Below are 57144 nucleotides of genomic sequence, written 5' to 3'. Positions count from 1 at the left end.
TCGGCGCGCCGCCTGGCCGGGTCTCTCCTCGGCTGCCCGACCGCCCTGCTCAGCGTCCTGTTCTTCCTGGTCTCCGGGGTCGCCCTCGGGCCCTTCCTGCTGTGGCCCCGCACCCGGCCGAGGGCCCGTGAGGTCCTGACGGCCGGTGCGCGGCGCCTCGCGGCGCTGGAGCGGAGCCGCCGTTCCGCCTTCTTCGGGGACCGCTTCCCCGGCCCGTACACGGTCTCCGACCGGCGGCTCCTGCGCTATCTCGCGGCCCGTACGGGGACGGGCGTGGTGTCCGGGATCGTCCTCGGGCTCCTCGGATTCGGCGCCGTCCTGGCGGGGCTGCTCGTCGGGGGCGTCGTGCGCGGCACGCTCGGCTGGGCAGAACTGTCCGCGCAACTGCTCCTCGGCGGCGTCCTGCTCTTCCTCGACGTGCAGGGCCTGTACGCGCTCGCCGCCCTGGACGCCCGGCTCGCCCGTGCGTGCTTCGGGCCCTCCGAGAGCGAGCTGCTGCGGCGCCGGATCGACGAACTCGCCGTCAGCCGGGCCGCCGTCGTACAAGCCGTGGACGCCGAGCGCCGGCGCATCGAGCGTGATCTCCACGACGGCGTGCAGCAGCGGCTCGTGGCGCTCGCGATGCTGCTCGGTCGGGCGCGCCGGAGCCGGGACCGGGATCCGGAGCAGGCGGAGGCGCTGCTCCTCCAGGCGCACGAGGAGGCCGGTGACGTACTGGCCGAACTGCGGGACGTGGCCTGGCGGGTGTACCCCTCCGCGCTGGACAGCCTGGGTCTCGAAGAGGCGCTGGGCGGGGTGGCGCAGCGGTGCTCCGTCCCGCTGCGCATCCGGTTCGAGGTCGACGGGCCGCTCCCCCGGTCCGTCGAGACGGCCGCCTACTTCGTGGTCTCCGAGGCCGTCACGAACGCCGCCAAGCACGCCTCGGCCTCCGCCGTCTCCGTCCGTGTCTCCCTCGGCGGCCCGCCCGAAGGTCCGCTGCTCACGCTGCGGATCGAGGACGACGGGCGGGGCGGCGCCGATCCGGCCGGCAGCGGACTGACCGGCCTGCGAAGCCGGGTCGAAGCGCTCGACGGTGCCCTGCGTGTCGACAGCCCCCTCGGGGGACCCACCACCCTTGTCGCGGAGCTGCCGTGCGCGTGATCCTTGCCGAGGACTCGACCCTGCTGAGGGAGGGCCTCGTCCGTCTCCTCACCGAGGAGGGCCACGAGGTCGTGGCCGCGCTCGGCGACGCCGTGACCCTGGTCGCGGACGTCGGGGCCCTGCGCCCGGACGTCGCGGTCGTCGACATCCGGATGCCTCCGACGCACACCGACGAGGGGTTGCGGGCCGCCGTGGAGATCCGCGAGCGGTGGCCGGAGACGGGTGTCCTCGTCCTCTCGCAGCACGTCGAGCGGAGCTACGCGGCCCGGCTGCTCGCCGCAGGGGCGGAGCGGGTCGGCTATCTGCTCAAGGACCGGGTGGCTCAGGTCGAGGAGTTCCTCGACGCGCTGGAGCGGGTCCACGAGGGCGGGGCGGCGATCGACCCGGAGGTCGTACGGCAGTTGGTCGTCCGCAGCACGCACGGCGATCCGCTCGCCAGGCTGACCCCGCGCGAGCGCGAGGTCCTGGAAGTGCTGGCCCAGGGATACACGAACGCCGCCATCGCGCGGCAACTGCACCTCTCCCTCAGTGCGGTGGAGAAGTACCTCAACGCCGTCTTCGACAAGCTGGAGCTGCGCAGGGCCGACGGCTACAGCCGCCGAATCCTCGCCGTGCTGCGCTATCTGGAGTCCTGATGCTCAGCGCCTGGCGTCCTGATGCTCATTTCACCGCTCCGCGCGGCACTCCTCGGCCGATGACGGCGGCCAGTTGGGCCCGTCGGCGAATGTCGAGCTTGCGATAGATGCGGGTGATGTGCAGTTCCACGGCGCGGGTCGACACCGTGAAGGACTCCGCTATCTGCTTGTTGGTGAGGCCGTCCAGCATCATCGTGGCGATGCGCCGCTCGTGGGCGGTCAAGACGGCGACGGGTGCCGGAAGGGACCGCTCGGGACGGGCGGGCGCCATGCGCCCCAGCAGCGCGTGCCATTCCCGGATCCGCGGCTCCCCGACGACCTGGGCCCGCGCGTACGGGTCGGCGTGGAGCACCCGTAAGAGCGTCCGGCGGTCGTCGGCCTCGCAGAGGAGGAGTTCTCCGGTGCCGTCCCGCCACGGGCCGCCTCCGAGGAGGATTCCGCGCGCCGCCATTCTCTTCCAGTACGTGCGGTGCGCCTCCCCGAAACGCGACCGGTCCGACTCACTTCCACGGAAGACGAGTTCGACCACGAAAGCCACGCGCGCCTCCCCCATGAGTCCCGGGCGTTTCCGCTTTCGACGCTACCACCGGCCCGCCGCCCGTTGAATGAACGGCGTGTTGCGGCCGTCGCCGGAGGAGGCCGGTGGCGGCGAGCACCGCGACCGCCGCGAGCCACACCGGCGGGCCGAGCGGTTCGCGGAGCGCCACCGCGCCCAGGACGACGGCCACCGCGGTCACGGGTACGTCACGGTCGAGGCCACCGTGGGCCCGTCCTTGGCGATCAGCTCGAAGTCGAGCAGCGCGGCGAAGCCGGCGCAGACCACGCCGAGGACGAGCACCGCGATCACCGAGTCGGCGCGCCAGGTGACGGCCTGGAGGCCCAGGAAGGGGAAGGCGGCGAGCAGCAGGACGGTGGCCGCGCTCAGCTGTCCGCCCGCCAGGACGAGCGGCGGAATGCCCCTGCCGACAAGGAACTTGCCAAGTCGATGACCGCCTCGGTCAGGGGCACGGGGTCACCGGGGCACCGGGGCACCGGGCCACCGGGCCACGGAGCCAAGGGCGTCACAGCGCCATGGCGTCACCCCAGCGGCACGCTCCGGTTCACGGACCGCGTGCCGGCGGCCGACGGCGCGGGGGCCCTGAGGAGGCCCTTGTCGCTGGAGCTCGCGGGCGCGTCCGCGCCCACCGGCGTGGTGGTCATGGGTCGGGCGGCGGCACAACGCTGCTTCTCCGCCTCGGACATGGGCCCAGTGCGCTGGAGCAGCCGGTCGGGGACGGCGCGCGAGGGGCCGTCGATCACGGCGTGCAGCCGGTAGTCGTCCTTCTTGCCGAGGAACCAGCCCTCGACCCGTTCCCGGCTCGGCTGGAGCTCGACCCAACTGACCTCGCCGGGCTGGATCTTCTCCACGACGGTCCGCTCGTCGCCGCTGAACCACTGCCAGGGCCGCTGCCAGGTGTTCTCGTAGGCGAGGGCGAACTGCGCGGCCATGGGCCGCTCCTTGAGGCGCTTCTCGTCCTCCGCCCGCATCCCCGAAGTGGGCAGCTTCGCCACCTCGTTGAGCGGGAGACCCGCCGCCGCGTAGGTCTGGGAGATGTTGTCGTGCCCGCGCTCGGAGTAGGAGAGCACCCGGGAGTGCTCCAGCGCGTTCCGGGTGCAGTTGATGTAGGCCTCGCCGACGACCCGGGACCGGTCGTAGTAGCGGAAGGAGGTGCGGGTGTCGGGGCGGAAGGTGCAGGCGTTCTCCCCGTTGCAGGCGGCGGCCGCGTTGTGGAGGGTGCTCTCCCGTTCGTTGCCCTTGTACGCCTCGGAGGTGCCGAGCGCCGTCTTGTCGACGGTCTTGTCGAGGGCCGGCGGCACCTCGACCGCGCGGACGCGGGCGATCATCGGTGAACAGGTCACGTGCGTACGGGAGTCGGTGACCCGGGTGGTGAAGGTGAGCAGGGGTTCGTTCTCCCCGGCGGTGAACTCGTAGCTCCGGCCGGTCCAGCGGCCGGTGCCGGGCTTGCCCTTCGTACGGTCGGGGTCCCCGGCGGTGGTGACCTCGCGGACGGGGCCGCCGGAGCCGGTGACCGCGTACGGCTGGCCGTTGACGACCTGTTCGCCGGTGCACTCCTTGGAGACGGCGGGGCTGTCCTCGTAGCTGACGGTGACCTTGGCGCCCGCGCGGACGCCCCGCAGCCGTTGTTGGAGGGTGTTGCCGTCCTTCTGGAGGGCGACGGCGTGGGAGCCGTCCGTGCGGCCCGAAGCGGTGGGCGAGTAGCGCTGGTTGAGTCCGGCCCAGAAGTCGATGCCGACGGTGGTCGGGCCGTCGCCCTTCATGACGGGGTCGGCGAAGTCGCCGTTGAGGACGGGGACGGCCTGCGCGGCGGGCGCGGCGGGCGCGGCGGGCGCGGCGGGCGCGGCGGGCGCGGCCGAGGCAGCGAGGGGGGCGACGGGGAGGAGCAGACCGGCGGCGCCGAGGACGGAGAAGGCGGCGAGTGAGCGGTTCATGGCGGGGACCTCCTCCGGATTCAGGAACCGTGGGACGACAGGACGACTTCGCGCTTCGGGTCGGCTCCCGGGGGCACCGCCCGGGCGGCCGGCACCTCGCGCACGGCGTGCCGGAGTCCGCCGCCCGTACCGGGGTCGGCGTTGTCGGTGTCGGGGGCGGTGTCACCGGCGGGGCGCTTGCGGCCGCAGAGGTTGTCCGGGACGGCGTACGTCTGGGCGACGAAGGTGCTGCTGTTGACCATGGACGGGCTGTCCACGCTCACGTTGAGGATCTTCTTCCCGGTGTCCGTGACGAGGTTGCCGACCACGCGCCGCATGGAGGCGCTGGCACCGAAGACGAGCATGTCGTACGGCTTGACGGTGGTCTTGTAGACCGTCGCCTCGGTGTTCTCGATCGTCCAGGACTTGGAGTAGGTGGCCTTGAAGGCGGCCTCGAAGGCGAGTTTCGCGCTCATTGAGCCGGACAGCTTGCCGCCGCCGGCGACGGTGGTCTTGGTGCCGTTCGTCGAGGTCGGGCCGTCCTTGAGATTGGGCGTCTTGTTCTCGCTGGTGATGTCGTTGGAGAGGTTGGTGGTGACCTCTCCGGCAGCGGTGACCGTGCCTTCGACGGTGATCTTGCCGGAGATCTCGCCGCCGATGTTGTCGGTGCTGCTGGTCCGCAGGGTGACGGTCCGGTCGACCCCCATGTCGCTCGTGGTGCAGTTGACGACGGCGTTTCCGAGGGACTTGACGGCGGTGGCGTACTCGCGGTCCTGCTGGGGGTCGATCGCGAACGAGCAGGCCGTGCGCTTCGTCCCGCAGTACTCCAGGACTTCGGCGATCTTCGCCGGGCGGCCGTCGGCGGTGACGGCGCGGGCGACGGGGGCGGCGGGGGGCTCGCCGGGCGTCTCCTCGGCGGCGGCGGGCGGGGCGAGGAGCGCGAGGGGGGCGGTGAGGCCGAGAGCCAGGGCGGACAGGCGGGCGCGGGGACGGCGCGGAGACATGACGAGGGAACCCTTTCGAGGGCGCTGCGGGGGAAAGAGGGAGGGGACTGGACGGGCGGGGCCGGTCAGGAGCCGAGCAGCGAGCAGAGCTGTGAGGCCGGGAAGGGGGACTGGCCCGGGTCGCTCGAACCCTGCGGGAGGGAGGCGGGGAAGGCCGCGCAGGTGGAGTCGACGGCCTGTGCGGCGTTGTCGGCGGGTTCGGGCTTGTTCGTGGAGATGGTGGTGTTCATGTCCGTGAAGCCGTCCTCCTCGCGGCCCCCCTTGCCGGCCAGCTTCTCCATGCAGGAGCTGGAGCCGGGCGGGCAGGCCTCCAGGTCCTTGCCGATCTTCTCGATGTCCTTGTCGGCCTTGCTGGCCGCCTCCTGGGTCTTCTTCTGCTGTTCCTGGATCTTCTTCGCCTCCGCGGCGTTGTTCTCCTTGTCCTGACAGGCCTGGTCCTCCGGCTGGCATTCGACGCCGTACGCGACGGGGGCCAGGGTGAGGGCGAGGGCGGAGACGAGAGCGGAGACGAGGACGGCGGCGCTCAGCGCACGACGTGACGATGCCTTGACTGTGGGCATGGGAACTCCCTTGGGACAGGGGTGAGTTGGTGCGCTCGGAAGGGGACGCCAGGGGCGGACAGGGGACTGTCCTCAAGATCACCGAGCGCTTTCCGACGCTAACCGGCAGGGCCCCGGCGCCACGGCAGGACACACGGCGCGGCGCGCACGGCGGGACCCGCTCACCGCTTCGGCGGAGCGCACTCGGGACCCCTCGGCCGGGGTGCCGGCGGCCGGTTCGCGGGCCGCCTCCCGGGCCCGCCGCGCCACCCGTTCGTAGGGAATCCGGGGTGGACGCGAGAGGGCGGCCGACCGTACGCCACGCGGCCCCTCACTCCCCCGGCCGCCGCCGTTCGGCGGCCCGCCGGGACTCCCCTCCCGCACCTTCCGCAGGGCGCTCGTCACGGGCGAGTGCGCCCCCGGAAGGCGACGCCGAACGGGCGTCCGTCAGACGGGTGTTTCAGCGGTTCCGGCTCGCTGTGGTGATCATTCTCGGACAGTCTGCTCATGTGCCCGACGGCCCGTCCCGGTCGTCGCACGGGCCGTGGGCGTCCCATGCCCAAGGGCCCGGCCACCCCCGTGTTCGCATGACCCGCGCCCGGCCCCCGTACGCCTCCGCCCACCCCCGCGGACACGGACGGCACCCACCGGACGCCGCGCTCCCGTATGTCCCCGTCGAAGGAGAGCAGAGCCATGTCCCGTTCACGACGCACCCCCGCGCGCACTCCCCTGCGCGGCCCCCTGCCCCTCCCCGCCGCACCGCCCCTCCCCGCCGCACTGCGCGGCCGGCCGCTCGCCGCGGCCGTCCTCACGGCGGCCGCCGTGCTCACCGCCGTACCGGCACTGGCCCCGGCCGCGACCGCCAACGAAGGGAATCCGACCGTACTGAGCTGGGGCGCGGGCCGCACCGGCCAGCTCGGCAACGGCACCCTGACCGACAGCCTCAGCCCGTCCTCCGTCACCAGCCTCTTCCGCGGCGACGTCGACCAGGTCTCGGCGGGCGGCACCTCCTCGTCCGACTCCTTCGTCCTCGCCCGTACCGACAAGACGGTCAAGTCCTGGGGCCACAACTCCTCCGGCCAGCTCGGCAACGGCGGCAACACCAACCAGACCGTGCCGACCACCGTCCCGCGTCTGAACAACATCACGGACGTGGCGGCGGGCGGGCAGCACGCCCTCGCTCTCGACACGAGCGGCCAGGTCTACTCCTGGGGCGACAACGCCTACGGCCAGCTCGGCAACAACCGCACCGGCGACAGCCGCACCGTCCCCGACCGGGTCCAGGGCATGCCCAAGGTCAAGCGGATCTCGGCCGGCTGCGACTTCAGCCTCGCCCTCCTGGAGAACGGCAAGGTGTACGCCTGGGGCCGCGGCATCCACGGCCAGCTCGGCACCGGCAGCCGCGCCACCAGCTCCGTACCCCGGCAGGTCACGGGGCTGGAGAACATCGTGGAGATCGACGCCGGCTGCCACCACGCCCTCGCGCTGACCGCCGACGACACGGTCAAGTCCTGGGGCTACAACCTGTACGGCCAGCTCGGCAACTCCTCCACCAAGTCCTCCACCGTCCCCGTCGACGTCGACTGGGTGGAGGGCGTCTCCGACATCGAGGCGGGCGCCCACCACAACTACGTGAAGACGAGCGACAGCCACGTCTGGGGCTGGGGCAACAACCAGTACGGCCAGCTCCTGGAAGCCGACGAGGCCTTCGACTCCAACGTCTCCCGCACCAACCGCACGGCCCCCGTCGAGATCCCGCGCCTGCAAGGCGTCCAGCACCTCGCGGCGGGCGCCCGGCACGGCGTCGCGGTCACCGCGGACGACGTCTTCACCTGGGGCCACAACGGCGAGGGCCAGCTCGGCAACGGCACGACGGTCTCGCGGTACGAGTCGGTGAGGATCCTCAACCAGGGCTCGGCGATCAAGGCGGTGGCCGTCTCCCTGGGCGGCAACACGACGTACGCGTACTGAGGCCGGTGAACGGCATGACGTACCCGTCGTACGTACGGGCCTGACCTCGGTCTCCGCCGCCGGCGGCCCCTTCGCCCTCGCGGTACGCGGCGGACACGTCCTGCCGTGCGGCACCAACGCCTGCGGCCGGCTCGGCGCGGCACCACCGAATCGTCCCCCACCCCGGTCACGGCGCTGCCCGAGGGCAGCGGCGCGACCCTGGTCGCCGCCTCGGTCGCGAACAAGTCCAGCTACGCCTCCTGACCACCCCCACGAACCGAAAGGCACGCAGATGACCCCACCCCTGCGCCTCACCCTCCTCGCGGCGCTCTCCGTCGTGGCCCTGACCGCCCCCTGCCTCTCCGCCCACGCCGCCGCCGGCACCGACCCCTGGGTACGGGCCTGGGGCGAGAACGCCCAGGGCCAGCTCGGCAACGGCAGCACGGTCGCCCAACAGACCGCCGCGGCCGTCACCGGCATCACCCGCGACGACGTCCGCGAGCTCTCCGGAGGAGGCGGCGGCGCCGCCGCGGCCGCCAACGGCTTCGCCGTCGCCCTCCTCAAGGACGGCACCGTCAAGAGCTGGGGCGCCAACACGACCGGCCAGCTCGGCAACGGCACCACGACCGCCCAGAGCTTCCCGGCCACCGTCGCCGGTCTCTCCGGGGTGAGCGAGGTCTCCGCGGGCCTCAACCACGCCCTCGCCGTCAAGGGCGGCCGGGTCCTCGCCTGGGGCAGCAACGCCTCGAAGCAGCTGGGCACGGGCCAGGACACCACCAACCCGTACAGAATCCCGATCCCCGTGCAGAGCCTGGACAAAATCAAGGACGTCGGCGCGGGCTGCGACTTCAGCGTGGCGCTCCGGCAGGACGGCACGGTCTGGACCTGGGGCTCGTTCGCCAACGGGCGGCTCGGCACCGGCAGCGCCGCCAACCGCGAGACCCCGCAGAAGGTCCCGGACGTCGAGAACGTCGAGGCCATCGCGGTGGGCTGCGACCACGTCCTCGCGCTGACCGCCGACAACACGATCAAGGCCTGGGGCAGGAACGCCGAGGGCCAGCTCGGCAACGACTCCGTCACCGACGCGCCCAAGCCCGTGGACGTCGCCTACCTGGACGCGGTGGCCCGGATCTTCGCGACCTCGACGTCCTCCTTCGCCGTCCTCGACGACGGCAGCGTGACCGGCTGGGGCAAGAACACCGACCGGCAGCTCGGCGACGGCACGAACGCCAACCGCACCACCCCGGTCGTCCTGGACGGCCTCAAGGGCGTGCAGGACATCGCGGGCGGTGCCGACTTCACCCTGGCCGCGCTGGACGACGGCTCGGTGATCGGCTGGGGCGCCAACGCGGCCGCCCAGCTGGGCGACGGCTCCACCACCGCGCCCGCCTCGCCCCCCGGCACCACCGTCGCCCTCCCGCCGGGCAGCGGCATCACCCACGTCACGACGACGAAGACGGGCAAGTCCGGCTTCGCCTACTGACACCGGGTGACACCTCGCGCGGGGGCCCTCGCCGGCCCCCGCGCGAATGCCTCACACCCGCCGTCCCTGGCCAGCGGCGGCGGTGAACTGGCAGGATCGCCCCCATGCCCGCCTCCCTCTCCCGTGCCGCCCGCCGCCGCCTGACGGCGCTCACGGCCGCGCTGCTCGTGGTGTGCGGGGTGCTCGTGTGGTGGCTGGTTCCTTTCGGCTCCCCCGTCCCGAGCGGCTCGGTCACTTTCAGTACGGGTGTCCCCACCGGCGTCTACCAGCGGTACGGAGAGCTCCTCAAGAAGGCCCTCGCGGAGGATCTTCCCGAGGTGTCGATACGGCTCACGGACAGCGAGGGCTCCCAGCAGAACCTGGCCCGCGTGGCCACGGGCGAGGCGGACTTCACCGTCGCGACGGCCGACGCGGTCGCCCAGTACCAGCGCGAACGCAAGCCGGGGTTCGAGCGGCTGCGCGGCTGCGCCCGGCTGTACGACGACTACGTCCAGCTGGTGGTCCGCAAGGACTCGGCGATCCGGACGGTACGGGACCTGCGCGGGCTGCGGGTCGGGGTCGGCCAGGACGGCTCCGGCGTGCGGCTGATCGCCGACCGGGTCCTCGCGGCGGCCGGCCTCACACCCGTACGGGACGTCGAGGCCGTCTCTGCGGGCATCGACACGATGCCCGGGCACCTGGAGAGCGGCGACCTGGACGCCTTCTTCTGGTCCGGCGGTCTGCCCACCCAGGCCGTGCAAGCCCTGTCCGAGCGCTTCGAGGTCCGGCTGATCCCGCTGGACACGGCCCTGGTCGACCGGCTGCACGACGTCGGCGACTCGACCCGGCACTACCGGTCGGCGGTGATCCCGGCCGACGCGTACACGAAGGCACAGGACGGTCAGCCGGTCGAGACACTGGCCGTGGCGAACCTCCTGGTCACGACGGCCGAGGCCGATCCGGACCTGGTGGAGGGCTTCACCCGTACGGTGATCAGGAGCCGCGACGAGATCGGCGGCCAGGTCCACCCGGCCCAGCTGGTGGACCTGCGGACCGCCGTCTACACGGAACCCCTGACCCTCCACGAGGGCGCCCGCCGCTACTACCGCTCGGTGAAGCCCTGACGGGTCCGAGGCCCTGCCGGGTCCGAGGCTCGCCGAGGCCCTGCCGGACGGGTGCTCGCCCAAGCCCTGACCGGTCCGAGGCCCTGCCGGGTGCGAGGCCCTGCCGGATCGGACGCTCGCCGAAGCCTGACGGGTCCCACGCTCGGTGAAGCTCTGCCGGGTCCGAGGCTCGCCCAAGCCCTGCCGGATTCGACGCTCGCCGAAGCCCTGACGGACCCGGTACTCGCCCGAGCCCCGCCGGCTATCGCCGCTCGGTGAAGCCCGCTCCGTCCCGCTCCGCCGGAGCGTGTCGCGGCACGGTGACGGTGACCCGCAGGCCGTGCGGCTCGTTCGGGGCGAACGCGAGGCCGCCGCCGCCCGCCGTCAACAGGATGCGCGTGATGGAGAGGCCGAGGCCCGAGCCCTTGATGTTCTGGTGCCTGCCGGAGCGCCAGAAGCGGTCGCCGACGCGGCCGAGCTCGTCCTCGGTGAGGCCGGGTCCCTGGTCGGCCACGACGACGACGACGCTCTCCCCGCCCGCGGGCACCGAGACGGTGACCGTGACCTCCTCCCCCGCCGGGGTGAACTTCAGCGCGTTGTCGATCACCGCGTCGAGCGCGCTGGAGAGGGCCACCGGATCCGCCCACCCCGTGACCGCCCCGCACTCCCCGGTCAGCAGGACGCCCTTGTCGTCGGCGACCGGCCGCCAGGACGCGACCCGCTCCGCCGTGAGCGCGCCGACGTCGGTGAGTCGCAGCTCCGCCGCCACGTGCTCGGCGAGCGCCAGGTCGAGGAGGTCGTCGAGGACCTGCGCGAGGCGCTTGCCCTCGGTCCGTACGGAGGCGATCTCCTCGTTCCCCTCGGGGAGTTCGAGGGCGAGGAGCTCGATCCGCAGCAACAGCGCGGCGAGCGGGTTGCGCAACTGGTGGGAGGCGTCGGCGACGAAGGCCCGCTGCTGTTCGAGCGCGTCCTCGACGTTGTCGGCCATCTCGTTGAACGACAGGGCAAGGCGCCGCAGTTCGGGCGGCCCACCGGTCGCGGCGACCCGGGAGTTCATCCGCCCGGTGGCGATGTCGTGGGTGACGGAGTCGAGGACGCGGACCGGCCGCAGGACCCAGCCGGTGAGCCGGAAGGCGGCGCCGATGGCGACCAGCATCGCCACCGCCTCGCCCGCGAAGATCAGCAGCCAGCCGCGCAGGATGCGGGAGCGGAGCTGCCCGGTGGGCGAGTCGGTGACGACGACGGCGACGACGTCTCCGTCCCGGACGACCGGCGAGGCGATGGTGAGCCGTGCGTCGCCCTGCCAGGGCCAGACCTGGGGCGGGTTGTGGCTGCGGCGCCCCAGCAGCGACTCCCGGAAGGCGCGGCGGCCCTCCCCTTCGTACGGGACGACCCAGCCCTCGGGGGCGGCGGCCATGGAGCGGTTGTCGCGGTAGAAGATGCCGGCACGGATGCCGTACACGTCGTGGTAGCTGGCGAGTTCGCCGTTGAGGGTGGTGCGCCGCTCGTCGGTGCCAGGACTGCTCTCACTGACGAACTGGGCGAGGGCGGCGAAGCGCGCGGCGTCGTCGAGCCGGTCGACGACGACCCGCTGCTGTTCGGAGGCGGCGAGACTGGCCGCGAGCGGGAAGCCGAGGGCGAGCAGGACCCCGGCCATCAGGATGATGAGGAGCGGGAGGAGTCGGGTGCGCACGGGTGGACCGGCCGGGGGTTACGCGGCGGGGGCGACCAGGCGGTAGCCGACGCCCCGCACGGTCTCGATCAGGGCGGGCATCCGCAGCTTGGAGCGCAGGGAGGCGACGTGCACCTCCAGGGTGCGGCCGGTCCCCTCCCAACTGGTGCGCCAGACCTCGCTGATGATCTGTTCGCGACGGAAGACGACCCCGGGGCGCTGGGCGAGGAGCGCGAGCAGGTCGAACTCCTTGCGGGTCAGGGGAATGGCCTCACCCTCGACGCTGACCCGTCGGGTGGGCAGCTCGATGGTGACGGAGCCGAGCCGCAGCAGGGTTCCCTCGGCGGCTCCGGCGCCGCCCGCCGCCGTCTCCTCGGTTCCGGCGTTGCGGCGGCTGACGGCATGGATGCGGGCGAGGAGTTCGCCGGTGTCGTAGGGCTTGACGACGTAGTCGTCGGCGCCGAGGTTGAGGCCGTGGATCCGGGAGCGCACGTCGGCGCGGGCCGTCACCATGATCACCGGGGTGGTGGTGAGCTTCCGGATGCGGCCGCAGACCTGGTAGCCGTCCTGGTCGGGGAGGCCGAGGTCGAGCAGGATCACCCCGTACGAGGGCCGCTCGCCCTGCGCGGTGGGCAGGACGGCCTGGAGCGCCTCCTCGCCGTTGCGGGCGTGGGTGACGGTGAAGCCGTGCCGGGCCAGGATGGCGGAGAGGGCGGCGGCGACGTGGTCGTCGTCCTCCACGAGCAGCAGTCGCATGCGTACCTCCTCCGTGATCTTCATCCGTGGTCTTCTCGCGCGCCGCGGCGGCGGCTCTCTGTGTACCAGGTGGTACCAGGGCATGAACGCCGATCACCGGCGTCACAGTCAAGTCTCCCCCTGTTTCGCCGACGTTTCTGTTATCCACCCGGTACGCCCCGGGCGTCGCGTTCACACGGTGTGTCCGTTTGCGACCGGATCGTTATCCTCAATTTCCGCTCAGATCTGATGACGGTCGTCTCATCGGGTCTCTAGTGTCCTCCCCAACCGAGCAGGACGGAGCAAGAGGCCCATGAGCGGAGTGTCAGTGTCCAAGGGTCCCGAGGATGCCCCGCGCAACGCGGACGACCTGGTCGTCCTGTCCGAGGTCAACAAGCACTTCGGCGCGCTGCACGTCCTCCAGGACATCGACCTGACGATCACCCGCGGCGAAGTCGTGGTCGTCATCGGGCCTTCCGGGTCCGGCAAGTCGACGCTGTGCCGAACGATCAACCGTCTGGAGAGCATCGACTCCGGCACCATCACCATCGACGGCAAGCCGCTGCCCGCGGAGGGCAAGGAGCTCGCCCGGCTGCGTTCCGACGTCGGCATGGTCTTCCAGTCGTTCAACCTCTTCGCGCACAAGACGGTGCTCGAGAACGTGATGCTGGGCCAGATCAAGGTCCGCAAGACGGAGAAGAAGGCCGCCGAGACCAAGGCTCGCGCCCTGCTGGACCGGGTCGGGGTGGGCACCCAGGCGGACAAGTACCCGGCGCAGCTCTCCGGCGGCCAGCAGCAGCGCGTGGCGATCGCCCGGGCGCTCGCGATGGGCCCGAAGGTCATGCTCTTCGACGAGCCGACCTCCGCGCTCGACCCGGAGATGATCAACGAGGTCCTCGAGGTCATGCAGCAACTGGCCCAGGAGGGAATGACGATGGTCGTCGTCACCCACGAGATGGGCTTCGCCCGTTCCGCGGCCAACCGGGTCGTCTTCATGGCCGACGGACGCATCGTCGAGCAGGCGTCGCCCGAGGAGTTCTTCAGCAACCCGCGCAGCGACCGGGCCAAGGACTTCCTCTCCAAGATCCTTCACCACTGAGCGAGTTCGGACCTATTCTTCCGAACTCACGCCTACTCAAGGGACGTTCCACCATGAAGCTTCGCAGCACCTCCGCCGCCGCCGCGGCCGCCGTCGTCCTCGCGCTGACCGCCACCGCCTGTGGCACGGGTTCCGACTCCGGCAGCAACGGTGACAAGATCACCGTCGGCATCAAGTTCGACCAGCCCGGCCTCGGCCTGAAGACCCCGGACGGCAAGTACGCCGGCTTCGACGTCGACGTCGCCCGCTACGTCGCCAAGGAGCTCGGCTACCCCGAGGACAAGATCAACTTCAAGCAGTCGCCCAGCGCCGAGCGCGAGAACCTGATCAAGAACGGTGACGTGAAGTTCATCGTCGCCAGCTACTCGATCAACGACAAGCGCAAGAAGGAGGTCGACTTCGCCGGCCCGTACTTCCTGGCCCACCAGGACCTGCTCGTGCGCGCCGACGACAGCTCGATCACCAAGGTCGAGGACCTCAACGCCAAGAAGCTCTGCTCGGTCACCGGCTCGACCTCCGCGCAGAACGTCAAGGAGAAGCTCGCCCCGAAGGCCGACCTCCAGCAGCTCGGTGGCTACTCCGAGTGCCTGAACGGCCTGGAGAACAAGGCCGTCGACGCCCTGACCACCGACGACTCCATCCTCGCGGGCTACGCCTCGCAGAAGGAGCACGCGGGCAAGTTCAAGCTCGCCGGTCTCCGGATGACCGACGAGAAGTACGGCATCGGCCTCAAGAAGGGCGACGACGAGCTGCGCGGCAAGATCAACAAGGCGCTGGAGAAGATGGTCTCCGACGGCACCTGGGAGAAGCTCGTCAAGGAGCACTTCGGCCCGTCCGGCTACAAGTACGAGCCCGCCCCCAAGGTCGAGAACTGACCTGACCCCGCCTCGGCTGTGACGGCCACCCCGCTCAGGGGCGGCCGTCACACCGGCACCGGCCGCTGCCCACGCACCGGCCTCCACACCGACCGACCACCAGGGGAGAGCGCGGGGCATCGTGTTCGACTTTCTTGATTCCGGGCAGTACGACCTGCTCGGCGCCTTCTGGGTGACGGCGAAACTCACCTTCTTCTCGGCGATCGGCTCGCTGATCTGGGGCACCGCCCTGGTCGCGATGCGGGTCGGCCCGGTCCCGATGATGCGGGTCTTCGCGACCACGTACGTCAACATCGTCCGGAACACTCCGCTGACGGTCGTCATCGTCGCCTGCCTGCTGTGCCTCAACCAGACGCTGCTCATCACGCTCGGCGGGAAGGGCTCCGAAGACATCGGCTTCCGGCTCGCGATCCTCGGACTCGTCGCGTACACCGGCACCTTCGTCTGCGAGGCGCTGCGCTCCGGCATCAACACCGTGCCGCCCGGCCAGGCGGAGGCCGCCCGCGCGCTGGGACTGACCTTCACCCAGGTCCTCACCCTGGTGGTGCTCCCGCAGGCCTTCCGCAGCGCGGTGGCCCCGCTCGCCAACGTCCTGATCGCCCTCACCAAGAACACCACCGTCGCGGCCGCGATCAGCGCCGCCGAGGCGGCCAGCCTGATGAAGACGATGATCGAGTTCGAGGCCGACGCGCTCTTCGCCGTCTTCGCCGTCTTCGCCTTCGGCTTCATGGTCCTCACTCTCCCCACCGGCCTGCTCCTGGGCTGGGCCGCGAAGCGACTGGCGGTGAAGCGATGAGCTCCGTCCTGTACGACACCCCCGGGCCGCGCGCCAAACGGCGCAACGTCGTCTACACGATCATCTTCCTGGTGGCCCTCGCCCTGGTGGGCTGGTGGGTCCTGGCCGCCCTGGACGAGAAGAACCAGCTGGACGCGGACAAGTGGAGCCCGTTCGTCACCGACTCCCGGGTCTGGACGACGTACCTGCTGCCCGGCCTGACCGAGACCCTCAAGGCCGCCGGGCTCTCCATCCTGATCGCGTTGCCGCTCGGCGCCGTCCTCGGCATCGGCCGCCTCTCCGACCACCGCTGGGTACGGGTACCCGCCGGCGCGGTCGTGGAGTTCTTCCGGGCCATCCCCGTGCTGCTCCTGATGATCTTCGCGAACCAGATCTACCGGCAGTTCACGACGGTGAGCTCCGACTTCCGCCCGCTGTACGCGGTCGTCACCGGCCTGGTGCTCTACAACGCCTCGGTGATCGCCGAGGTCGTCCGGGCCGGGGTGCTCTCGCTGCCCCGGGGTCAGGGCGACGCGGCCGAGGCGCTCGGCATGCGCAAGGGCCAGACCATGCTGTACGTCCTGCTGCCGCAGGCCGTGACCGTCATGCTGCCCGCCCTGGTCAGCCAGCTCGTCGTGATCGTCAAGGACACCGCGCTCGGCGGCGCCATGCTCGGCTTCGCCGAGCTCCTCAGCCAGAACCGGGAGATCACGGCCAACTACGGCGCCAACACGATCGCCACCCTGACGGTCATCGCACTGATCTTCATCGCCCTCAACTTCGCCCTGACCAGTTGCGCCGGCTGGCTGGAGAAGCGGCTGCGGCAGGGCAAGAAGTCCGGCGCGGCGGCCATCCCGGCCCAAGCGGGAGCCCCCGAGGTGAAGACGGACGCCGTCAGCGGCGCCTGACCCCTGAAGGGGTCCACGGGACAACAGGGGTGGGCCGGAGCGGCACTGACTTCATGTCAGCCGCACCGCGCCCACCCCGTCACTTGACGCAAGCACCCTCAGTGGGTTGCATACGGTCTGTGATCAACCACCGGGCTCGTGCCACACTCAGCTGTGCTGCCCTCATGACCGTCCGGCCTTCAGGAGCCGCGCCATGGACCCGGTGATCATCGTGGGCGCTGGGCCGGTCGGCCTCGCGCTCTCCCTCGCGCTCGCCGCGCAGGGCGTACCCAGCGTCGTCCTCGACGAAGGCTCCGGCAAGGAGGAACCGCGCCCCGCGCGGACCGCCGTCCTGCGCGCCGACATGGCCGCCATGGTCGAGCGCCTCGGCTGCACCACACTCCGCGACGAGGGCGTGCGCTGGGTCGGCTGGCGCAGCATGCGCCGCCGTCAGCTGACCCGCCACACCCCGCTCGACCTGGGACTCAGCGGCACGGAGGAGTGGTCCGAGGACCCCGACGCCCCCTCCGACCCGGCCGCCCCCCTGCACATCCCGCAGCACGCCCTGGCACGCGGGCTGCACGAGGCGATCGCCCACCAGAAGCTCGTCCGGCTCGTCACCGAGGCCCGGCTCGACTCGATCGAGCAGGACCGGGACGGGGTCGTCGCCCACACCAGGGGCCCGGAGGGCACGTGGTGGCGCGGCAGCCACCTCGTCGGCTGCGACGGGGCCCGGTCCACCGTGCGCAAGCTGCTCGGCATCCGCTTCCCCGGCCGCACGGCGGTGGAGCGGCACGCGGTCGCCGCGCTGCGCACCGAACTCCCCTGGCCCGGCGAGGCACTGCTGCACCGTCAGCCCCCGTGGCGGGGTGCCGGCGAGGAGATCATCGCCCGCCCGCTGCCCGACGGGGTGTGGCGGATCGACTGGCTGCTGCCGCCCCGCGGCGAGCTCGTCACCCCGGACGCGCTGGTCACCCGTATCCGCGAGACCCTGGCCGGCTGGTGCGACGGGGTGACACCCCCGTACGAACTCATCGACACCGGCGTCCACACCCTGCACCACCGGCTCGCCCGCCGCTGGCGCGTCGACCGGGTGCTGCTCGCCGGGGACGCGGCCCATCTGCTCGGCGCGGTCGGCACCCAGGGCCTCGACGAGGGGCTCAGGGACGTGGACAACCTCGCCTGGAAACTCGCCCACACCTGGCACCACGGCGCCTCGGAGCGGCTGCTCGACAGCTACCAGAGCGAGCGGCGGACGGCCATCGCCTCCCGGTTGCGCGCGGCGGACCAGTCGCTGCCGGCGCTGCGCGGCGGCGGTGGGCTGCGGACGTACCTCCTCGGGGCAGCGCGCGTCCACGACACCCTGCTGACCGATGGTCACGTGGGGCGCGGCCCGCTCGGCGCGCCCCCCGCGTACCCGCACTCCCCCCTCGCGCCTCCGAGCGCCGAAGGACAGACCCCGGTGGGCACTCCGACCGGCGCCCCGGTCGAGGACGTCCGGGTGACCGCCCCGGACGGCACGACCGTACGGCTCCGGGACCGGCTCGGTCAGGGCCGGCTCCTCGTCCTCCTCGTCGCCCCCGGAACCGGCGTGTGGGACCGCCGACACTGGCGGAGCGCCGGCATGATGCCCCGGCTCGAAGAGGCCGTCCGCGCCCTCCCGGCGAAGGCCGAGGTCCTGGTGACCGAGGCGTATCCGGGCGCTCCGGCCCACGCCGTCCTGCTCGTCCGGCCCGACGGGCACCTCGTCGCCTCCTTCGCGGGGGTCCGTCCGGAGGAGCTGTACGCGGCGGCCGACGCGGCCCGCGGCGGTGACGCCACCGCGGACGCGCCGTCCGAGGAACCCGCCGAGGATCCCGCCGGGGGGCCTGCCGCGAGGTCCACCGCGAGGTCCACCGGGGGGCCCGCCAAGATCTCTGCCAAGGCCCCTGCCAAGGCCCCTGCCGACGTTCCTGTCGAGGTTCCCGCCAAGATGCCCGTCGAGTTGTCCGCCAAGGTGTCCGCCGACAGTGACCACACGGTGGACATGCATTGATTCCGCGCGGGCGCGCATGGTGTACTCCGGAGCGTGACCGACACCGATGTGCGCCTGTGGCGGAGGGTCCATATGGACCTCGTCCGCTATGCGGGCTGCATGTGTCGTCCGTCCTGCTGACTTCGCCCCCTTCCCCGCGCGCGCCCCGCCACTGACGTCCGTCCGTGTGCCCGTGCCGTCGCGCGCTCGTCGCGAACCTCAGGACGGTCATCCGTGCCCCAGCGTGTCCCCGCTCCCTCCCCCGTCGTGTCCCCGCCCCCCTCCGCCGCCCCGACGGCGACCGAACTCCTCGACTTCGTCCGCCGGACGGCCGCCGACCGGGACCTCGTCGACTCCCTGCCGCTCGACCCCGAGGGCCGTACGTGGGTACGGCTCGACGGCCCCGGCGGCAGCGAGGCCTGGCTCATCGGCTGGCCGCCCGGCACGGGCACCGGCTGGCACGACCACGCCGAGTCGCTGGGCGCCTTCGCCACCGCGCGCGGGGCGCTGACCGAGAACGCGCTCGCGGTCCGGCTGCCGGCGAGCGGCTGGAAGACCCTGGAGCTGGCCGACGGCCTCGATCGCTCCCGCCGGCTGGCGGACGGCGACGGCCGCGCCTTCGGCCGCCACCACGTGCACGAGGTGCTCAACGAATCCGCGGACACCCACGCGGTGTCGGTGCACGCGTACTATCCACCGCTCCCCCTGATCCGGCGGTTCAGCCGGGCGGGCGCGGTACTCCGCCTGGAGCACGTCGAACGCCCGGAGGACTGGCAGTGAGCGCGGAACGAGTGACCGACGAGCGACTCACCGGAGAACGAGTGGGCATCGACGAACTGCTCGAACGGGTCAGGGCGGGCATCGACCGCATCGAGCCCCGCGCCGCCCACGAGGCGTACGAGGCGGGTGACGCGCTCCTGGTGGACACCCGCTACGCGGCCCTGCGGCAACGGGACGGGCTGATCCCGGGCGCGCTGGTCGTGGAGCGCAACGAGCTGGAATGGCGCCTCGACCCACTGGGCAGCCACCGCGCGCCGGAGGCGGACAGCCATGACCTGCGGGTGGTCGTCCTCTGCAACGAGGGCTACGCCTCCTCCCTCGCGGTCGAGTCCCTCCGCCGCCTGGGGCTTCACCGCGCGACCGACCTCATCGGCGGCTTCCAGGCCTGGAAGGCAGCGGGCCTCCCGGTCCTGCTCCCGACTCCCCCCGCCTGACCGAGACGGCCGGACGAGTCCTTCCATCCCCCCGGGTCACCGGACGAGTCCTTCTCTCCCCCCCGGGGTCAGAAGGACTCGTCCAGCCCGTCCGTGGACTCGCCCTCGGCCTCCAGCGCCTGGCGGACGACGCGGAGGGCCATGCCCTCGGGGTACCCCTTGCGGGCGAGCATCCCGGCGAGGCGGCGCAGGCGCCGGTCTCTCTCCAGGCCTCGGGTGGCGCGCAGCTTGCGATCGACGAGTTCGCGCGCCCTTGTCTCCTCCTGCTCGGAGTCGAGTTGGTCGACCGCCTCTTGGATCAGCGCCGGCTCGACGCCCTTGGTCCGCAGCTCGCGGGCGAGGGCCCGGCGGGCGAGGCCCCGGCCGTGGTGGCGGGACTCCACCCAGGCCCCCGCGAAGGCGGCGTCGTCGATGAGCCCGACGTCCTCGAAGCGGGAGAGGATCTCCTCCGCCACGTCGTCGGGGATCTCCCGCTTGCGCAGGGCATCGGCCAGCTGCTTGCGCGTGCGGGGGGTCCCGGTGAGCAGGCGCAGGCAGATCGCGCGCGCCCGCTCAGCCGGATCCTGGGGTGACAGCTCCTTCTCGGCCCTCGACGAGTCGGGGCCGTCACCCGGCCATTCGGTGCGACCGGTCACCGGTTCAGCTCTTGGCCGCGGTGGCCTTGGTCGCCTTCGCGGTCTTGGTCGCGGGTGCCGGGACGGTCTTGGCGGCGTCGTCCGCACCGGCCGCACCGGCCGCGTCGGCACTGCTCGCCGCGTCCGCACCGGGCTCGGCCGTCGGAGTCTGGGGCTTGACGCCGACGCCCAGCTTCTCCTTGATCTTCTTCTCGATCTCGTCGGCGAGGTCGGGGTTGTCCTTCAGGAAGTTACGGGCGTTCTCCTTGCCCTGGCCGAGCTGGTCGCCCTCGTACGTGTACCAGGCACCCGCCTTGCGCACGAAGCCGTGCTCCACGCCCATGTCGATCAGGCCGCCCTCGCGGCTGATGCCCTGGCCGTAGAGGATGTCGAACTCGGCCTGCTTGAACGGGGGCGCGACCTTGTTCTTGACGACCTTGACGCGGGTGCGGTTGCCGACCGCGTCCGTGCCGTCCTTGAGGGTCTCGATGCGGCGGATGTCGAGGCGCACCGAAGCGTAGAACTTCAGGGCGCGGCCACCGGTCGTGGTCTCCGGCGAGCCGAACATCACACCGATCTTCTCGCGAAGCTGGTTGATGAAGATCGCGGTGGTCTTGGACTGGTTGAGCGCGCCGGTGATCTTCCGGAGCGCCTGGCTCATCAGACGGGCCTGCAGACCCACGTGCGAGTCGCCCATCTCGCCCTCGATCTCCGCACGCGGGACGAGCGCGGCGACGGAGTCGATGACGATCAGGTCGAGGGCGCCGGAGCGGACCAGCATGTCGACGATCTCGAGGGCCTGCTCGCCGCTGTCCGGCTGGGACAGGATGAGGTTGTCGATGTCGACGCCGAGCTTCTTGGCGTACTCGGGGTCGAGGGCGTGCTCGGCGTCCACGAAGGCGACCTGGCCGCCGGCCTTCTGGGCGTTGGCCACGGCGTGCAGCGTCAGGGTCGTCTTGCCGGAGGACTCCGGTCCGTAGACCTCCACGACACGGCCGCGAGGCAGGCCGCCGACACCGAGCGCGATGTCGAGCGCGGTCGATCCGGTGGAGATCACCTCGATCGGCTCCTGGACGCGGTCACCCATGCGCATCACGGCGCCCTTGCCGAATTGGCGTTCAATCTGTGCGAGCGCGGCGTCGAGCGCCTTCTCGCGGTCGGTTCCTGCCATGGGTTCCACCCGGTTTGCTTGAGTCGATCGCTTCATGTGAAAGACGCTAACCCCTGCCACTGACAATGGGCCCCGACGTCCCCTCCGACCTGTGGACAACTCGCCGACAAGCCCGCGATTCCAGGGGCCGGACTTCCATCAGAATGGATGTTCGATTTTAGTGTCAAGCGCGCCACGCGAGCCGACACGCCCCTGTGGCGCGTCACCCGGACCCTGTCCCACTGAGCGGCGGGCCGACCGGGGGATCACGGCCACGGGCGATGGAGACGCTCTCCCAGTTCGGCCGCCTCGGACGCGTACGTGCCGTCGTTCCGCTCGGACGCGAGGGCGAGCGCCGCGGTGAGCAGCTCGGGCGAGGCGCGGCGGTCCGCGAGGACCGCCCGGAGGAGCGTCGGCACGGCCATCGGCGTCAGCCGGTACCTCCAGGCCAGGTGACCGTGGGCCGCCGCGTACCGCGCCGTCAGGAGTTCCGCGGGGGCGAGCGGGACCCTCATGCGCTCCAGGAACCACGCGAGGCCCGGCGTGGCCACCAGGTCGCAGATCCGTCCGGCCGCGACCCGGTTGCTGCGGGCGTTGTCGTGGGCCTCGTAGACCATCGCGTAGACCAGCGCCCGCTCCCGCTCGGTGGCGGGCCGCGGGAACGGCACGTCGTACCAGAACCGCTCCACGGCCTCGGGGGTGATCCCCGGCCGGACACCGGGCGCACCCTCCGTCGCCAGTTGTACGGCGCCGAGGGCGACGGTCTCTTCCGAGAGCAGACGCCGACAGCGCGGCCCCTCCCCCTCGGGTCCGAGCTCCCGCAGCACCTGCTCGACCGTCGGCCCGTCGGTCCACGTCAGCGTCCACGCGCCGTCGTCGGTGCCGCGCACGGCCCGGCAGGGCCCGTGCCGGTACCCGTCGACGTCGAGTCCGAACCGCTCGGTGATCACCCGGGCGAGCTCGCCCGTCCGCGCCTCTCGGCCGTCACCCGGTTCCGGATCCGTCCCGCTCACGCGCCACCCCCGGTCACTCACGTCTCACCGGTCCGAACCTACTGACGACCGCCCTCCACCGGCAACGACCGGTCTCGGGTCGCCGTCACCGACGACAGCTCGGGGCGCTTGGCCCGGCGTCCGTCGCCCGACGAGCGGCCGCGGAGGCGCCGGCCCAGCCAGGGGCCGAGGAAGGCCCCGGCCCAGCGGAGTTCGGCGCCCGCCGCACGCAGGCCCGTGCGCGCGGGGAGGGGTGGTCCGGGCAGCGGCCGGGCCCAGGAGTCGTCGCTGCCGGGCAGGTCGAGGGCCTGGGCGACGGCGGCGGCGATCCGCGCGTGGCCGAGCGGGCCGGCGTGCAGCCGGTCGGCGCTCCACAGCCGGGGGTCGGTGACGACCGGGTGGTGCGACGTCTCGACGACCGTGACGCCGTGTCGGCCCGCGGCCTCCCGGATCCGCTCGTTGAGGTCCCGCACCCGGGACCCAACAGGGCGGGCCGCCGGGATCAGCCGGCCGATGTCGGGGAACGTCAGGGTCGCGACTCGGGCCCCCTGGCCGGCCAGGGCCGCGAACATCGCCTCCAGGTGCCCGGCCGTCTCGTCCGCGTCGAACCGGGGCCGCAGCAGGTCGTTGACCCCCGCGACGACCGTGGCCAGGTCGGGCCGCAGCGCGAGCGCCGGGGCCAACTGCTCGGCGCGCACCTGGCCGGCGAGGCGGCCGCGCACGGCCAGGTTGGCGTACCGCGCGTCGGGGTCGTCGCGGGCGAGCAGCTCGGCGAGCCGGTCCGCCCAGCCGCGCAGGCCGACGCTGTCGTCGCCGTCCCCGACCCCTTCGGTCTGACTGTCGCCCAGGGCGACGTACCGCAGAAACGTGCCGTCCGACATGAGGCCTCCGCTACCTCCCCGGCGCCTCCCCTGACGCCTCACTTCTTAGTCACTTTTTTGACTATACAACTCGATCCCCACCGTGCACCCGGTGGCATGCGGGGTCGGCACACGGGCCCCCGCGACCACCCGGCGCCTATCCTTCGACGCATGCCCCTCGCCCTCCGCGACCGCCCCGGCGACCGCTCTGACGGCCGCCCTGACAGCCGTTCCGGCGGCCGCCTTTCGCCGCGGACCGCCGACGCGCTCATGGCATGCGTCGTCCTGGGCGTCGTGGCGCTCTGGACGCTCGCCTCCGGGTGGTACACGAGCGAACCGGCACTCCGCACCGTGCTCGGCTGGGCGCTCGTCCTGATCGGCTGCGGAGCCCTCTGCTTCCGGCGACGGCAACCGGTCGCCGTCGCCGTCGTCACCCTGCTCGCCTGCGTCGTCTACTACCCGCTGTCCGCCCAGGACGGCCCCCTCATGATCGCCTTCGCGCTCGCGCTCTACACCACCGCGGCCGAGGGCCGGTTCGCCGCCGCCGTCGCGCTCGCCGCCGTCACCCTGCTCGCGGTCGGCCTCGGCGAGACCCGGCAACAGCCGGGGCACCGGCAGATCGACGGCACCTCGCTCGCCATGCTGGCCGGCTGGCTGATCAGCCTCGTCGCCGTGGGCCGCGCCCAGCGCACCCGGCTCGCGTACCTGCACGAGGTCGAGCAGCGCGCGCTCGCCGCCGAGCGGGAGCAGGAGGCCCGGGCCCGGCAGAGCGCCACCGAGGAGCGGCTGCGGATCGCCCGGGAGCTGCACGACATCCTCGGCCACAGCGTCTCGCTCATCAACGTCCAGTCCGGCGCCGCGCTGCACCGGCTGAGCAAGAATCCGGCCCCCGAGGTCGGGCTCGCCACCGCCGCAGAGGCCCTGGAGGCGGTGAAGGCCACCAGCAAGGACGCGCTGCGCGAGCTGCGGGCCACGCTCGGCATGCTGCGCCGGGCCGACGAGGCCACGCCCACCTCCCCGGCCTCCGGCCTCGCTCTCCTCGGCGACCTCACGGAGCGGGCCCGGAGCGCGGGACTCGACGTCCGTACGAACGTCACGGGCACCCCCGAACCGCTACCGCCGCCGGTCGACCTCGCCGCGTACCGGATCGTGCAGGAGTCGCTGACGAACGTGACCCGGCACGCGGGGGCCCGTACGGTACGGATCACCCTCGACTGGGACGCGGAGCACGACGTGACCTCGGACACCTCCGACGACCTCGCCGACTCCGACAGCTCCGACAGCCCCGACGACTCCGGCAGTTCCGGCACGGCCACGCGTACGCGCGCGGGCACGCGCGTGCTGCGGCTGCGCATCGCCGACGACGGCGGGGGCGCACCCGAGGACGGACCCGCGGGCAGCGGAATCCGGGGCATGGCGGAACGGGCCCGCGCGCTCGGCGGCGAGCTCACCGCCCGGAACGTGGACGGCGGCTTCGTCGTCGACGCCCGCCTCCCGCTCACCACGCCCACCGCACCCGCTCCCGAAGAGGACCCCCGATGATCCGTGTCGTGCTCGCCGACGACCAGACCCTGGTCCGGGCCGGCTTCCGGTCGATCCTGTCCGACGAGGACGACATCGAGGTCGTCGGCGAGGCCGGGGACGGCGAACAGGCCGTCGCCCTCGCCCGCGAACTCCTCCCGGACGTCGTCCTGATGGACATCCGCATGCCGGTGCTCGACGGCCTCGAGGCCACCAGGCGGATCTCGTCCGACGAGCGGCTCGAAGGCGTCCGGGTGGTCGTCCTGACCACGTTCGACGCCGACGACCACGTGTACGGGGCGCTGCGCGCGGGCGCGTCGGGTTTCCTGGTCAAGGACACCGAGCCGATGGAACTCCTGCACGCCGTACGGGTGGTGGCGCGCGGCGACGCCCTGATCGCCCCCGCCGTGACCCGCCGCCTCATCGCCGAGTTCGCCGAACGCGCCGGCGGCGCCGGGCGGCAGCCGGACCCGAGCCCCCGCCTGGACGCCCTCACCGAGCGGGAGCGCGAGGTGCTCGGTCTCGTGGGCGCGGGGCTCTCCAATGACGAGATCGCCGGCCGCCTCGTCCTCGCCCCCGCCACCGCCAAGACCCACGTCAGTCGGATCATGACCAAGCTGGCCGTACGCGACCGCGCGCAGCTGGTCGTCCTGGCGTACGAGTCGGGGATGATCACCCCGGGCTGGCTGGCCTGACCTGCCCCTTAGGGGGCGGGGGCCGGGGCCACAACTCCCGGAGTACGCGCGCGTGGTCCGGCACAACCCGTGGGGTACGCCAGGTGTCCTCCCCGGGCCGATGCCAATCCGGTGACCGTACACGGACACTGACGGGGTGAATCAGGACGTACTCGATCTCGCGCGGCTGCAGTTCGCCCTCACCGCCGGCGGCCACTTCCTCTTCGTCGCCCTCACCCTGGGGCTCGTCACCGTGGTGGCCGCGCTCCAGACCCGGGCCACGATCAGCGGCAAGCCGCAGGACGCCCGGATGGTGCGCTTCTGGGGCCAGCTGTACGTGATCAATTACGCGGTCGGGATCGTCACCGGTCTGGTGATGGAGTTCCAGTTCGGCATGGCCTGGAGCGGGCTCACCCACGAGGCGGGCAACATCCTCGGCGCCTCGCTCGCGGTGGAGTCCATCGTGGCCTTCTTCGTCGAGTCGACCTTCCTCGGCCTGTGGATCTTCGGATGGCACCGTCTCAACCGCTGGGCCCATCTGGCGGCCATCTGGATCGTCGCCCTCACCGCCTACCTCTCGGCGTACTGGATCCTCGTCTCCAACGGCTTCCTGAACCACCCCGTGGGGTACTCCTCCGAGAACGGCGAGCTCGTCCTGGACGACCCGGTCGCCGTCCTCACGAACCCCTCGGCGCTCCTCGCCTTCGGTCACGTCCTCGCGGGGGCGCTGCTCACCGCCGGGTTCTTCATGGCCGGAGTGAGCGCGTACCACCTCTTCCGCCGCGGCCCCGAGTGGGAGTTCTTCGGGCGCAGCCTGCGGATCGGGGTGTTCGTCTCCGTGCCCGCGCTGATGGCCGCCGCGGTCTTCGGCGGGATCCAGTTCGCCACCCTCACCACCTTCCAGCCGATGAAGTCGGCCGTCTTCAGCGGAAAGGCGGACGAGGTCGCGCGACTCCAGGCGGAGCTGTCGGCCCGGTTCGGGCCGGGTGACTACGTGCCCTCGGAGGCCTGGACCCGGGGCGGCGGTCTGGTGATGCTGATCAGCTTCGCCCTGATGATGTACCTGTGCTTCGCCGGGGCGATCCTGGCCTGCTTCAAGAAGGCCGTCTTCCGGTTCCGGCTCTGGCATCTCGTCCTGATGGCGAGCGTGCCGCTGCCCTACCTCGCGATGATCAGCGGCTGGGTCTTCCGGGAGTCCGGCCGGCAGCCCTGGGTCGTCTACGGGCTGCTGAAGACGGAGGACGCCGTCTCGGACCTCTCCCCCGGCACCATGCGGCTCTCCCTCACCGTCTTCACCACGGTTTTCGTCCTGCTCGCCCTCCTCAACGCCTGGCTCCTCGCCCGGCACGCCCGCCGCGGCCCCGTGGAGTCCGGGCTGGGCCACGACGAACGGCCGGACCACGACGCCCCGGACGCGGACGGCGCCGACGAGGGGAAGGGGCCGCCGCCGTCCGACCCCGCGGACGCCCTGGCCGCCCCCCGCTACTGAGCCCCCGGCGCAGTCCCCGGCAGTCCCGGTCCGCAGACCCGAGCCACTGCCACCACCCCACCACCACCGCCCCCGCCCACCACCACCGCCCCCGACCCGAGGAACCACCGTGGAGACCCTGGCCATCGTCCTGCTCGCCTTCTTCGCCGCGGGCTGGTTCGTGCTCGCCGGAGCGGACATCGGCACCGGCATGCTCACGCCCTGGCTCGGCCGCGGGGACCGCGAGAGGCGCCTCGTCCTCACCTCCTTCGCGCCCTTCTTCCTCGGCAACGAAGTCTGGCTCGTCGCCACCGCGGGCGTACTCGTCGGCTGCTTCCCCGCCCTCGAAGGGGAGCTCCTGAGCGGCCAGGCCCCGGTGCTCGTCGCCCTGCTGACCGGCTGGATCGTCCGGGACGCGGGGCTCTGGTCGCGCGGCCGGGGCCCGGGGCCGCGCTGGCGCGCCGGCTGCGACACCGCCGTGACGTGCGGGAGCTGGGCGGTCGCCCTCGCCTGGGGCTGGCTGCTCGCGGCCCTGCTCACCGGGCGGCCTTACACACCGGCGACCGGCGCGACGGCCGTGCTCACCGCCCTGGCCGTGGCCGCCCTGTTCGCCGCGCACGGGCTCGGCTTCGCCACGCTCCGGCTCACGGGACTCCCGTACGAGCGTGCCCGCAGGCTCGTCGGACGCGCCGGACGCCCGTGGCAGTCCTTCGCCCTCACCGGCGTCCTCCTCGGCGGGTTGCCACTCTGGGCGGGCACGGCCCTACCGCTGGCCGAGAAGGCCGCCTCCCCCGCCACGCTGACCCTGCTCGTCCCCGCCCTCCTCGTCGTCACCCCGCTCCTGGTGGCGGTCCAGGCCTGGACCGGGCATGCCTTCCGGCACCGGGTCACCCGCCCCTCGTACCTCTGAGCCAGGGCGACGCGTCCATGGTCAGGAGTCCTCCGACGAGGCCTCCTTCTTGTGGTGCAGGGCCTTCTGCAGCCGGGCCACCACCGCCTCGCCGTACCTCCGGTGGCCGTGGACGCGCGGGTCGTCCGTCACGTCGTACCGCTTCACATAGGCACCGAGGAAGGCCTGCAAGGTGGCCACGGCCGGAATCGCGATCAGCGCGCCGACGGCACCCAGCAGCGCCGTCCCCGCGATCACCGAACCGAAGGCCACCGCGGGGTGGATGTCCACCGTCTTCGAGGTGACCTTCGGCTGGAGCACGTAGTTCTCGAACTGCTGGTAGATCACGACGAAGACGAGGACCCACAGCGCGTACCAGGGGTTGACGGTGAAGGCGATGAGCATCGGCAGGGCGCCGGCCAGGTAGGTGCCGATGGTCGGGATGAACTGCGACACCAGGCCGACCCAGACCGCGAGCGCCGGCGCGTACGGCACGTCCAGGATCTCGAAGAGGACGAAGTGGGCGACGCCGGAGATGAGAGCCATCAGGCCGCGCGAGTAGAGGTAGCCGCCGGTCTTGTCGACCGCGATCTCCCAGGCCCGCAGCACCTCGGTCTGCCGGGCGGGCGGCAGGACGGAGCAGAGCGCGCGCCGCAGCCGGGGCCCGTCGGCCGCGAAGTAGAACGCGAAGAGGAAGATCATCAGGAGCCGGAACAGACCGCCGAGGACGGTGGCCGAGACGTCGAGCACGCCGGACGCGCTGTTCTGTACGTACTTCTGCAGCCAGTCGGAGCTCAGGATGTTGTCCTGGACCTCGACCCGCGACAGCTCCGTGTGGAACGTCTGGTTGATCCAGTTGATCACCGAGTCGAGGTACTTGGGGAAGTTCTCGACCATGTCCACGATCTGCCCGGCGAGCATCGAGCCGAGGAGGACGACGAAGCCGACGCTGAAGACCAGGACGCCGATGAAGACGAGGAAGGTGGCGAGACCTCGGCGCATCCCGCGCGCCGCCATGCGCCCGACCGCCGGCTCGATGGCGAGGGCGAGGAAGAACGCGAGCAGGATGTTGACGAGGAGGCCGACGAGCTGGTGGAAGGCCCAGCTGCCCAGCAGGAAACAGGCGTAGAGCGCCAGTGCCAGGACGATCGCACGGGGCAGCCAGCGGGGCATCCGCGCGGCGGCCTGCCGCGGAGCCTCCGGTGGGACGGTCGAGTCCCCGGACGCGGACGTCGCGGTCCGGTCGGTCGGGACGGTCGGGTCGGTCGGGGCTGTATTTTCGGTGTCGTCAGTCGGGGCCACCCCGCCAGTCTCGCGCACCGCACGGACATTCCACCCGGGACCCCGTACATCCCTCCCGGCCACCCCCTCGTCTACCGGCCACTGACCGCTTGTCTACCGGCCACTCACCGCTTGTCGGCCGGTACGTCGACGGCGGCGCAGACGGCCCGCCACACGTCCTTGGCCTCCCAGCCGGCGTCCAGGGCGTCCTGCACCGTCCGCCCGCCGAGCTCCGCCATCACATGGTCACGCGCGAAGGAATCCGCGTAGGACGCACCGAAGTGGTCCGCCATCCGCTCCCAGAAAATCGTCAACCGCATGACGCCAGTATCCCGCTCCCAAGAGTGCAGCCCGCTCCGCAGGCCTTGTCACCGCGACTTTCCGCCCTACGGTCGGAGCATGGCCGAAAAACCCCTCTCCTCGCCGCCCCCGACTCCTCTGGCCCGTGCCGAGCGCTTCGTCTGGCTGACGGCCCGCGTCCTCGAACAGCGCCGGTTCGCCTACCACTTCCTGCGCGGTGGCGCGGACCAGGTGGAGACGGCCCTCACGGCGTACCTGAACGCGGACGGCGGCTACGGCCACGCGCTCGAACCCGATCTACGCGGACCGGTCAGCCAGCCCCTCCACACCGCGCACGCGCTCCGGGTCCTGGAGTCGATCGGCCGCTGCGGCGGCATGCGCGTGGAACGGATCTGCCGCTACCTCACCGACATCTCGACGCACGAGGGCGCCCTCCCGGCGATCCACCCGTCCCAGCGGGGCTACCCCTCGGCGCCGTTCGTCCCGGTGGTCGACTCCCCGCCGAGCGCGCTGCTCACGACCGGCCCGATCGTCGGGCTGCTCCACCGCAACCAGGTGTGGCACGCGTGGCTGTTCCGGGCCACCGAGTACTGCTGGGCCGCCGTGGAGGCGCTGGAGAAGTCCCATCCGTACGAGATCCAGGCCGCCGTCGCCTTCCTCGACGGGGCCCCGGACCGCCCGCGCGCGGAGGCGGCCGCCGACCGGCTGGGGAGGCTGGTGCGCGAGCAGCGGCTCGCCGTCCTGGACCCGGACCGGCCGGACGACCACCCCGTCCCGGACGGGTACGCGCCCGGCGAGCACCACTTCCCGCACGACTACGCGCGCGTGCCGCATTCGCTGGCGGCCGGCTGGTTCACGGACGAGGAGATGGCCCGTTCGCTGGACCGGCTCGCGGCCGACCAGGAGGAGGACGGCGGCTGGCCGATCCGCTGGCGGGCCTGGGCCCCCGGGTCGGCCCTGGAATGGCGCCCGATCGTCACCGTCGAGGCCCTGCGCACCCTCCGCGCGCACGGCCGTCCCGTCGACTGACGGAGGCTCCCCGGGCGGCATCCCCTCCGGTTCTACCCCTCCGGCGCCTCGCGCAGCAGCAGAGCCGCGAGGGCCGTCGCCGTGCCGCCCGTACGGCGGGGGAGGTCCTCCGGGTCGCCGCCGGGTGCGGACTGCCGCCCGGGCTGCACCGGCTCGACGACGTGCTCCTGGAGTACCACCTGTCACGGCCCGGGGAGAGCGGCCGGCGGATCGCGGCACTCCTCGACCCCGTCGCCGACCGGCCGGAGCTGCTTGACACCCTCCGCGCCCACCTCGCCCACGGGCAGGACCGGCGCGCCACGGCCACCGCGCGGCCCGGGCTCACCAGCCCAGGGCCCGTACCCCCGCCGTGACGACGACGGCCGCACCCACGACGACCAGGAACGGAGCGCGTAGGACGAGCGCGAGCGCGGCGGCCGCGAGTCCGGCGGCCCGGGCGTCCAGGACGAGGGAGGCGCCGGTGGCGAACGTCTGCTGCGCGGTGAGCGCGGCCAGCAGGGCGACGGGGAGCAGCGCCGCCAGCCGCTGGACGAGCGGTCGTTCCAGTGCGCCCGCGGGGACGAGCAGGCCGAGGAGCTTGACCAGGTAACACCCGACGGCGGTGAGGCCGATCGCGATCCACACGTTCATCGCGTTCATCCCGTTCGCGTTCATCGGGCGTCCTTCCCGGGTGCGGCCGGAGGCGTACGGCGGCGGCCCTGGAACCACAGCACCAGGGGCGCGGCGAGCGCGGCCGCGAGGACCGGGACCCCGGCCGGCAGCACGGGGAGCAGTCCGAGGCCGAGCAGGACGGCGATACCGGCGGTGGCGCGCTCGGTCGCCGACTTCAGCATGGGGGCGAGCAGGGCCAGGAAGACGGCGGGTCCGGCGGCGTCCAGGCCCCAGGCGGCGGTGTCGCCGATCGCCTCGGCGCCGAACGCCCCGAGGAAGGTGGTCAGGTTCCACAGGACGTACAGCGTGAGACCGGTGAGGGTGAAGCCCAGGCGCGCGGCCCGCCGGGACGGCTGGGCGAGCGCGACCGCCGTGGTCTCGTCGATCACCCAGTGCGCGGCGAACGGCCTGACGGCCTTCGGCAGAGCGAGGAGCTGGGAGAGCCGCAGCCCGTAGAAGGCGTTGCGCGTGCCCAGGAAGAAGGCCCCGGCGGCGGCCGTGAAGGGGTTGCCGCCCGCGGCCAGCGCGCCGACGAGGGCGAACTGCGAGGCGCCCGTGAAGACGAGCAGGCTGAGCACACAGGTCTGCGGGAGGGTGAGGCCGGCGCCGGCCGAGGTCACGCCGAAGGCGAAGCCGGAGAGTCCGACGGCGATGCCGACGCCGAGGGCGTCGCGGACGACGGCCGCGTCGGGCTTCGCCCGTGCGCCGTCGTCCCGTATGACGGGAGGTGCTGTCTGTTCTGCCACGTCAGGGACGTTACGTACGTGGTGGCTGCCCGGTCTTGTACGTTCTTGCACCGCCGCCCGCACCGCCGCCCGCGGCGCCACCGGAACCGCCGGACCCGCCGCGGGCACCCCGCGCGCGCTGGTAGGCCCCCGGTGGCACCCCGACGCTCCGCGTGAAGTGCCGGTTGAGGTGCGGCTGGTCGGTGAAACCGACGGCGACGGCCGCCTCCGCCGGGGGCGTCCCCGCGTCGAGCAGCCCCCTGGCCCGCCGCACGCGCGCGTCCGTGAGCCAGGTGTGCGGCGGCATCCCGTACGCGTCCCGGAAGGCCCGTAGAAGGGCGAAGGGGCTGGTATCGAGGTCGGTGGCGAGCCGTTCCAGGGTCGGCGGGTCGGCCATCCGCTCCTCCAGGACGGCACGCGCGCGTGCGGCGTTCCGCGCGCCGGCGGAGCGGGGCGGGAGCGGGGCGATCAGCCCGCCGTGACTGCGCAGCATCCGTGCCGTGACGAGCCGGAGCAGGCTGTCGGCGGCGAGCGCGTTGCCCTCCTCCGCCGCCCGGTGGACGCCCACGACGAGCTGTGCGGCGTACGGGTCGTCGATGACGGGCGTGGTGAACCCGACCGCGCCGCGCAGCGCGAGGGTGTCGGCGGCGATCGACCGGACGAGCCCGGCGTCCGGGTAGATCGTGCGGTAGGTCCATCCCTCGGGCACGCCCGCGTGCCCGGTGTGCGGGGTGTCGGGGTTGACCAGGGCGATCTGCCCGGGCCCGGCGTGGACCAGCTCGTCGCGGTAGTGGAAGGCCTCGACGCCCTCGGTGATCGCGGCGAAGACGAAGCTCTCGTGGGTGTGCCGGGCGAAGGCCTTGTGGATGTAGTGGGCGTGCAGCAGGTCGACCCCGGGCAGCTCGGAGTACTGCCAGTACCGTGCCCGCTCCCCGCTCGCCATGCCTCCATTCTGCGCCAAGGGTTCGCCGTACCGCCCGCGCGGCCTCCTGGCACGAGCGGGTTTCCCCAGGTCCGGGCGGTTGTCAGTGGGCGGGTGCACGATGGGGGACATGGTCAGGTCCGCGCTCGACTCGTTCTCCCCCGCGACCCGTGGTTGGTTCACCGGGGCCTTCACCGCGCCCACGGCGGCACAGGAAGGCGCCTGGAAGGCCATCGGCGAGGGCTCCGACGTGCTCGTCGTCGCACCGACGGGCTCGGGCAAGACACTGGCGTCCTTCCTCGCCTCCCTGGACCGCCTGGCGTCCACCCCACCGCCCGCCGACGCGAAGAAGCGCTGCCGCGTGCTCTACGTGTCACCGCTGAAGGCGCTCGCCGTGGACGTCGAGCGGAATCTGCGCTCCCCGCTGACCGGCATCCGGCAGGAGTCGGTCCGGCTCGGGCTGCCCGAGCCGGACGTCCGGGTCGGCATCCGGTCCGGCGACACCCCGGCCGCCGAGCGCCGGAGCCTCGTGACCCGGCCGCCGGACATCCTGATCACCACCCCCGAGTCGCTGTTCCTGATGCTGACCTCCGCCGCCCGGGAGGCCCTGTCAGGGGTGGAGACGGTCATCCTTGACGAGGTCCACGCGGTCGCGGGCACCAAGCGCGGCGCGCACCTGGCGCTCTCCCTGGAGCGGCTCGACGAGCTGCTGCCCCGCCCCGCGCGCCGGATCGGCCTGTCCGCCACGGTCCGCCCGGTGGACGAGGTGGCCCGCTATCTGTCCCCCGGCCGCGCGGTGGAGATCGTGCAGCCGCCGTCGGGGAAGGAGTTCGACCTCTCCGTCGTCGTCCCCGTCGAGGACATGGGCGAGCTCGGAGGCTCCCCGGCCTCCGAGGGCAAGGACGGCGGCGACAAGCCGTCGATCTGGCCGCATGTCGAGGAGCGGATCGTCGACCTCGTCCAGTCCCACCGCTCGACGATCGTCTTCGCGAACTCCCGCCGCCTGGCCGAGCGGCTGTGCAACCGACTCAACGAGATCGCGTACGAGCGCGCGACCGGCGAGCCCCTCCCCGACAGCGCTCCGCCGGCGGAGATCATGGCCCAGTCCGGGGCGGCGCAGGGCGCTCCGCCGCTGCTCGCCCGGGCCCACCACGGCTCGGTGTCGAAGGAGCAGCGCGCCCAGGTGGAGGAGGACCTGAAGGCGGGACGGCTGCCCGCCGTGGTGGCCACCTCCAGCCTGGAGCTGGGCATCGACATGGGCGCCGTCGACCTGGTCGTGCAGGTCGAGTCGCCGCCCTCGGTCGCCTCCGGGCTCCAGCGCGTGGGGCGCGCCGGGCACCAGGTCGGCGCGGTCTCCACGGGCGTGGTCTTCCCCAAGTACCGCGGCGACCTGGTGCAGGCGGCCGTGGTCACGGAGCGGATGCGGTCGGGCTCGATCGAGTCGATGCGGATCCCGGCCAATCCGCTGGACGTGCTGGCCCAGCAGCTGGTCGCGATGGTCGCGCTCGACACCTGGCAGGTGGACGACCTGCTCACCGTGGTGCGCCGTGCGGCGCCCTTCTCCTCGCTGCCGGATTCGGCGTTCACGGGCGTGCTCGACATGCTCGCCGGGCGCTACCCGTCGGACGCGTTCGCCGAGCTGCGCCCGCGCGTGGTCTGGGACCGGGTCGCCGGGACGGTCACGGGGCGGCCGGGCGCTCAGCGGCTCGCCGTCACCTCCGGCGGCACGATCCCCGACCGGGGCCTGTTCGGTGTGTTCCTCGCCGGCGCGGACCCGAAGAAGGGCGGGGGCCGGGTCGGCGAGCTCGACGAGGAGATGGTCTACGAGTCACGTGTCGGCGACGTCTTCACGCTGGGCACCACGTCCTGGCGGATCGTGGACATCACCCGGGACCGGGTGCTCGTCACGCCCGCGCCCGGCGTGCCGGGCCGGCTGCCGTTCTGGAAGGGCGACCAGCTGGGCCGCCCGCTCGAACTGGGCCGCGCGGTGGGCGCGTTCCTCCGGGAGCTCGGCGCCCTCGGGCCGGAGGACGCGCGGCTGCGGCTGCTCGCCGCGGGCCTGGACGCCTGGGCCGCGGACAACGTCCTCGCCTACCTCTCCGAGCAGCGCGAGGCCTGCGGCCACGTGCCCGACGACCGGACGATCCTGGTCGAGCGGTTCCGGGACGAGCTCGGCGACTGGCGGGTCGTCATCCACTCCCCGTTCGGCGCGCAGGTGCACGCCCCGTGGGCGCTGGCGCTCGGCGCACGGCTCGCCGAGCGCTACGGCATGGACGCGCAGGTGATGCACGCGGACGACGGCATCGTGCTGCGCCTCCCGGACGCGGACCTGATGGGTCTGGACATGGGCCTGGATCTCCTCGACCACGAGCCGATCGACCCGGGCCGGCACCTGGATACGACGTACGACGCGGACAAGGCGCCCATCGGCGCGGCCGACGCCCTCTTCGACCAGGGCGAGATCGGACAGATCGTCACCGACCAGGTGGGCGGCTCCGCGCTGTTCGCCTCCCGGTTCCGCGAGTGCGCCGCGCGCGCCCTGCTGCTGCCGAAGCGGAACCCCGGCAAGCGCACACCGCTCTGGCAGCAGCGGCAGCGTGCGGCCCAGCTCCTCCAGGTGGCAAGCGAGTTCGGCTCCTTCCCGATCGTTCTGGAGGCCGTCCGCGAGTGCCTCCAGGACGTCTTCGACCTCCCCGGTCTGACCGAGCTCATGGGCGACATCGAGGCCCGTCGGGTCCGGCTCGTCGAGGTCACCACCCCCGAGCCGTCCCCGTTCGCCCGCTCGCTCCTCTTCGGCTACGTGGCGCAGTTCCTGTACGAGGGCGACTCGCCGCTCGCCGAGCGGCGGGCTGCCGCGCTCTCCCTCGACTCCCGGCTCCTCGCGGAACTGCTCGGCCAGGCCGAGCTGCGCGAGCTCCTCGACCCGGAGGTCCTCACCGAGCTGGAGCGGGAGCTCCAGTGGCTCACGGAGGACCGGCGGATCAAGGACGTGGAGGGCGTCGCCGACCTGTTGCGGGTCCTCGGCCCGCTCACCGACGCCGAGCTCGGCGAGCGCGGCGCGGAGGCGGGCTGGGCGCCCGACCTCGCCCGGTCCCGGCGCGCGATCCGGGTCAGGATCGGAGGAGCCGACCACTGGGCGGCGATCGAGGACGCGGGACGGCTCCGTGACGCCCTGGGCACGGCCCTGCCGGTCGGTGTGCCCGAGGCCTTCACCGAGCCGGTCAAGGACCCGTTGGGCGACCTCCTCGCCCGTTTCGCGCGCACGCACGGCCCCTTCACCTCCTCGCAGGCCGCCGCCCGCTTCGGGCTCGGCGCCGCCGTCACGGACGGCGCGCTCCAGCGGCTCGCCGCCGGCGGCAGGGTCGTCCAGGGCGAGTTCCATCCCTCCGGCATCGGCCAGGAGTGGTGCGACGCGGCCGTGCTGCGCCGCCTGCGCCGCCGTTCCCTCGCGGCCCTGCGCCACGAGCTGGAGCCGGTACCCCCGGCGGCGCTCGCCACCTTCCTGCCCCAGTGGCAGCACGTCGGCGGCGGCGGTCTGCGCGGGATCGACGGCCTCGCCCGTGCGATCGAGCAGCTCCAGGGCGCGCCCGTGCCCGCCTCCGCGCTGGAGAAGCTGATCCTGCCGTCCCGTGTCAGGGACTACTCCCCGACGCTGCTCGACGAGCTGACCACCACGGGCGAGGTGGTCTGGGCTGGTGCCGGATCGCTGCCCGGCAAGGACGGCTGGATCTCGCTCTACCTCGCGGACGCGGCGCCCCTGCTCCTCCCGCCGGCGCACCCGCTGGAGCTGTCCGCGCTGCACGAGTCGGTGCTCACCATCCTCTCCGGCGGGTACGGGCTGTTCTTCCGGCAGATCGCCGACCAGGTCCGGGCCACCACGCACCCGGACGCGACCGACCCGCAGCTCGCCGACGCGCTCTGGGACCTGGCCTGGTCGGGCCGGCTCACCAACGACACACTCGCCCCGCTGCGCTCGCTCCTCGGTTCGGGCCGGACGGCCGGGGCGACCGCTCACCGCGCGCGCCGCACGGTGCCGCGCGGCCGGTACGGGACGCTGGGCGCCGCCGCCCGCCCGGCCTCGCGCACGGGCCCGCCGACGGTCTCCGGCCGCTGGGCTCTGCTGCCGCCCGCCGAGCCGGAGCCGACCCACAGGGCGCACGCCCTCGCCCGCACCCTCCTGGACCGGCACGGCGTGGTCACCCGGGGCGCGGTGGCGGCCGAGGGCGTGGTGGGGGGCTTCTCGGCCACGTACCGCGTCCTCTCCGCCTTCGAGGACAGCGGTCAGGCCAGGCGCGGCTATGTGGTGGAGGGCCTCGGCGCGGCCCAGTTCGCGATGGACGGGGCCGTGGACCGGCTGCGGGCGGCGGCGACCGCCCGCGACCGGGGCGCGGAGGCCGCGGCCGGCCCACGCGCACTGGTCCTGGCCGCGGCCGACCCGGCGAACGCGTACGGGGCGGCCCTGTCCTGGCCGGAGCCGCCGACCGGCGCCGGGCACAAGCCCGGCCGCAAGGCGGGCGCGATGGTGGTCCTCGTCGACGGCGAGCTGACGCTCTACGTGGAGCGGGGCGGCAAGACGCTCCTCTCCTGGCCGGCGGAACCGGACGATCCCGCCCTGACAGCGGCGGCCGAGGCCCTGGCCGCGTCGGCGCGGGCGGGCTCGCTGGGCACGGTCACGGTGGAGCGGATCAACGGCGCCACGGCCCTGACCTCCCCGCTCGCCCGCCCCCTGGAGACGGCGGGCTTCCTGGCCACCCCAAGAGGCCTCCGCCTCCGCGCCTGACCCACCGCCGCGACCGCCACGGCCGCCCCTGAAGACGTCCCCGCCCCCTCGGAGGCACGCACCCGGCATCATGGAACGGTGCCCGAAGGAGACACCGTCTGGCAGGCGGCCCGCCGCCTGCACACCGCGCTGGCCGGGCGGGTCCTGACCCGCTCGGACCTGCGCGTGCCCCGGTTCGCGACCGCCGACCTCACCGGCCGCACGCTCCTCGACGTCACCCCGCGCGGCAAGCACCTCCTCGCCCGGATCGAGGGCGGGCTCACGCTCCACTCCCACCTGCGGATGGACGGCGCCTGGCGGGTGTACGCCACCGGGGAGCGCCCGCACGGCGGCCCCGAGCACCAGATCCGGGCGATCCTCGGGAACGCCGAGTCCACGGCGTACGGCTACCGGCTCCCCGTCCTGGAACTGATCCGCACCGCCGAGGAGGCCCACGCGGTCGGCCATCTCGGCCCGGACCTCCTGGGGCCGGAGTGGGACCCGGAAGAGGCCGTACGACGCCTCCTCGCCGCCCCGGACCGCCCGCTCGGCGAGGCGCTGCTCGACCAGCGCAACCTGGCCGGCATCGGCAACGTGTACAAGTCGGAGCTGGCGTTCCTGGCCGCCGTCACCCCGTGGCTCCCGGTCGGCGCGCTCGCCCCCGACGTCCCGGCCCGCCTGGTGGCCACCGCCCACCGCCTCCTGGAGGCGAACAAGGACCGCCCCGACCGGCGCACCACCACCACGCGCCGCCCCGGTACCCGGCTCCACGTCTACGGCCGCGAGGGACAGCCCTGTCTGCGCTGCGGCGCCCGGATCCGAAAGGCGGAACTCGGCGACCGGATCACGTACTGGTGCCCGGGCTGCCAACAGGGCCCCGCCAATTGACGATCCGTCAGATTCGGTCGTACGGTCCGGACATGACCCTCTCGGCGTACGACCTCACCGGCCGCTCCGCGTTCGTCACCGGCGCCGCGAGCGGCATCGGACGTGCCACCGCGCTACTCCTCGCCCAGGCGGGCGCGACCGTGCACTGCGCGGACCGCGACGAGCGCGGCCTCAAGGAGACCGCGGCCCTCGTCACCGGCGCGAACGGCGCCGCGCACACGCACCCCCTGGACGTCACCGACCGGCCCGCGCTGGCCGCCGCCGTCCGCTCCGCGGGCCCGCTCCACGTCATGGCGGCCGTCGCCGGGATCATGCACACGAGCACCGTCCTGGAGACCCGCGACGAGGACCTCGACCGCGTCCTCGCGGTGAACTTCAAGGGGGTCCTGTACGCCTGCCAGGAAGCGGCCCGCGCGATGATCGCCTCCGGCACCGCCGGCTCGATCGTCACGATGGCCTCGGGCGCGATGGACACCGCGAGCCCGGGCCTGCTCTGCTACAGCGTCACCAAGGCGGCGGTCGTCCAGCTCACGAAGACCCTGGCGGTGGAGGTGGGACCGCACGGCATCCGGGTCAACGCGGTCGCCCCGGGATGGATCCGTACCCCCATGACGGACCGCCACGAGCCGGCCGCCCAGGAACAGGCCGAGGCCGCGATGGTCCGTCACTCACCGCTCCGCCGGGTCGGCGAGGCGGAGGACATCGCGCACGCGGTCCTCCACCTCGCCTCCGACGCCTCGTCGTTCACGACGGGTCAGATCCTGCGCCCCAATGGCGGCGTCGCGATGCCTTGGTGACGGCCACACCGCCACCCGACGCCACACCGCCACCCGGCTCCCCCGCACCGCCGCCCAACTCCCGCACACCGCCGACCTGTCGCCGCGCCGAGGCCGCCACGTGCACCGGCAACAGGCTCAGCCCCCAGCCGCCCGCGGCCACCGCCCCCTCGATGATCCCGGCACCCGCGGGCACGAGGAGCAGGCGCAGCACCGCCCACCACCAGAGCCCCCCGGCCACCAGCCCGACCGCGACCAGCGCGAGCGTCGCCGGCGGAACACGTCGCCGTACCATGGCCGCCTCCTGGGGTCGACGCTAGCCCGGCAGGATCACCAAGCGGGAGGGCGCACCGGAGGCAAGCCCGGCGCACGCCGCAGGTATCGCCACGCCCTACACACTCTCCGCTTGGAACATCCACGCGTGCTTTTCGAGGTCGGCCGTCAGGCCGATCAGGATGTCCTGGCTGATCGGGTCGGGATCACCGGTCGCGTCGATCCGTTCCCGCATCCGCGTGATGACGGCCCCGAGCGCGGCCACGAGGATCCGGACCGCCTCCACGTCCTTGATCCACCCCTCCGAAACCGACCCGATCGCACTGGAGGAGGCCACGGTCGCCGCCCGCCCGTCCGGGTTGACGCCGAGCGCGGAGGCACGCTCCGCCACGGTGTCGGAGTGCAGCCGCGCGGTGTCCACGACCTCGTCGAGCTGCAGATGGACGGAGCGGAATCGCGGCCCGACGACGTTCCAGTGCACCTGCTTGGCGACCAGGGCGAGGTCGACCAGATCGACCAGCGCCCCCTGGAGCGCGGTGCCGACCGTCTTGAGGTCGGCCTCGGACAGCGGGCTCTTCACGACAGACATGCGGGATCTCCAACCAGTCGTACGTCCCCCCACCATGGCACGCATCACCCGAACCCGGCATCTCAAACAAATCGCTGTGAAGGGGCAACGAAAAGGAGAAAAGCCCCGGTCGGCGTCCCAAAAGGGGCACCAACCGGGGCTTCGCCCCACTTCGGTTCAGGCAGCGACGACGTCTACCGCTTCCGCGGGCGCCTTGATGGTCACCCGCCCGGTGGACACACCGGCCACCGACGTCACCGACACCGAATTGAGCATCGGGCGCACCGGCGTCGGCACCGGTTCGCTCGCCGCTGTCGACTCGGCCAGTTCGGCCAGTGACAGCTCGTCGCTCACTTCACGCATGAGCTCGGACATCCGTACGTCCAGCGCGTCGCAGATCGCGGAGAGCAGCTCGGAGGAAGCCTCCTTCTGCCCCCGCTCCACCTCGGAGAGATAGCCGAGCGAGACTCGGGCGGACGAGGAGACTTCGCGCAGAGTACGGCCTTGGCGCTGGCGCTGCCGACGCAGCACGTCACCCAACAGGCGACGGAGCAGAATCATCGGTGGCTCCCTCCTCGGACCGCGTAGCCGCATCCTTCACGCCCCACCGTACCGCCTCGCGCCGCGGCCGTGCGGGGAGCGATGTCGTGTTCACTCAGGGCTGCAAACATCAATTCCCCCCGTTGTGTTCCGTATCCTGTGCCCGCGCATTTCCCGAGAGTTCCTCATGGAGCAGTTCCAGCACGCTCCGTACACTCTCTCTACGGATGTCCGCGCGGTCGCCGTTCAACCTCAACGAGACCACTTTCCCGGCTCCGGCGCCCGCGCCGACCGGTCCCGCGACCGCCACGTAGACCGTTCCGACGGCCTGACCGTCCTGCGGTTCGGGCCCCGCGACCCCGGTCGTGGAGATCCCCCAGTCGGCGCCGAGCCGGGCCCGGACACCGGCCGCCATCTGCAGCGCGACCTCAGGATCCACCGCGCCGCGCTCCGCGAGGAGGGCCTTGTCGACGCCCAGGAGCTCCTGCTTGAGGGCCGTGGCATAGGCCGTGACCGAGCCCCGGAAGGCCTTCGAGGCCCCTGCCACACCGGTGAGCTCCGCGGCCACCAGACCACCCGTGAGCGATTCCGCGGCGGCCAGCGTGTGACCACGCTCCGCGAGCAGCGCCAGCACCCGGGCGGCCTCGGTCATCGCGCCGCCGCCTCCGACCGCGCGGCCTCCCGCTCCTCCGCGAGACCCTCGCGGCGCAGGACGATCGCCTGCCGCACGTAGTCCAGACCGGTGACGACCGTCAGCACGACGGCCACCGCCATCACCCAGAAGCGCAGGGTGGCCAGCGGACCGGTGAGCATGAGCACGTACATGCCGACCGCCGTGCCCTGCGCGAGCGTCTTCATCTTGCCGCCGCGGCTCGCCGGGATGACCCCGTGCCGGATCACCCAGAACCGCATCAGGGTGATCCCCAGCTCGCGGGCCAGGATGACCCCGGTCACCCACCAGGGCAGGTCACCCAGCAAGGAGAGGCTGATGAGCCCGGCGGCCATGATCGCCTTGTCGGCGATCGGGTCGGCGATCTTCCCGAAGTCGGTGACGAGGTTGTACGTACGGGCCAGGTGGCCGTCGAAGATGTCCGTGATCATGGCCACGGCGAACGCCGCCCACGCCCAGGCGCGCCAGGCGGGATCGTGGCCGCCGTCCTGGAACAGGAGCACCACGAAGGCCGGCACGAGCACGAGCCGGATCATGGTGAGGATGTTGGCGATGTTCCACAGGCTGGCCTGGTTGACGGCCGCAGTGCCCAGCTTCCCGCGGGGCGCCGGCCTACCGGTCCCGCCCGTCGCGGATGCCGGGACTCCGGTCATCTGGCTGCCTCCTCGAAAAGACACTCGGCCACCAGGTCGACGCCTTCCGTGCCGACGACCTTGGCCCTGACCATACGGCCCGGAGCCAGGTCGGGGCTCGTACCGTCGGCCGTGGTGAGGACCACCTGGCCGTCGGTCTCGGGCGCCTGGTGGGCGGCGCGGCCGATCCAGCCGTCCTCCTCGTCCATGGACTCGACGAGTACTTCCAGGGTCTCTCCGATCCGCTCCTCCGCGCGCTGCGCGGTGAGCTCCTCGGCGAGCCGGGAGAGGTGGGCGAGCCGCTCGTCGACGACGTCCTGGTCGAGCTTGTGCTCGTACGTGGCGGCCTCGGTGCCGTCCTCGTCGGAGTAGCCGAAGACACCGACGGCGTCGAGCCGCGCGTGGGTGACGAAGCGTTCCAGCTCGGCGAAGTCCGCCTCGGTCTCGCCGGGGAAGCCGACGATGAAGTTGGAGCGGGCACCGGCCGTCGGGGCCTTGGACCGGATGGTCTCCAGGAGCTCCAGGAAGCGGTCGGTGTCGCCGAAGCGTCGCATGGCCCGCAGCACGTCCGGGGCGCTGTGCTGGAAGGACAGGTCGAAGTAGGGCACGACCTTCTCGGTCGAGGTGAGGACGTCGATCAGACCGGGGCGCATCTCGGCGGGCTGGAGGTAGCTGACCCGGACGCGCTCGATGCCGTCGACCGAGGCCAGCTCGGGCAGCAGGCTCTCCAGGAGCCGGATGTCGCCGAGGTCCTTGCCGTACGAGGTGTTGTTCTCGGAAACCAGCATGACCTCCTTCACACCCTGCTCGGCGAGCCAGCGCGTCTCGTTCAGCACGTCCGAGGGACGGCGCGAGACGAAGGAGCCCCGGAAGGACGGGATGGCGCAGAAGGAGCAGCGGCGGTCGCAGCCGGAGGCGAGCTTCACCGAGGCGACGGGGCTGGTGTCCAGCCGGCGACGGAGCGGCGCGCGCGGCCCGGAGGCGGGCGCGAGACCCTCGGGGAGGTCCGACGGCGCGTCCGAAGGGGCCTCGACGGCTCCGTGTCCCGGCAGGGCCACGGCCGCGGCGGCCTCCTGGCGCTCCACGGGCGACAGCGGCAGCAGCTTGCGCCGGTCACGGGGGGTGTGGGCCTCGACGCTGCCACCGTTGAGGATGGTCTGGAGGCGGTTGGAGATGTCGGCGTAGTCGTCGAAACCGAGGACGCCATCGGCTTCCGGGAGTGCTTCGGCGAGCTCCTTGCCGTACCGCTCGGCCATGCAGCCGACGGCGACGACGGCCTGGGTCTTGCCGTGATCCTTCAGATCATTGGCTTCGAGGAGGGCGTCGACGGAGTCCTTCTTGGCGGCTTCGACGAATCCGCAGGTGTTGACGACGGCGACGTCCGCTTCCTCGGCGTTCTCGACGAGCTCCCAGCCGTCCGCTGCCAAGCGGCCTGCGAGCTCCTCCGAGTCCACCTCGTTACGGGCGCAGCCAAGAGTGACAAGGGCGACGGTACGGCGTTCGGGCATGAGCTCAAGACTACTTCGTCCCGGCCGTTCCCCCGTCGCGCAGGGTTCACCTGCGCGACAGAGGTCACATAACGGGGTCCGACGGGCCCGGGCGGATCATCCGGCCTCGGGGTCGCCCTTGGTGTAGGTGAGCCGCTCGACCTGACCGGATTCGAACTTCTCTTCGACCTTCTTGCCGTTGACGTAGAGCTCGATGGCACCGGCGTTGCCGAGGACCAGGTCGACGCGCTCGTCGTCCTGGAAGGTCTTGGACTCGCCCTCCAGGAGGAGGCCGTCGAAGAGCAGCTTCCCGTCCTTGGCCTTGGCCGAGATCCAGCTCTTGCCGTCGACGGCGGTGAGCTTGACCGTGACCTTGTCCTGCGGGACCGCGGCGATCGCGCTCTCGCTGGGCTTCGGGGCGGGCTTGACCGGCTTCGGCTTGGCGGCGGAGGTCGCCTTCTCCGGCGCCGGGGCCGGACCGCCCTCGGCGGTCACGGTGCCCTTGGGGGCCTCGTTCCCGTCGAACATCGTGAAGCCGACGAAGCCGACGACGGCGACGATCGCCGCGACCATCGCGGCGGTCCAGTTGGGCCGCCGCGGCTCGGGGCGGATACGTTCCGCCTCGAAGAGCGGGGCGGCGGGGGTGGGCGCGGGACGACCGCCGTGGGCGGCGTCGTACTGCTCGATCAGATCGGCCGGATCGAGACCGACGGCGCGCGCGAGGGTACGGATGTGCCCGCGGGCGTAGACGTCGCCGCCGCAGCGCGAGAAGTCGTCCTCCTCGATCGCGTGCACGATCGGGATCCGGACACGGGTGGAGGCACTGACCTCTTCGACGGTGAGACCGGCGGCGATTCGGGCCTGCTGGAGAGCGCGACCGATCGAGTCCCGGTCGTCTGCCGGGAACGTCCGGTCGTCTTCGGGGGAGTTGCCGATGGACACGTGAGCGCCTTTCGAGCGTGTAGCCACCTGCTGGACGTTCAGTCTATGGGTGGTACGAAAGGGTGGGGCAACCGGGCGGGTGCTGTTTGTACGCCATGAGGCTGGGACATCCATCTGTCCCACCGTCCAACTTGACGTACGGCCAGGGGAAACGGTTGCCCCCGTTCCCTTACGAGTGAGTCTCGGCCCGGTCTCGATCGGGTACGCCGACCGCGACCCGCCACGCCGACGCCGATCGGGTACCCGGTCCCCCCACCACTACACCCCCGACTCCCCCCGGATCACGGCGAGCACCCCGTCCAACTCGTCGGGCTTCACCAGCACGTCACGCGCCTTGGAGCCCTCACTCGGTCCGACGATGTTCCGCGACTCCATCAGGTCCATCAGCCGGCCGGCCTTCGCGAAGCCCACGCGCAGCTTGCGCTGGAGCATCGACGTGGAGCCGAACTGCGTCGAGACGACCAGTTCGGCGGCCTGGCACAGCAGGTCGAGGTCGTCGCCGATGTCCTCGTCGATCTCCTTCTTCTGCTTGGTGCCGACGGTGACGTCCTCCCGGAAGACGGGCGTCATCTGGTCCTTGCAGTGCCGCACGACGGCCGCGACCTCGTCCTCGGTGACGAACGCGCCCTGCATACGGACCGGCTTGTTCGCGCCCATCGGCAGGAACAGTCCGTCGCCCTTGCCGATCAGCTTCTCGGCGCCGGGCTGGTCCAGGATGACCCGGCTGTCGGCGAGCGAGGAGGTGGCGAAGGCGAGCCGCGAGGGCACGTTCGCCTTGATGAGGCCGGTGACGACGTCCACGGACGGCCGCTGGGTGGCGAGGACGAGATGGATACCGGCGGCGCGGGCCAACTGGGTGATGCGGACGATCGAGTCCTCGACGTCCCTCGGCGCGACCATCATCAGGTCGGCGAGCTCGTCGACGATCACCAGGAGGTACGGGTAGGGGCTGAGCTCGCGCTGGCTGCCCTCGGGCAGCTTGATCTTCCCGTCCCGGATGGCCTGGTTGAAGTCGTCGATGTGCCGGTAACCGAAGGCGGCCAGGTCGTCGTAGCGGAGGTCCATCTCCTTCACCACCCACTGCAGCGCCTCCGCGGCCCGCTTCGGGTTGGTGATGATCGGGGTGATCAGGTGCGGGATGCCCTCGTAGGCGGTGAGCTCGACCCGCTTGGGGTCGACGAGCACCATCCGGACGTCCTCGGGGGTCGCTCTTATCATCACCGAGGTGATGAGGCAGTTGATGCAGGAGGACTTGCCGGAGCCGGTGGCACCGGCGACCAGGACGTGCGGCATCTTCGCGAGGTTGGCCATCACGTAGCCGCCCTCGACGTCCTTGCCGAGCGCGACCAGCATCGGATGGTCGTCGCCCGCCGCGTCCGCGAGCCGCAGCACGTCCCCGAGGTTGACCATCTCCCGGTCGCTGTTCGGGATCTCGATGCCGACGGCGGACTTGCCGGGGATCGGCGAGATGATCCGGACGTCCGGCGAGGCCACGGCGTACGCGATGTTCTTCGTCAGGGCCGTGATCTTCTCGACCTTCACGGCGGGGCCGAGCTCGACCTCGTACCGCGTGACCGTCGGACCGCGGGTGAAGCCGGTGACGGCCGCGTCGACCTTGAACTCGGTGAAGACGTTGGAGAGCGACTCCACGACGAGGTCGTTCGCGGCGCTCCGAGTCTTGCCGGGCCCGCCGCGCTCCAGCAGGTCCATCGACGGCAGCGAGTACGTGATGTCGCCGGAGAGCTGGAGCTGCTCGGCCCGCGACGGCAGATCCGTCGGCTCGGGCGCGGGCTTCGTCAGGTCGGGTACGCCCCCGCCGGGCCGCTCGCCACCGCGCGCCGGCGGTACGGGCGCGGCCGGGGCCACGGGCCCGGAGGTCTCCGCGGCGCCGGCCAGGGCGGCGTCACGCTCGGCAGTGACGTCCCTGGTCAGGTCGGCGACGACCGGGGAGGGCGGCATGCCGTTGAGCACGGCGCCGTCGAGGGCGGCGGCCGCGGCCGCGGCGACGTCCACCGGATCCAGGCCGTGGTCGAAGGGGTCGGGCGCGGAGCCGCGCGGGGCGCGGCCGGCGGCACGCCGCTCCAGGAGCTCGGCCTCGGCCCGGTCCACGTCGTACGGCTCCGCCGGGCCGGTCGCCCGGCGGCGGGCGGGACGGGCGGTCCGGGGAGCCGCCTGGCGCCATTCCTCGTCGTACCCCTCGTGCCGCTCGTACCCCTCGGCCTCCGCCGGGTCGTCGGCGGGCTCGACGATGCCGAGCCGGGCGCCGAGGGCACGCAGTCGCTGCGGGATGGCGTTGACCGGGGTGGCGGTGACGACGAGCAGGCCGAAGATCGTGAGCAGTACCAGCATCGGTACGGCGAGGACCTCGCCCATCATGAAGACGAGGGGCTGGGAGGCGGCCCAGCCGATGAGCCCGCCGGCGTCCTGCATGGCCTCGGTCCCGTCGCCGCGGCCCGGTGAGCCGCAGGCGATGTGGACCTGGCCGAGGACGCCGATGACGAGGGCGGAGAGCCCGATGCTGATCCGGCCGTTGGCCTCGGGCTTCTCCGGATAGAGGATCAGCCGCACGCCGATGACACCGAGGAGCAGCGGTACGAGCAGGTCGAGCCGGCCGAAGGCACCGGTGACGAGCATCTCGACGAGGTCGCCGACCGGACCGCGCAGATTCGACCAGGTACCCGCGGCGACGATCAGCGCGACGCCCAGCAGCAGCAGGGCGAGCCCGTCCTTGCGGTGGGCGGGGTCGAGGCCCTTGGCGCCACGCCCTATCCCGCGGAACACCGCTCCCACCGCGTGGGCCAGGCCCAGCCAGACTCCCCGGGCGAGCCGGTAGACGCCCCCGGTGGGGGACGGTGCCGGGCGGGGCGCGGCCCTCTTCGCGGCGGTCTTCCGGGCGGGCGCGCGCTTGGCGGGCGCCGCCTTCTTGGCCGGCGCCTTCTTGGCGGCGGGTTTGGCGGGTGGCTTGGCGGGCGACTTCAGGGGCGCCGCTTTCTTCGCGGCGGCCGTCGTCCGGCCGGCGCGCGGCTTTGCGGCGCCCGCCGTGCCCTGGGAACCCTTGCCGGACGTACGTGAAGCCATGATGCTGAGGTTACCGGTGAGGGGACGGGCTGTCCGCTCTCACCCGCCGGTGAGCGGACGGGTGTCCACCTCACCCGATCGTGTCAACCGCGCCGGGGCGCGGAGCTGACGCCGGGTCACCGACGCCCCACCCCAAGTGACGGCACGTCAGGCCAGGGCGGGCGACGCCAAGCCCAAGCGGGTCACCCCTGGCCCAGGCGGGTCAATGTCAGGCCCAGGCGGGTCACGCCAGGCCCAAGCGGGTCATGTCAGGTCTGGGCGGGCAGCGTGGGCGTAGCGCCCGTACCCGGCTCCAGGGCGTCCAGCGCGCGCCGCAGCCCGGTGAGCTTGCGCTCCAGGTGGGCGGCGGTGGCGACGGCCGCCGCGTCGGCGGAGTCGTCGTCGAGCTGCTTCGACAGCGCCTCCGCCTGCTCCTCGACGGCGGCAAGGCGGGCGGAGAGCTCGGCGAGCAGCCCGGCGGACTCCTTGCCGTGACCGCCCTCGCCACTGCCCTCCAACTGCAGCCGCAGCAGGGCGGCCTGCTCGCGCAGCTTGCAGTTCTTCATGTAGAGCTCGACGAAGACGGAGACCTTGGCGCGCAGCACCCACGGGTCGAACGGCTTCGAGATGTAGTCGACCGCCCCGGCCGCGTACCCACGGAAGGTGTGGTGGGGGCCGTGGTTGATGGCGGTGAGAAAGATGATCGGGATGTCCCGGGTCCGCTCACGCCGCTTGATGTGCGCGGCCGTCTCGAAACCATCCATACCCGGCATCTGCACGTCCAGCAGGATGACCGCGAAGTCATCCGTCAGCAGCGCCTTGAGCGCTTCCTCCCCGGACGATGCCCGCACCAGCGTCTGATCGAGCGCGGAGAGAATGGCCTCCAGCGCCAGCAGATTCTCCGGCCGGTCATCGACCAGGAGGATCTTGGCCTTCTGCACCATGCCCCGTCCTCCTCGCCCCGGCAACGGCTCTCCCCGGCTCCCGTAACCGAGGGAAGCACCGGGCGCCGCCCCAGAGGACGACTCCCTAGCGCCGTCCGTCCTTGTGCCGGTCATCGTAGCCGCACCCCGCCCGTCGCCACACCCTGTCACCGCGATGTCACTGTGCACGCACCGGAAACGCGGTGGGAGACCAGAAGGTTCCCCGTATCCCGCCCTCTCACACCCCCGTGGCGACAGCCCGTCAGCGGAGCCCGGGGCCCGCGTGGAGTTCCACGCGGACCCCCGCCCCGGAGTCACTCCCCTCGCATCCACTGCTCCATGACGGACAGCAGGTGGTCGGGGTCGACGGGCTTCGTCACGTAGTCCGAGGCACCCGACTCGATCGCCTTCTCCCGGTCGCCCTTCATGGCCTTCGCCGTCAGAGCGATGATCGGCAGCCCCGCGAACTGCGGCATCCGCCGGATCGCGGTCGTCGTCGCGTACCCGTCCATCTCCGGCATCATGATGTCCATCAGCACGACCGTCACGTCGTCGTGCTGCTCCAGGACTTCGATGCCCTCGCGCCCGTTCTCCGCGTACAGCACCGCGAGCCCGTGCTGCTCCAGGACGCTCGTGAGCGCGAAGACGTTCCGGATGTCGTCGTCCACGATGAGCACCTTCTCGCCCGAGAAGTTGAAAGTACGCCGCGGCTCGACGTCCGCCTCCGGCTCCGCCCGGTCCGCCGCGCCCTGCTGACCGGACTGCCCCGGTACCGCGGTCCGCGCCCCGGTCGCCTCCGCCGCGGCCTTCCGCCGGTGCCGGAACAGCGCCCCGGCCCCCGACCGTGCCTCGGTCCGTACGGGCGGCGGCGGGAAGTGCGGGAACGTGTGCACGCCCCCGGCCGCCCCCTCGTCGGCCCCGTGCTGCGGGTTCTCGCCGTCCGACGCCCCCTGCCCGTACCCGTTCGACGGCAGCTCCGTCGGGCTCAGCGGCAGATAGAGCGTGAACGTCGAACCGCGGCCCGGCTCGCTCGCCGCGAAGATCTCGCCGCCGAGCAGCCGCGCGATCTCCCGGCTGATCGAGAGCCCCAGACCCGTACCGCCGTACTTCCGGCTGGTCGTGCCGTCGGCCTGCTTGAACGCCTCGAAGATGACCCGCATCTTGCTCGCCGCGATCCCGATCCCGGTGTCCGTGACCGAGAACGCGATCAGATCGGCCTCCGGATCGCGCAGCGAACCGGCCTCCAGAAGCTGCTCGCGGATCGACTGCGGCACGTCCGCGTTGGCCGGCCGGATCACCAGCTCCACCGCGCCCGAGTCGGTGAACTTCACCGCGTTGGACAGGAGGTTGCGCAGCACCTGGAGCAGCCGCTGCTCGTCGGTGTGGAGCGTGGCCGGCAGCTCGGGCGAGACCCGCACCGAGAAGTCGAGCCCCTTCTCCGCCGTGAGCGGCCGGAAGGTGGCCTCCACGTAGTCGACGAGCTGGACGAGCGCGATCCGCGTCGGCGAGACGTCCATCTTGCCCGCCTCGACCTTGGACAGGTCGAGGATGTCGTTGATCAGCTGGAGCAGGTCCGAACCGGCGCCGTGGATGGTCTCCGCGAACTCGACCTGCTTCGGCGTCAGATTGGTCTCGGCGTTGTCCGCGAGCAACTTGGCGAGGATCAGAAGCGAGTTGAGCGGGGTGCGCAGCTCGTGCGACATGTTGGCGAGGAACTCGGACTTGTACCGCATGGAGACGGCGAGCTGTTCGGCCCGCTCCTCCAGGACCTGCCGCGCCTCCTCGATCTCGGTGTTCTTCACCTCGATGTCGCGGTTCTGCCGGGCGAGCAGCTCGGCCTTCTCCTCCAGCTCCAGGTTGGAGCCCTGGAGCTCCTTCTGCCGGTGCTCCAGCTCGGCCGAGCGCTCCTTGAGCTGCTCGGTGAGCTCCTGCGACTGCTGGAGCAGCACCTCCGTCTTGGTGTTGACGCTGATGGTGTTGACGGTGGTCGCGATCAGCTCGGCGATCTGGTTGAGGAAGTCCCGCTGGATCTGCGCGAACGGCTGGAACGAGGCCAGCTCGATCACCCCGAGGACCTTCCCCTCGAAGAGCACCGGCAGCACGATCACATGCGCCGGCGAGGCCTCCCCGAGCCCCGAGGAGATCTTCAGATAGCCCGGCGGCACGTTGACCTGGATGGTCCGCTTCTCCTCGGCGGCCGTCCCGATGAGCGTCTCCCCGGGCCGGAACGAGGTCGGCATGGAACCGGTGGAGTATCCGTAACTCCCGCGCATCCGCAGCTCGTACGAGCCGTCGCCCTCACCGACGCGTTCGGCGTCGCTGTGGGCGGAGCCCGTCGGCATGGCCACGAAGAAGGCGCCGTGCTGGGCGGAGACCACCGGCGTCAGCTCGCTCATGATGAGCGAGGCGACGTCGTCCAGGTCCCGCCGGCCCTGCATGAGGCCGGAGATGCGGGCCAGGTTGCTCTTGAGCCAGTCCTGCTCGTCGTTGGCGAGGGTGGTGTCGCGCAGGTTGGCGATCATCGTGTTGATGTTGTCCTGGAGCGCCTGGATCTCGCCGGCCGCGTCCACACCGTCGATCTTGACGTTCAGGTCGCCGCGGGTGACCGCGGTGGCGACGGCCGCGATGGCCCGCACCTGCCGGGTGAGGTTCCCGGCCATCTCGTTCACGGACTCGGTGAGATCGCTCCAGGTGCCCTCCACGTCCCGGACCCGGGCCTGGCCACCGAGCTGCCCGTCGGTGCCCACCTCACGGGCCACCCGGGTGACCTCCTCGGCGAAGTTCGACAGCTGGTCCACCATCGTGTTGATGGTGTTCTTCAGCTCCTGGATCTCACCGCGCGCGTCGATGTCGATCTTCTTGGTGAGGTCGCCCTTCGCGATGGCGGTGGTGACGGCGGCGATCTGCCGCACCTGGCCGGTGAGGTTGTCGGCCATCGAGTTCACCGACTCGGTCAGGTCCTTCCACGTGCCGGAGACACCCGGCACCCTCGCCTGACCGCCCAGTTCGCCCTCGGTGCCCACCTCACGGGCCACCCGCGTGACCTCGTCCGCGAAGGACGACAGGGTCGTCACCATGGTGTTGACGGTCTCGGCGAGCTCGGCGACCTCGCCCCGCGCCTCGACCGTCACCTTCTTCGTCAGATCGCCGTTGGCGACGGCCGCCGAGACCCGGGAGATGTTCCGCACCTGGCTCGTCAGGTTGTTGGCCATCAGGTTGACGTTGTCGCTCAGGTCCTTCCAGGTACCGGTGACCCCGCGCACCCGCGCCTGGCCTCCGAGGATGCCCTCCGTACCCACCTCACGGGCCACCCGCGTGACCTCGTCCGCGAAGTTCGACAGCTGGTCGACCATCGTGTTGACGGTCGTGACCAGCTCCAGGATCTCGCCCCGGGCGTCGACCGTGATCTTCTTGGAGAGGTCGCCCATGGCGACCGCCGTCGTGACCTCGGCGATGTTGCGCACCTGAATGGTCAGGTTGTTCGCCATGAAGTTCACCGACTGGGTGAGGTCCTTCCAGGTGCCGGAGACCCCCTGCACCTCGGCCTGACCACCCAGGATGCCCTCGGTGCCCACCTCCCGGGCCACCCGGGTCACCTGCTCGGCGAAGTTCGAGAGCTGGTCCACCATCGTGTTGAGGGTGTTCTTCAGCTCCAGGATCTCGCCCCGGGCGTCCACGTCGATCTTCTGCGACAGATCACCGCGGGCGACCGCCGTGGCGACCTGCGCGATGTTACGGACCTGGGTCGTCAGGTTCCCGGCCATGCCGTTCACGGAGTCCGTCAGGTCCCGCCACACGCCGGCCACACCCGGCACCTGCGCCTGCCCGCCGAGCCGGCCGTCGGTACCCACCTCGCGGGCCACCCGCGTCACCTGGTCGGCGAAGGCGGAGAGCTGGTCCACCATCGTGTTGATGGTGTTCTTCAGCTCCAGGATCTCGCCCCGGGCGTCCACGTCGATCTTCTGCGACAGATCACCGCGGGCGACGGCCGTCGTCACCTGCGCGATCTGCCGCACCTGCGACGTCAGGTTGCCGGCCATGAAGTTCACGGAGTCGGTGAGCTCACGCCAGCGGCCGGAGACACCGTCCACCCGCGCCTGCCCGCCGAGCCGGCCCTCGGTACCCACGTCCCGCGCCATCCGCGTCACCTGGTCCGCGAAGGACGAGAGCTGCGACACCATGGTGTTGACGGTGTTCTTCAGCTCCAGCATCTCGCCGGCCACGTCGACCGTGACCTTCTGCGACAGGTCACCGTTGGCCACGGCCGTCGTCACCTGCGCGATGTCCCGCACCTGACCGGTCAGGTTCCGGAAGGCCGTGTTGACCGAGTCGGTCAGGTCCTTCCACGTCCCCGCCGCACCCGGCACCTCGGCCTGACCACCGAGCAGACCCTCGACGCCGACCTCCCGGGCCACCCGGGTCACCTCGGAACCGAAGGCGGACAGCTGGTCCACCATGGTGTTGACGGTGTTCTTCAGCTCCAGCATCTCGCCGGCCACGTCGACCGTGACCTTCTGCGACAGGTCACCGTTGGCCACGGCCGTCGTCACCTGCGCGATGTCCCGCACCTGCGTGGTGATGTTCCGGAAGACGGTGTTGACCGAGTCGGTCAGGTCCTTCCACGTCCCCGCCGCACCCGGCACCTGCGCCTGCCCACCGAGCAGACCCTGCGCGCCGACCTCGCCCGACACCCGGGTCACCTCGTCGGCGAACGTCCGCAGCGTCTCGGTCATCTGATTGATCGTGTCCGCGAGTTGCGCGATCTCACCGCGCGCGGAGACCCGCACCTTCTGCGACAGATCGCCGTTGGCGACCGCCGTCGTCACCTCGGCGATCCCTCTCACCTGATTGGTGAGATTTCCCGCCATCGTGTTGACGGAATCGGTGAGGTCCTTCCACACACCCGCGACCCCGGCCACCTCGGCCTGACCGCCGAGCTCGCCCTCCGTACCCACCTCGCGCGCCACACGCGTGACCTCGGAGGAGAACGACGACAGCTGGTCCACCATCCGGTTGACGGTGTTCTTCAGCTCCAGCATCTCGCCGGCGACGTTCGCCGTGACCTTCTGCGACAGATCACCGTCCGCCACCGCCGTCGTCACGAGCGCGATGTCCCGCACCTGGGCCGTCAGCCGGTTCGCCATCGTGTTGACCGAGTCCGTGAGGTCCTTCCACGAACCGGACACCCCACGCACCTGCGCCTGCCCGCCCAGCTTGCCGTCCGTACCCACCTCGACGGCGACCCTCGTCACCTCGGAGGCGAACACCGACAACTGGTCGACGAGGTTGTTCGCGGTACGCGCGACCTTCAGGAACTCCCCGCGCAGCGGCCGTACGGCCCCGTCGGCACCCTCCGAACGCAGGTCCATCCGCTGGTCGAGATCACCCTCGGCCACCGCCGAGAGGACCCGTCCCACCTCGGACACGGGCCGGGCCAGATCGTCGACCAGCGCGTTCGCGGCCTCGATAGCCGCGGCCCACGCCCCCTCGGTGGCCCCCGCCTCAAGCCGCTCGGACAGCTTGCCCTCACGCCCCACGACCCGCCGCACCCGCGACAACTCGCCGGTCACGTGCATCTGCCGGTCCGCGACCTCGTTGAACACGGCGGAGATCTCCGCCATGACCCCGTCACCGGAGACCGTCAGCCGTTTACGGAAGTTCCCGTCCCGCATCGACACCAGCGCGGCCAGCAACCGCTCCAGCGCCGCCGCGTCCACCTGCACCGTCCCCCCACGGGAACGCCCGCCCCTCGCGCGCGCACCACTGCCGCCACGTCGCGCCGCCGTGCCAGACTCCACCGTGTCCCTCCCGAAAGGGGTCGACCGTACGCTTCCGGCTCTCGCCGGTAGCCTGCCCAGTGTTTCACCGCGACCGAACCAGGCGATAACAGTTCGGCAGCTTCGCACAACGTCCCCACCTCTGTGGGACGGAAACTGCGGCGACCGGCATCCGCTCGGACAGCGAAGGTAAGTAACCTGGCATGCGGCTGTCCAACCACCCCGGTCCGCCCGGCGGGGGCGGTGTGGTGCGCGCACACGACCACCGGGCAGTGGGAGGGGCATACCGAGCATGGCAGAGCCGGGCGTCGAGACGCGTACGAGGAGTGCTGTGATCACCGCGCGGGCGACCGCCAGCTTCGAGCCCGTCGGGCGGTCCGTCGCGGCCGCCCGCGCGTTCGTCAGGGACACCCTCCAGGGCTGGGGACACTCCGAACTCGTCGACGACGCCGTCGTCCTCACCAGCGAGCTCGTCACCAACGCCGTCATCCACGCCGGCACCTCCGCCGATGTGCTCTGCCTCCGCTCCGAGGACAGCATCCGCGTCGAGGTCGCCGACCGCTACCCCGAGCGTGAGATCCCCGTCCAGAGCGGCCGCACCCTCGGCAGCCCCGACCGTGAGAACGGCCGGGGACTGCTGCTCTGCGCCGCCCTCGCGCACCGCTGGGGCGTCGACTACTCCCCCACCCGCAAGCACGTCTGGTTCCACCTCGACCTCCCCCAGCGCCCGGTGGGCACCCGCTCAGCGGGCCCCGTCCTCCCCGACGCCCTCCTCCCGGCCGCCGAAAGTCGCGTCCGCGTCGCCGTCGCCCAGATCGACCGCGCCGGAGCGGTCACCGCGTGGAACGAGGACGCCCAGGAGCTCTTCGGCTACGACGCCGACCAGGTCACCGGCAAGCCCCTCGGCGACCTCGCCGCCTGGCCGCACACCCCCGGCATCGGCACCGGCCTCGCCGAGGCCCTGCGTCTCTCCCGCTGGGAGGGCAGCTACGGCATCCGCTGCGCCGACGGCCGCGTCATCCCCGTCTACGCCTCACACCTCCGGGTCCGCGACTCCCAGGGCGAGCCCTCCACCGTCTGTCTCCTCGTACGGGAGAACGAGCGGGCCGTCCTCCAGACCCCGCAGCGCCCCGCCGCGGAACCGGGCTCCGAGAGCCGCGCGGCGGACCCCTTCGAGGTCTTCATCGGCTCCCCGGCCCCCGACGACCTCGACGGCCTCCTCCAGCGCACGGTCGAGCGCGCCCGCGACATGCTCGACGGCGACGCCGCCTTCCTCCTCCTCGCCACCGACGACGAGACCGAGCTGGAGGTACGGGCGACCACCGGCCTCCCGGCGGCCCGCCAGCGCTTCGCCCGCGTCCCGGTCGAGACCGGCGCGAGCCGCTACGGCTCCGCCCGGATGCCCGCGGTCCACGAGGACCTTGCCGCGGTCCCCGGCGCCGTCCCCCTCCTCGAAGGCACCGGCATGCGCTCGGTGGTCACCGTCCCGCTCAAGGTCGAGGGCCGGCTCACCGGCTCCCTGGGCGTGGCCGCGGAGGCCTCGAACCGCTACTCCAACGAGGAGGCCCTCCGCCTCCAGTTCGCCGCCGACCGCATCGCCCTCGCGGTCGAGTCGGCCCGCCTCGGCGAGCTCGAACGCCTCCGCCGCGGCTCCCTGAGCTTCCTGGTCGAGGCCTCCGACCTCCTCGCCGGCACCTTGGACCGCGACCAGACGCTGGCCCTGATGGCCCAGATGACGGTCCCGACCCTCGCCACCTGGTGCGCGGTCTACACGATCGCCGACCAGGCCTCCGACCCGTACCTCTCGTACGTGCTCCACGAGGACGAGGACCGCATCGACGGCCTCAAGGACCTGCTGTCCTCGATCGCCCCGCCCGACCCGGTGCCGACGCCCGGCGCCCGGGTCTGGACGGCCCCCGGCGACGCCGCGCACCGCGCGGCGCTCACCGCCTCGGTCCGCGCCCTCGACCACCCCACGAGCCCCCTCTCCTCAGGCATCGACACCACCCTGGCCACCGCGACCACGGTCGCGGGCGAGACGGTCGTCCTGCCCCTGGTCGCCCGTAACCGGGTCATCGGCATGCTGACCCTGGGCCGGCCCTCCGAGGACCACTTCCGCCAGGAGATCCTGGAGCTCGCCGAGGACCTCTCGCGCCGGGCGGCCCTGGCCCTGGACAACGCCCGCCTGTACTCGGAGCGCGTGGCGATCAGCCAGTCCCTCCAGCGCAGCCTCCTCCCGCCCGGCCTCCCGGTGATCCCCGGCGTCGAGGTCGACGTCATCTACCGCGCGGCCGGCGAGGGCAACGAGGTCGGGGGCGACTTCTACGACCTCTTCCCGATCCGCGACGGCGCGTACGGATTCGCCATCGGCGACGTCTGCGGTACGGGACCGGAGGCCGCGGCCGTCACCGGCCTGGCCCGCCACGCCTTGCGCCTCCTGGCCCGCGAGGGCTTCGGCGGCCCGGCCGTCCTGGAGCGGCTCAACGCCGCGATCCTCGACGAGGGCGCCCGCAGCCGCTTCCTCACCCTGCTGTACGGCGAGATGCACCCGCAGCCGGACGGCTCCGCGATCCTGAAGGTCGTCTGCGCCGGCCACCCCTTGCCCCTGCGCCTCCGCCAGGACGGCACGGTGAGCCCCGCCGCCGAACCTCAGCCCCTCCTCGGCGTGATGGAAGACCTCGAACTGTACGAGGAGACCATCACGCTCGACCCGGGCGACGTCCTCCTCTGTGTCACGGACGGGGTGACCGAGCGCCGCGAAGGCACCCGCATGCTGGGCGACGACGGCCTCGCCGAAGTCCTCAAAGCGTGTACGGGCCTGACGGCCGGCGCGGTCGCCGCCCGCGTCCTCCGCGCGGTCGAACGCTTCGCCCAGGCCCCCGCCTCCGACGACATGGCCATCCTGGCGATGCGCCTCCGAGAGCCGGACCACCACTGACCCACCAAGGCGGCCCCGAAAGGGGCCGCCTTCCCCATCCCCTCCACGACAACGCAAAAAAGGCCCCGCCATTGGCGGGGCCTTTCTCTTTTGGAGCCCTTTAACGGAATCGAACCGTTGACCTTCTCCTTACCATGGAGACGCTCTACCGACTGAGCTAAAAGGGCGGGTTGTTCGGCGGCGTCCTACTCTCCCACAGGGTCCCCCCTGCAGTACCATCGGCGCTGAAAGGCTTAGCTTCCGGGTTCGGAATGTAACCGGGCGT

49 protein-coding genes, 1 tRNA gene and 1 rRNA gene (1 of these 51 only partly in view) are annotated in these 57144 nt (G+C 72.1%); 24 read left to right on the top strand and 27 right to left on the bottom strand.

The features are described from left to right. Both ACFWWU_RS23030 and ACFWWU_RS23025 read left to right on the top strand, forming a co-directional pair. A protein-coding gene (locus ACFWWU_RS23030; protein ID WP_384147816.1) for a sensor histidine kinase crosses the window boundary here: on the top strand, positions 1-1140 show its 3' portion. Its footprint begins 42 nt before the window's first position; only the last 1140 of its 1182 coding nucleotides appear in the window; its start codon lies beyond the left edge, outside the window; the stop codon is at positions 1138-1140. After that, positions 1131-1775 carry a response regulator gene (locus ACFWWU_RS23025; RefSeq protein ID WP_384147700.1) on the top strand — a complete coding sequence of 215 codons (645 nt, stop codon included), beginning with the start codon at positions 1131-1133 and terminating at the stop codon, positions 1773-1775. Before ACFWWU_RS23030 ends, ACFWWU_RS23025 begins: the two co-directional genes overlap by 10 nt. A gap of 25 nt (positions 1776-1800) precedes the next feature. On the opposite strand, the gene ACFWWU_RS23020 is transcribed toward ACFWWU_RS23025, so the two are convergent. The 4 genes from ACFWWU_RS23020 to ACFWWU_RS23005 all read right to left on the bottom strand — a co-directional run bounded on the left by ACFWWU_RS23020 (position 1801) and on the right by ACFWWU_RS23005 (position 5808). Then, positions 1801-2313, bottom strand: coding sequence for a LuxR C-terminal-related transcriptional regulator (locus tag ACFWWU_RS23020; protein ID WP_384147699.1), 513 nt, complete (start codon positions 2311-2313; stop codon positions 1801-1803). Between the two features lie 539 nt (positions 2314-2852). After that, positions 2853-4265: a hypothetical protein gene (locus tag ACFWWU_RS23015; RefSeq protein WP_384147698.1), complete on the bottom strand. Its 1413-nt coding sequence runs from the start codon at positions 4263-4265 to the stop codon at positions 2853-2855. A 20-nt stretch (positions 4266-4285) separates the two neighbouring features. Further along, entirely contained in the window at positions 4286-5248 is a 963-nt protein-coding gene (locus ACFWWU_RS23010) for a hypothetical protein (RefSeq protein WP_384147697.1), read from the bottom strand. A 65-nt stretch (positions 5249-5313) separates the two neighbouring features. Then, complete coding sequence (locus ACFWWU_RS23005) at positions 5314-5808, bottom strand: hypothetical protein (RefSeq protein ID WP_384147696.1); 495 nt, start codon at positions 5806-5808, stop codon at positions 5314-5316. A 672-nt stretch (positions 5809-6480) separates the two neighbouring features. On the opposite strand from ACFWWU_RS23005, the gene ACFWWU_RS23000 reads away from it, so the two are divergent. The 4 genes from ACFWWU_RS23000 to ACFWWU_RS22985 all read left to right on the top strand — a co-directional run bounded on the left by ACFWWU_RS23000 (position 6481) and on the right by ACFWWU_RS22985 (position 10323). After that, a complete protein-coding gene (locus ACFWWU_RS23000) occupies positions 6481-7758 on the top strand; it encodes an RCC1-like domain-containing protein (RefSeq protein ID WP_384147695.1) in 1278 nt (425 codons plus the stop codon). 105 nt (positions 7759-7863) lie between these two features. Beyond that, positions 7864-8001: a hypothetical protein gene (locus ACFWWU_RS22995; protein WP_384147694.1), complete on the top strand. Its 138-nt coding sequence runs from the start codon at positions 7864-7866 to the stop codon at positions 7999-8001. 28 nt (positions 8002-8029) lie between these two features. Then, positions 8030-9220 carry an RCC1 domain-containing protein gene (locus tag ACFWWU_RS22990; protein WP_384147693.1) on the top strand — a complete coding sequence of 397 codons (1191 nt, stop codon included), beginning with the start codon at positions 8030-8032 and terminating at the stop codon, positions 9218-9220. 104 nt (positions 9221-9324) lie between these two features. Next, positions 9325-10323 carry a TAXI family TRAP transporter solute-binding subunit gene (locus tag ACFWWU_RS22985; RefSeq protein ID WP_384147692.1) on the top strand — a complete coding sequence of 333 codons (999 nt, stop codon included), beginning with the start codon at positions 9325-9327 and terminating at the stop codon, positions 10321-10323. Between the two features lie 241 nt (positions 10324-10564). Here ACFWWU_RS22985 and ACFWWU_RS22980 read toward each other — a convergent pair whose 3' ends face one another. Next, positions 10565-11995: a sensor histidine kinase gene (locus ACFWWU_RS22980; protein WP_384147691.1), complete on the bottom strand. Its 1431-nt coding sequence runs from the start codon at positions 11993-11995 to the stop codon at positions 10565-10567. Positions 11996-12013: 18 nt separating this feature from the next. After that, entirely contained in the window at positions 12014-12730 is a 717-nt protein-coding gene (locus ACFWWU_RS22975) for a response regulator transcription factor (RefSeq protein WP_384147815.1), read from the bottom strand. Positions 12731-13022: 292 nt separating this feature from the next. Between ACFWWU_RS22975 and ACFWWU_RS22970 the strand changes: the two genes are divergently transcribed. The 8 genes from ACFWWU_RS22970 to ACFWWU_RS22935 all read left to right on the top strand — a co-directional run bounded on the left by ACFWWU_RS22970 (position 13023) and on the right by ACFWWU_RS22935 (position 19573). Further along, the gene (locus ACFWWU_RS22970; RefSeq protein WP_317599780.1) at positions 13023-13808 is read left to right on the top strand and encodes an amino acid ABC transporter ATP-binding protein; all 786 of its coding nucleotides are present in this window, start codon (positions 13023-13025) and stop codon (positions 13806-13808) included. 53 nt (positions 13809-13861) lie between these two features. Then, positions 13862-14683: a glutamate ABC transporter substrate-binding protein gene (locus ACFWWU_RS22965; RefSeq protein WP_384147690.1), complete on the top strand. Its 822-nt coding sequence runs from the start codon at positions 13862-13864 to the stop codon at positions 14681-14683. Positions 14684-14804: 121 nt separating this feature from the next. Further along, a complete protein-coding gene (locus tag ACFWWU_RS22960) occupies positions 14805-15479 on the top strand; it encodes an amino acid ABC transporter permease (RefSeq protein ID WP_384147689.1) in 675 nt (224 codons plus the stop codon). After that, positions 15476-16366, top strand: a complete 891-nt coding sequence (locus ACFWWU_RS22955; RefSeq protein ID WP_384147688.1) for an amino acid ABC transporter permease — start codon at positions 15476-15478, stop codon at positions 16364-16366. The genes ACFWWU_RS22960 and ACFWWU_RS22955 overlap by 4 nt, the downstream gene beginning before the upstream one ends. Positions 16367-16559: 193 nt before the next feature. Beyond that, a complete protein-coding gene (locus ACFWWU_RS22950) occupies positions 16560-18380 on the top strand; it encodes an FAD-dependent monooxygenase (RefSeq protein ID WP_384147687.1) in 1821 nt (606 codons plus the stop codon). Positions 18381-18413: 33 nt separating this feature from the next. Beyond that, a complete protein-coding gene (locus tag ACFWWU_RS22945) occupies positions 18414-18500 on the top strand; it encodes a putative leader peptide (protein ID WP_358477332.1) in 87 nt (28 codons plus the stop codon). A gap of 93 nt (positions 18501-18593) precedes the next feature. Next, complete coding sequence (locus ACFWWU_RS22940) at positions 18594-19139, top strand: cysteine dioxygenase (RefSeq protein WP_384147686.1); 546 nt, start codon at positions 18594-18596, stop codon at positions 19137-19139. Further along, a complete protein-coding gene (locus tag ACFWWU_RS22935) occupies positions 19136-19573 on the top strand; it encodes a rhodanese-like domain-containing protein (RefSeq protein WP_384147685.1) in 438 nt (145 codons plus the stop codon). Before ACFWWU_RS22940 ends, ACFWWU_RS22935 begins: the two co-directional genes overlap by 4 nt. Before the next feature lie 68 nt (positions 19574-19641). Here ACFWWU_RS22935 and recX read toward each other — a convergent pair whose 3' ends face one another. The 4 genes from recX to ACFWWU_RS22915 form a co-directional block, all read right to left on the bottom strand. Continuing rightward, entirely contained in the window at positions 19642-20208 is a 567-nt protein-coding gene (recX, locus tag ACFWWU_RS22930; protein WP_384147684.1) for a recombination regulator RecX, read from the bottom strand. 4 nt (positions 20209-20212) lie between these two features. Beyond that, complete coding sequence (gene recA / locus ACFWWU_RS22925) at positions 20213-21358, bottom strand: recombinase RecA (RefSeq protein ID WP_384147683.1); 1146 nt, start codon at positions 21356-21358, stop codon at positions 20213-20215. A 245-nt stretch (positions 21359-21603) separates the two neighbouring features. Next, the gene (locus tag ACFWWU_RS22920; RefSeq protein ID WP_384147682.1) at positions 21604-22350 is read right to left on the bottom strand and encodes a hypothetical protein; all 747 of its coding nucleotides are present in this window, start codon (positions 22348-22350) and stop codon (positions 21604-21606) included. A 38-nt stretch (positions 22351-22388) separates the two neighbouring features. Continuing rightward, positions 22389-23210, bottom strand: coding sequence for an SGNH/GDSL hydrolase family protein (locus tag ACFWWU_RS22915; protein WP_384147681.1), 822 nt, complete (start codon positions 23208-23210; stop codon positions 22389-22391). A 150-nt stretch (positions 23211-23360) separates the two neighbouring features. On the opposite strand from ACFWWU_RS22915, the gene ACFWWU_RS22910 reads away from it, so the two are divergent. The 4 genes from ACFWWU_RS22910 (at position 23361) to ACFWWU_RS22895 (ending at position 27762) form a co-directional block, all read left to right on the top strand. Then, positions 23361-24731 carry a sensor histidine kinase gene (locus ACFWWU_RS22910; protein WP_384147680.1) on the top strand — a complete coding sequence of 457 codons (1371 nt, stop codon included), beginning with the start codon at positions 23361-23363 and terminating at the stop codon, positions 24729-24731. Beyond that, positions 24728-25405 (top strand): response regulator, encoded by a 678-nt coding sequence (locus tag ACFWWU_RS22905; protein ID WP_384147679.1) that lies wholly within the window; start codon positions 24728-24730, stop codon positions 25403-25405. Before ACFWWU_RS22910 ends, ACFWWU_RS22905 begins: the two co-directional genes overlap by 4 nt. Before the next feature lie 136 nt (positions 25406-25541). Next, the gene (locus tag ACFWWU_RS22900; protein ID WP_384147678.1) at positions 25542-26873 is read left to right on the top strand and encodes a cytochrome ubiquinol oxidase subunit I; all 1332 of its coding nucleotides are present in this window, start codon (positions 25542-25544) and stop codon (positions 26871-26873) included. 109 nt (positions 26874-26982) lie between these two features. Then, a complete protein-coding gene (locus ACFWWU_RS22895) occupies positions 26983-27762 on the top strand; it encodes a cytochrome d ubiquinol oxidase subunit II (RefSeq protein ID WP_384147677.1) in 780 nt (259 codons plus the stop codon). A gap of 21 nt (positions 27763-27783) precedes the next feature. Here the strand turns inward: ACFWWU_RS22895 and ACFWWU_RS22890 are convergent, their stop codons facing one another. Then, on the bottom strand, positions 27784-28914 hold the full coding sequence (locus tag ACFWWU_RS22890) for an AI-2E family transporter (protein ID WP_384147676.1): 1131 nt from the start codon (positions 28912-28914) through the stop codon (positions 27784-27786). Between the two features lie 233 nt (positions 28915-29147). Next, entirely contained in the window at positions 29148-29342 is a 195-nt protein-coding gene (locus tag ACFWWU_RS22885) for a DUF3046 domain-containing protein (protein ID WP_189511946.1), read from the bottom strand. A gap of 79 nt (positions 29343-29421) precedes the next feature. Here ACFWWU_RS22885 and ACFWWU_RS22880 point away from each other — a divergent pair, with 79 nt between their 5' ends. Further along, positions 29422-30351 carry a hypothetical protein gene (locus tag ACFWWU_RS22880; protein WP_384147675.1) on the top strand — a complete coding sequence of 310 codons (930 nt, stop codon included), beginning with the start codon at positions 29422-29424 and terminating at the stop codon, positions 30349-30351. Positions 30352-30512: 161 nt separating this feature from the next. Then, complete coding sequence (locus tag ACFWWU_RS22875) at positions 30513-30704, top strand: hypothetical protein (protein ID WP_384147674.1); 192 nt, start codon at positions 30513-30515, stop codon at positions 30702-30704. On the opposite strand, the gene ACFWWU_RS22870 is transcribed toward ACFWWU_RS22875, so the two are convergent. The 3 genes from ACFWWU_RS22870 to ACFWWU_RS22860 are packed head-to-tail and all read right to left on the bottom strand — an operon-like array spanning position 30673 to position 32670. Continuing rightward, positions 30673-30981, bottom strand: a complete 309-nt coding sequence (locus ACFWWU_RS22870) for an AzlD domain-containing protein (protein ID WP_384147814.1) — start codon at positions 30979-30981, stop codon at positions 30673-30675. The genes ACFWWU_RS22875 and ACFWWU_RS22870 overlap by 32 nt on opposite strands. A gap of 20 nt (positions 30982-31001) precedes the next feature. Next, positions 31002-31748, bottom strand: a complete 747-nt coding sequence (locus tag ACFWWU_RS22865; protein ID WP_384147673.1) for an AzlC family ABC transporter permease — start codon at positions 31746-31748, stop codon at positions 31002-31004. A 10-nt stretch (positions 31749-31758) separates the two neighbouring features. Further along, entirely contained in the window at positions 31759-32670 is a 912-nt protein-coding gene (locus tag ACFWWU_RS22860; protein ID WP_384147672.1) for an AraC family transcriptional regulator, read from the bottom strand. Between the two features lie 109 nt (positions 32671-32779). On the opposite strand from ACFWWU_RS22860, the gene ACFWWU_RS22855 reads away from it, so the two are divergent. From ACFWWU_RS22855 to ACFWWU_RS22845, 3 genes are all read left to right on the top strand, one after another. Then, complete coding sequence (locus tag ACFWWU_RS22855) at positions 32780-37429, top strand: DEAD/DEAH box helicase (RefSeq protein ID WP_384147671.1); 4650 nt, start codon at positions 32780-32782, stop codon at positions 37427-37429. A gap of 78 nt (positions 37430-37507) precedes the next feature. Beyond that, positions 37508-38296, top strand: coding sequence for an Fpg/Nei family DNA glycosylase (locus ACFWWU_RS22850; RefSeq protein ID WP_384147670.1), 789 nt, complete (start codon positions 37508-37510; stop codon positions 38294-38296). Between the two features lie 32 nt (positions 38297-38328). Further along, the gene (locus tag ACFWWU_RS22845; protein ID WP_384147669.1) at positions 38329-39093 is read left to right on the top strand and encodes an SDR family NAD(P)-dependent oxidoreductase; all 765 of its coding nucleotides are present in this window, start codon (positions 38329-38331) and stop codon (positions 39091-39093) included. Here the strand turns inward: ACFWWU_RS22845 and ACFWWU_RS22840 are convergent. The 10 genes from ACFWWU_RS22840 to ACFWWU_RS22795 form a co-directional block, all read right to left on the bottom strand. Continuing rightward, positions 39041-39367 (bottom strand): hypothetical protein, encoded by a 327-nt coding sequence (locus ACFWWU_RS22840; RefSeq protein WP_384147668.1) that lies wholly within the window; start codon positions 39365-39367, stop codon positions 39041-39043. The two genes, ACFWWU_RS22845 and ACFWWU_RS22840, sit on opposite strands and share 53 nt — an antisense overlap. 96 nt (positions 39368-39463) lie before the next feature. Continuing rightward, positions 39464-39934, bottom strand: a complete 471-nt coding sequence (locus tag ACFWWU_RS22835; RefSeq protein WP_384147667.1) for a Dps family protein — start codon at positions 39932-39934, stop codon at positions 39464-39466. 156 nt (positions 39935-40090) lie between these two features. Beyond that, positions 40091-40474, bottom strand: coding sequence for a helix-turn-helix domain-containing protein (locus ACFWWU_RS22830; protein ID WP_384147666.1), 384 nt, complete (start codon positions 40472-40474; stop codon positions 40091-40093). A 109-nt stretch (positions 40475-40583) separates the two neighbouring features. Beyond that, positions 40584-41105 carry a CinA family protein gene (locus tag ACFWWU_RS22825; protein ID WP_384147665.1) on the bottom strand — a complete coding sequence of 174 codons (522 nt, stop codon included), beginning with the start codon at positions 41103-41105 and terminating at the stop codon, positions 40584-40586. Further along, complete coding sequence (gene pgsA / locus ACFWWU_RS22820; protein ID WP_384147664.1) at positions 41102-41776, bottom strand: CDP-diacylglycerol--glycerol-3-phosphate 3-phosphatidyltransferase; 675 nt, start codon at positions 41774-41776, stop codon at positions 41102-41104. Before pgsA ends, ACFWWU_RS22825 begins: the two co-directional genes overlap by 4 nt. Then, positions 41773-43263: a 30S ribosomal protein S12 methylthiotransferase RimO gene (gene rimO / locus ACFWWU_RS22815; RefSeq protein WP_384147663.1), complete on the bottom strand. Its 1491-nt coding sequence runs from the start codon at positions 43261-43263 to the stop codon at positions 41773-41775. The genes pgsA and rimO overlap by 4 nt, the downstream gene beginning before the upstream one ends. A gap of 96 nt (positions 43264-43359) precedes the next feature. Then, entirely contained in the window at positions 43360-44184 is an 825-nt protein-coding gene (locus ACFWWU_RS22810) for a helix-turn-helix domain-containing protein (protein ID WP_384147662.1), read from the bottom strand. A 258-nt stretch (positions 44185-44442) separates the two neighbouring features. Then, positions 44443-47262 (bottom strand): DNA translocase FtsK, encoded by a 2820-nt coding sequence (locus tag ACFWWU_RS22805; protein WP_384147661.1) that lies wholly within the window; start codon positions 47260-47262, stop codon positions 44443-44445. Between the two features lie 248 nt (positions 47263-47510). After that, a complete protein-coding gene (locus tag ACFWWU_RS22800; protein WP_317599720.1) occupies positions 47511-48185 on the bottom strand; it encodes a response regulator in 675 nt (224 codons plus the stop codon). 293 nt (positions 48186-48478) lie between these two features. Then, positions 48479-53962 carry a HAMP domain-containing protein gene (locus tag ACFWWU_RS22795; protein WP_384147660.1) on the bottom strand — a complete coding sequence of 1828 codons (5484 nt, stop codon included), beginning with the start codon at positions 53960-53962 and terminating at the stop codon, positions 48479-48481. A 271-nt stretch (positions 53963-54233) separates the two neighbouring features. Here ACFWWU_RS22795 and ACFWWU_RS22790 point away from each other — a divergent pair, with 271 nt between their 5' ends. Further along, positions 54234-56879 carry a SpoIIE family protein phosphatase gene (locus ACFWWU_RS22790; protein WP_384147659.1) on the top strand — a complete coding sequence of 882 codons (2646 nt, stop codon included), beginning with the start codon at positions 54234-54236 and terminating at the stop codon, positions 56877-56879. 91 nt (positions 56880-56970) lie between these two features. On the opposite strand, the gene ACFWWU_RS22785 is transcribed toward ACFWWU_RS22790, so the two are convergent. Together ACFWWU_RS22785 and rrf are read right to left on the bottom strand one after the other, a co-directional pair. Next, positions 56971-57046, bottom strand: a tRNA-Thr gene (locus ACFWWU_RS22785). A gap of 5 nt (positions 57047-57051) precedes the next feature. Beyond that, a 5S ribosomal RNA gene (rrf, locus tag ACFWWU_RS22780) occupies positions 57052-57144 on the bottom strand; the annotation flags it as partial.

It is taken from the genome of Streptomyces sp. NPDC058650 (assembly GCF_042717315.1).
GTDB lineage: Bacteria > Actinomycetota > Actinomycetes > Streptomycetales > Streptomycetaceae > Streptomyces.
The sequence above is the reverse complement of the archived record's forward strand: the minus strand, read 5'-3'. Positions and strand labels throughout refer to the sequence as shown.

What these genes read in the sequence shown, in the direction of transcription:
- ACFWWU_RS23015 (WP_384147698.1), bottom strand. Translation starts at nt 4,265, where the DNA reads ATGAACCGCTCACTCGCCGCCTTCTCCGTCCTCGGCGCCGCCGGTCTG.
- ACFWWU_RS23010 (WP_384147697.1), bottom strand. Translation starts at nt 5,248, where the DNA reads ATGTCTCCGCGCCGTCCCCGCGCCCGCCTGTCCGCCCTGGCTCTCGGC.
- ACFWWU_RS23005 (WP_384147696.1), bottom strand. Translation starts at nt 5,808, where the DNA reads ATGCCCACAGTCAAGGCATCGTCACGTCGTGCGCTGAGCGCCGCCGTC.
- ACFWWU_RS23000 (WP_384147695.1), top strand. Translation starts at nt 6,481, where the DNA reads ATGTCCCGTTCACGACGCACCCCCGCGCGCACTCCCCTGCGCGGCCCC.
- ACFWWU_RS22990 (WP_384147693.1), top strand. Translation starts at nt 8,030, where the DNA reads ATGACCCCACCCCTGCGCCTCACCCTCCTCGCGGCGCTCTCCGTCGTG.
- ACFWWU_RS22985 (WP_384147692.1), top strand. Translation starts at nt 9,325, where the DNA reads ATGCCCGCCTCCCTCTCCCGTGCCGCCCGCCGCCGCCTGACGGCGCTC.
- ACFWWU_RS22975 (WP_384147815.1), bottom strand. Translation starts at nt 12,730, where the DNA reads ATGCGACTGCTGCTCGTGGAGGACGACGACCACGTCGCCGCCGCCCTC.
- ACFWWU_RS22970 (WP_317599780.1), top strand. Translation starts at nt 13,023, where the DNA reads ATGAGCGGAGTGTCAGTGTCCAAGGGTCCCGAGGATGCCCCGCGCAAC.
- ACFWWU_RS22965 (WP_384147690.1), top strand. Translation starts at nt 13,862, where the DNA reads ATGAAGCTTCGCAGCACCTCCGCCGCCGCCGCGGCCGCCGTCGTCCTC.
- ACFWWU_RS22955 (WP_384147688.1), top strand. Translation starts at nt 15,476, where the DNA reads ATGAGCTCCGTCCTGTACGACACCCCCGGGCCGCGCGCCAAACGGCGC.
- ACFWWU_RS22950 (WP_384147687.1), top strand. Translation starts at nt 16,560, where the DNA reads ATGGACCCGGTGATCATCGTGGGCGCTGGGCCGGTCGGCCTCGCGCTC.
- recA (WP_384147683.1), bottom strand. Translation starts at nt 21,358, where the DNA reads ATGGCAGGAACCGACCGCGAGAAGGCGCTCGACGCCGCGCTCGCACAG.
- ACFWWU_RS22915 (WP_384147681.1), bottom strand. Translation starts at nt 23,210, where the DNA reads ATGTCGGACGGCACGTTTCTGCGGTACGTCGCCCTGGGCGACAGTCAG.
- ACFWWU_RS22910 (WP_384147680.1), top strand. Translation starts at nt 23,361, where the DNA reads ATGCCCCTCGCCCTCCGCGACCGCCCCGGCGACCGCTCTGACGGCCGC.
- ACFWWU_RS22905 (WP_384147679.1), top strand. Translation starts at nt 24,728, where the DNA reads ATGATCCGTGTCGTGCTCGCCGACGACCAGACCCTGGTCCGGGCCGGC.
- ACFWWU_RS22890 (WP_384147676.1), bottom strand. Translation starts at nt 28,914, where the DNA reads ATGCCCCGCTGGCTGCCCCGTGCGATCGTCCTGGCACTGGCGCTCTAC.
- ACFWWU_RS22885 (WP_189511946.1), bottom strand. Translation starts at nt 29,342, where the DNA reads ATGCGGTTGACGATTTTCTGGGAGCGGATGGCGGACCACTTCGGTGCG.
- ACFWWU_RS22880 (WP_384147675.1), top strand. Translation starts at nt 29,422, where the DNA reads ATGGCCGAAAAACCCCTCTCCTCGCCGCCCCCGACTCCTCTGGCCCGT.
- ACFWWU_RS22870 (WP_384147814.1), bottom strand. Translation starts at nt 30,981, where the DNA reads ATGAACGTGTGGATCGCGATCGGCCTCACCGCCGTCGGGTGTTACCTG.
- ACFWWU_RS22860 (WP_384147672.1), bottom strand. Translation starts at nt 32,670, where the DNA reads ATGGCGAGCGGGGAGCGGGCACGGTACTGGCAGTACTCCGAGCTGCCC.
- ACFWWU_RS22855 (WP_384147671.1), top strand. Translation starts at nt 32,780, where the DNA reads ATGGTCAGGTCCGCGCTCGACTCGTTCTCCCCCGCGACCCGTGGTTGG.
- ACFWWU_RS22845 (WP_384147669.1), top strand. Translation starts at nt 38,329, where the DNA reads ATGACCCTCTCGGCGTACGACCTCACCGGCCGCTCCGCGTTCGTCACC.
- ACFWWU_RS22840 (WP_384147668.1), bottom strand. Translation starts at nt 39,367, where the DNA reads ATGGTACGGCGACGTGTTCCGCCGGCGACGCTCGCGCTGGTCGCGGTC.
- ACFWWU_RS22835 (WP_384147667.1), bottom strand. Translation starts at nt 39,934, where the DNA reads ATGTCTGTCGTGAAGAGCCCGCTGTCCGAGGCCGACCTCAAGACGGTC.
- ACFWWU_RS22830 (WP_384147666.1), bottom strand. Translation starts at nt 40,474, where the DNA reads ATGATTCTGCTCCGTCGCCTGTTGGGTGACGTGCTGCGTCGGCAGCGC.
- ACFWWU_RS22825 (WP_384147665.1), bottom strand. Translation starts at nt 41,105, where the DNA reads ATGACCGAGGCCGCCCGGGTGCTGGCGCTGCTCGCGGAGCGTGGTCAC.
- pgsA (WP_384147664.1), bottom strand. Translation starts at nt 41,776, where the DNA reads ATGACCGGAGTCCCGGCATCCGCGACGGGCGGGACCGGTAGGCCGGCG.
- rimO (WP_384147663.1), bottom strand. Translation starts at nt 43,263, where the DNA reads ATGCCCGAACGCCGTACCGTCGCCCTTGTCACTCTTGGCTGCGCCCGT.
- ACFWWU_RS22805 (WP_384147661.1), bottom strand. Translation starts at nt 47,262, where the DNA reads ATGGCTTCACGTACGTCCGGCAAGGGTTCCCAGGGCACGGCGGGCGCC.
- ACFWWU_RS22800 (WP_317599720.1), bottom strand. Translation starts at nt 48,185, where the DNA reads ATGGTGCAGAAGGCCAAGATCCTCCTGGTCGATGACCGGCCGGAGAAT.
- ACFWWU_RS22790 (WP_384147659.1), top strand. Translation starts at nt 54,234, where the DNA reads ATGGCAGAGCCGGGCGTCGAGACGCGTACGAGGAGTGCTGTGATCACC.